This window comes from Mesorhizobium sp. WSM4976 (assembly GCF_029625685.1).
Taxonomy (GTDB): Bacteria; Pseudomonadota; Alphaproteobacteria; order Rhizobiales; family Rhizobiaceae; genus Mesorhizobium.
The window spans coordinates 1-56524 of the sequence record NZ_JARTVT010000038.1; the positions used below are offsets into that span (position 1 = coordinate 1).

Here is a 56524-nt window from a genome sequence, read left to right on the forward strand (position 1 = left end):
CTATCTGAGCCCCGTCGAGTTCGAGGAGCAAGCTATGCTAGCTTAACCTGGTGTCCGAAAAACCGGCAGCAGGCCAGGGTGCCAGACTTCGTCGCGAAGTCACGGTAATTGCGCGAAACCCGGCGATTGTAGCGGCTGCTAAGAACTTCCACGGCGCGATCTGCATGGTTTGCCAATTCGATTTCGAAGAGACGTACGGGAAGCTCGGGGCCGGTTATATCGAATGCCACCATATCGACCCATTATCCGGCCGAGAGGGCATCTCGACTCCAACTGCTCTTAAGGATCTAGCGTTGGTATGTTCCAACTGCCATCGAATGATTCATCGAAAACGGCCCTGCCTTACGCTGAAGGAGTTGCGAGCAAAGATAGCGTCGGGCGGAGCATAGCTTGGTGACGGCTCTGAAATCATGACCTTACAGCGGAGATATCCGATGGCCTTCGCAGCCGCGGTCTGCCTCGTTTGGGGTCCAGCGTTGGCCCAGTCAGCTCCGGAGCACCACATCTGGCAGGATAAGCGCAAATTCGAGCCGTATAGCCGCACTGCCAAGTCAATCACCGGCGCTATACGGCTCTCGGGGAATCCAGATTTTGCCGTCCCGGGCAGCAAAATGGTAATCACATTCGGAAACGGCAAAAAAGTTGGTCTGACTTCAGTGGGTGCATCTTGGCGACTGTGGGACGAAACCAGCGGCAATAAAGCGACCGCCGAAATGTTCAGATTGTCGAGCGATCCGGGCGCTCTTGAAAACGGCAATACCCTTTGCGGTGATCCTAAATCTGAACCGGCCCGCTACATCGTGTTCCTCGAGAGATCGTCGTATGGCGCTTCTCAGCTGCTTGGGATGGCCGTTTTTGGATCAAAGGACGCGCCACACGACATCAACAGCCCAAGCCTCTGTGGCACGTTCAGCTATGGAACTAACTGAGCCGCGGTCTTGCCGACAGGGGTCAATTCGGGCGATTAAAGCATACGGAATGTCTTTGGGGGACGATTATGAAGCTCATCGGGTGTGTCTCGGCATTCTTAACCATAGCCCTATCCGTTTCAGGAGGATGGGCCGATAATGTTCCCTCCAAAGCGCCGAAGAACTGATAGCAATTCATTGCATAATATTTGCGCATTTTTTGCTTTGATCTGGCTTTTTTTATCGACTTCCCAAGCCAACGCGGACGGATTGCAGCTCGAACAATGGCGGGGGCACACTGTGTTGCGCATGTCCGGTCCAATCATGGAGGGAGCGGCGGATGAATTCGCTAGGCTCATTCCGACTGTTCCCAGTTTGCCTCACGGTATGCCCGTGTTGCTCCTTGACAGCCCCGGCGGATTGGTTGACGAGGCTTTCAGGATATCCGCGTTGATGGATTTGCATCCAATGCAGACAGTTGTTCCCAACGGGGCACACTGTGCATCTGCTTGTGCGTCGATAGTCTTCGTGGCGGGCGCATATCGCACAGTTGAAGAGGGTGGTCTTCTCGGACAGCACTCATGTTCCCAAGGCGGGCGGCCCGATCAAGCGTGCAACGACAGGATCAGCAGTCACGCGGTTGATCACGGTGTCTCCTATGGAAGCATCTCCGCCTTCATCACCTACGTTGCGCCCGATAAGATCGTTTGGTTCTCCCGGCAAGATGCCGAAGGGTGGGGGATCACGCGTTACCCCGGAGAAACAGAAAGTGGGTTTCAAAAGAGCGAGCCGCGAGTACTCAAGATGCTGACGGGCCATATGCCGCTGACGCAGTCGGCTTGGAGGCTCGATTTTCGAGATGACGGCTTCGAGGCGTTTTCGCGAACTGCGTCAGATTACGAACGAGAGGCACAGATAAACCTGTTCTGTGTGGAAAGGCTTCGAGGCCGCCTCTTCCTCTCGATGTTCGTTACTGCGCCGGTATCAAAGCTATCAGACGCCGTCCTAGGGTTACGTGTTCAGACTGATGGCTTCCAATGGGACGACCACGCACCTACCATCTGGCAGGCGGACCCGTCGGTGTCTGAAGTGGTTACTGAGGTCCCGCGCGACCGGATCAAGGCGCTTCTCTCCAAAGCCGGTTCTCTCCGATTTACCATTGCATTTCGATCACCTTACCACCCTATGTTCGGTCAGACGTCGCTAGCATCAAGCAGGAAAGTGCTGCATTTCGCGGCAAACCACTGCGCTAACAGTGCGACTACGCCGCTCCAATAATTGCCAGCGTGATTTGCCTTGGTCACACAAGGGTAGACCGGGTGAGAAAGGAGGAGGCGAGCGGGTTATGTTGGGATGGCCGAGCGCCGTAAAGAATGAGCACCCGGTACTGCATGCCCAAACGTCCTAGTACCGGAGTTGCAAACGCCTCGTCCACTATTCTGGTTCTGGCGTCTCGATAACTTTGAAACCAAAATTGTCGTACAGCTCGCCCCCTTTGACGAAATAGCCGACGACAACCTCGCAGGGGCTGGGATCCTGTCCGGCGGCTAATTTCGCGGAATTGAACCCGTCCAAATTCGCTTTGCGCGCAATGGAGATGTAACTCACGGCCTTGTCGGTCAGCTTCAAACGGCAACGATTAGCGTAGCCTTGTAGAGAACCTGCCGGGGCAACGCCATCTGCCGCGGGGATCGGTGTGGAGACCGAAGCATCGTGCCTTTTGCCAAATATGTCCTTTCCGAACCCCTTTTGAACCCGAGAGCAGTAAGACTCGGAGACGTTCGCGCCATCATATTGGGCGTACAGCCGCTCGAACTCCGCTGGATTCCCGCGATAAAGCTTCTTGAGCAATCCCTTCGCCGTGGCGGTGAGGGGCAGGCGGCATACCTCGCTGGCGTAACGGATATCCACAGCGTCCTGAAGCGAGAGAGCATGGGCTGGCACAACGAGGCACAGCCCGATGAGAAGTGAGTAAACTGTTTTTCGCATTGCCAGCCGGTGTGGTTCCGTACGGAGATTGAACAGCGACGACTACTTAGACGCGGCCAACGTCGTCTGAGCAATTGCCATGGCCTTCGCAATGGATGCTCGGCCATCAGCGTTATTTGTAATATCGGTTTGCTGCTCGAAGCCGCTGCCGGGATTGGTGACTATAAAGAGCCGAGCATTGACGTTTGTTGGATTGTCCCCAAGAAAGGTTAGCATCACCCTCGCGTTGGGCACACCATTGAATTGCGATCCGAAAAGCAATTGTGCCCCGAAATTGTCGTTGGCGGGCCGGTCCATTACCAACTGCAGGTCGCTGTCCCTAACGATCTGATAGTTCCGTGGAAGGAACGCGGCGACAATCGCCTCTTTCGTTTTTGCGCGCGGTGCGTTGAAAGTGAAGTCGTTCGGCGGAAGGGGGCCTTTCGGAGCAGTCTGGCAAGCGGACAAAATCACACATATTAGAACAGTCGCAATTACAGTGCAGCTATACTTCATTGTCCCCCCGTTCCCCGCCAACCACAAATGCAATTGGCGCAACCCTGTCAACTCGCGTCTCCCTGATTACTTGTCCTATTTGTTCGTTTTCCACCACCAAGTATCGCTTCAAGCGTCGTCCCCGTGAGCGTTTGGAAAGCGGTGCCCGGCCGACATGCTCGGTGCAACGACCGGCGCGGGGGCTCGGCCGGAAGATAACGTACTCAGCAACACATTCAGCCGTCGAGGGGTGTAGTTCGCCAGACATCCTTCGCCAATTCGATGAGTTTGCCATGCCGATCATCAATCGATTTGGCGTTCCACGCCGGATAAGAATTCAGCATTCTATTGATTCTGGTGACAGAGCTGTTCTGACCAACCTCGGTAAGCTCGGTCAAACTGCGGGTCAGGTAGTTGCCGCTTTTCCGATAGCCAGCCGTTTTCCCCGAATAGAAATCGTTCCCCGCGACGATGTTAATCGGCTTCTCCAGAAGCGTCAGATTGCCCAGCCGGTTCTTGTAGTCGTCATAGAGAGCATTGGAGTTCTCGGCGGCCCATTGAACGCGCAACGCATCGGTGGGTGTGTTCGGCAGAATATGTTCAATCTCAAGGCCGGTGAACGAACCTAGGCTACCGGGCGTTTTTACACCGTTGAACGCCATCTCGACGTGCTGGGTGAGCCGGGCCAGCAGGTAACGGGTCCGGTATTGCTGCATGGTATGAAGCGTAAGGCGCTTGAGCGCATCGGACAGTTCCTGCGCCTTCGCTTCCATATTGCTCTGGAAATGGTCCGCGACGAACGTATTGAGCGCGGTGCGCTGTTCGACCGGATCGGTCATGGCGGCGAGCTTCCGTAGCTCATCGGCCCACAGCGAGAAATTCCGCTCCAAGTCCTTCGTCGGGGTCTTGGTAAAGATGTAATAGAAAAGAAAACCTTCGAGTTGGGCGACGAAATGGTCGAACAAGGCCTTTGGCAATGGCGCGGCCGCAAGGAGCAGAACATAGTGCAGGCTGAATGCGCCGCCTGTCAGCCGCTTCAGGCTATCCATGGGGATGTTCAGCTTACCATCGTTGCCAAGCCCTTTGCCGAAAGAAATGTAGCTCTCCACATTGCGGATGATTTTGCGGACAAACTCGAACGGCTTATTGCGGTAGTCGCAAAGGGCGGCATTGTCCTTATTGACAAACCAGTCGTAAATCTCGTCCTCACGCACGACGGCGTCGCTGCGGTCGTTTTCGATGACGTAGTTGGCCATCAAGAAATAGCGAAGGAATCGCAGCGGCTTCTCCTTCTCCTTCTCCAGTGGGCCGGTAATCTTCTTCCATTCGTTCTTGAGTTGGGTGAACTGGGCTTGCGGAACCTGTGTGAACAGCAGGTTTTTGAGAAGATCCATCGGGTTCAGGCCCACGCCGCGCTCATTGATAGTCTCGAAAATTTTGAGTGCGCTGCTGACGTCGGTCGAAATTTGGATGAACACGACGTTGTTTGCCAAATAGCCCCAGTACTTCTTCAGCTTGGATTTATCTTCGTAGTTGTCTTCCAGATAGCGGTAGATGGCGCTATAGGCGTCGATCAGATTCTCCAGTGATCCGAAGCTCGTGATGCCCGCCGCCTGAATACCGGCTCGAACAGCTTGTGGATTGGCGTCCAACTCCACCAGTTTGGCAATGACCTCACCGGCGTTTTCGTATCGCGGCTCCAGCTTGAGGTTAGTCCGTGTTTCGCCGCTCTTGTCAACGTAGCTGGTCGAAATCAGGCCGTTAATGATCTGGTGCTGCGTTTCGCCTCGGAACATTTGCTTCATGGCGCATAGCAGAAGGAAGAACGTAGTCAGGCGCTGCTGGCCGTCGATAACTTCATAGTGCGTCTTCTGCTCGGTCGGAGACACCAGAACGGTGCCAATGAAATATTCGCGTTCATGGCCTCCGTCGATCTGCTCGTTGATGTCATCGAGGAGTTGATTGACCTCCTTATCGGTCCAGACGTATTCGCGCTGATAGTCGGGAATGATGTAAAAGCACTCCTGAAACGCTTGCTGAATGCTGTATTTGTGGTTTTCGATTCTCGCCATGATCCCCCCGATAGCCTCCATGGAACCTTTAAATAGCTACGCGCGGGAATACCAGCACCGATGCACGGGATCAACAACGTCAAGGTGGACGGCACGGAAATTGCGCCCCGGGTTCGAAGGCCGAAAAATAACATCAGGGCATACCCCGGCGCGACGTAACCAGCTCCTGATCGCCACGCGTAACATCGGAGTTGACAGCGACTATTTGTGACAAGGTAGCCTCGGGCCTAAACCTTGAGGTGACACCAATGAGCCGGATAGGCTACGCTCGCGTCAGCACGGTCGATCAGGACCTTGACACCCAAATTGCCAAGCTGAGGGCCGAAGGGTGCAGCATCATCCGATCGGAAAAGGTCTCTGGAGCCAGCCGGGATGGCCGGGACGAACTTGCCACCATCATCGACTTTCTCCGGCCGGGAGATGAACTGGTCGTAACCCGTCTCGACCGGCTAGGCCGCGACACCCGCGATGTTCTGAACTTGATCCATGAGTGCGAGCAACGAGGTGCGTTCGTGACCGTCCTTGACCCGCATGTGTCAACGCGGGGCGAGATAGGCCACATCGTGCTGACCGTGCTGGGCATGGTCGCACAAATGGAACGGCGCTTCATTAAGGAGCGCCAACGAGAAGGCATCCAAAAGGCGAAACGGGATGGTGCATACGGCGGTGGCAAGCGTCGCCTCGATCGCGACCAAATTCTTCAATTGAGCTCAGATGGGCGGGGACCTTCAGAAATTGCGAGGGCAGTCGGTTGCTCGAGAATGCAGGTCTATCGAATTCTACAGGGTGACGAGACAAGCGGCTCGCCCGACCCTCTTGCGCAACGTCAGCGGTAGAGGGGTGCGAAACCTCGGGCGGCACCAATCGGAGCTGGCTCGCCATCCATTTGCGCGAAGGTCGCCCCATGGACTGGTAGTGGGTCAGTTTGAAATTTTGACTGTTTCATTTAAGCCTATATGCGCAGGACATAGATAGCCGGTTGCATATGCTTCAACAAGCGCTCGCGTGCGAGCATCGTCGATTGACAAAAAGCGGAAGCCGCAAGCCCTAACCTGCGTTTTGTCGCCTTTGAAATACAAGTTCACAAAGGAAGACTGACCGGCCAGATGATTCATTAGGCGTTGAAATACGCCCCGTTTTCCTCGGCTCGATTTGCCGACGTGGAGCACCTGTCCATCTGCCCCATAGATGATGTACACGCCATGGGCCGAAGTGACTTCTTTGGGCAAGTGCTCGCGCTTCGGCGGGAACTGATAGAGCTTTTCAGAAACAAGCTCATCGTAAAGAGCTAGGATTTGGGCACGCTCATTCTGCATTACGCGATCTCCTTCTTTTTGTAGGGGCCGCGCACGACCGGCAGACGCAGCAGCTTTGCCATCGAGTTAACCTTGAGACATTGGCCGCCGACTTGCAGCCTTTGAACTTCTTCCCGTCCGCAAGGCAAATGATGTAGTCTGGAAACCACTGACCTCTTCGGGTTGACAGCGGGAACGAGCTCAGGCTCTGCCGGTTTCACCGGCTTGCCAACTCCGGCCAAGGCCGAATTCACGCTGGCGATTAGGTCTGGTAGCCCTGTCGTGGGCACAGCATTCTTTTGGACGTAGGCCGCGACAATCTCTGCGGTAAGTTCCAACAAATTCACGTTTGCTCAGTAACGGTGTCCAATTTTGATCCCCTAAATGAGTGCGTAGGTTAGGTGTGTTCGTACTTTCAACTTCGGGAAAATGCAACGCCTTATACCCGACACACCGAGACCCGAACCTCGGCAGAAGCTCAGCCAGTCTAGCCTCCTCTTCGATTGATGGGTTGCTAAGATTTCGCATCTATTACTCTTTCAAGACAACAAGCGGAGAGAGCCATGACGTTGGAGTTGCGAAAGCGAGTATTTGAGCTACTCGCATCAAGGCCGGACGAGCGATTCAAGGCTCGCGACATCGCGAAGTGGATCTGCGAACAGTATCCACACGAGGCCGCCGAGAAGTTGCAAGCCAGCGCATCGCTGGCAAATCAAACCCAGCTTTTGAATCAGCTTGTGGCGGAAATCGGAGCCAACCGACCCGGATGGGAGCAACGGTATCCTGAGCTACGCACGACAGAGGGAGTTCGCCCACGCCTATATTATTGGACGGCGAAGTCGGAGGAAGCCGAGGTCGAAGAGGCAGAGCAAGTCGGCAAGGCCCCCCAATCTGACCCGGAAGCACCAAAAATCCGAGAGCATGACCTTTATCCGATGCTCGTTGATTTCCTTCTGAGCGAGCAGGGCATCCGGGCTGAGCGAATCGACGAACGAAGGTCGTCAAACACCGGCGGATCAGGGGGAAACAGGTGGCTTTTTCCCGACGTGGTTGGAATTGAGGACCTCACGGCCGGGCTAACCCGGAAGTGGTTTCTGCCATCAGAGAAAGCCGGGATCAACGACTCCGCCTTTGGTCATTTGAAGTGAAGATGCTGGTGAACCGATCAAACGCGCGAGAGACCTATTTTCAAGCGGTCTCGAACTCGTCGTGGGCAAATCTCGGCTATCTTGTCGCGGCAGAGATCGAGGGGGTCAACACCCTCAAAGAGTTGCGCATCCTATACGCGATGCACGGCATCGGGCTTATAAAGCTTGACGTAACGAACCCGGCAGAAAGTCAAATACTTATCCCTGCTCGGGAACGGCTCGACCTTGAATGGGCCATGTGCAGCCGTCTCGCTGATGAAAATAAGGATTTCAAAGCATTCATTAAGCGAGTTCGACAGTTTTTTCAGACTGGAGATCTATAACTGTCTAGCCCACCGAGAGTCTTCGCGGTTGGTGGCCGTCTATATGAGATGATAGCAGGAGTCTACCGATATTGATGCCACTATTCCGAGGACAACCGAATGGACGCCGAGAGACCATTAACCCTATTGCCAGTGACGATCAGTGGCCTATTGCTCTGACCGCTGCAAACGCATGGCGTGGGCGTTGCCTCGATATTTTTGCGCGGAGTGAGGCGGGCGTTAGCGAGACACTTCTGACGCTGGCGAATATCTCGAGGCAGGGCGCTATTGTGAAACTGCCTCATCTGGTGGGACAGCGCTTCGAAGAATTGGCGGCCTTGATTGGACCGACCGGGGCTTTTGCGTCGGAAGGCAAGGCAGCCGCAGCAGCCTTGTCGGCTTTCCGTCTACACGAGCACCTGCGCTCGTCGCTGGCTCACGGCGTCGGCAAGGTTGTGCTTGACCGACAAGGAAACTGGTTGCTCGTGCTGCGGACACTTGCGTTCCGATCAAAGCAGCCGCAGCGCACGGTTCTTGTTGTTGAACAGAGCGAAGCTGACCAAACAGTGAAGTCGCTCAAAACCACTGGCGGACGACTGGTTTCAGAGCTTGGGAACCTCCGCCGTGCGCTAGGCTCGACGTGAAAGCTCGGGCGGCCGTCGTCACCGAGAAGGCGCTAACCGCCATCTAGTGTCGCTTCAGGTATCGACGCGATCATTTCCGCGAAAGCGGTAAAGAAATTCGACAGGTTTTCGGCGTCGCCTTCTCTGCCGCTATGATCCCGCTGGTTTTCAAAAGGATAATAGATCATCGCAGCTTCTGATGCTCTGATCTCGTCGGCCGAGACATCTGTCACGCCCCAGCGTAAATGCTTGTTCTCTCGCCTACGACCACGCCATCCCAGTTCGTAGAAGCGCTTCATGTATACGTTCACGAAGGCCAGATTGCCGGTATGATTCAAAACTGCCTTGAACCGCGGATTGATCTTGAGCGTTTGGCCACCGTCGATTTTGGTATGACGCGCTAGTGCCTTCGCGTCTAATTCAGATGTTCCGACGACCAACAAAGGAAGCGACTTTCCATCTACCGGAATAATAGCGTCGAACGCACTGCGCTTGGCGACGTGCCGCTCGTTCCATCCAAGCTCGTGAAGACGAGGATAAACGAGGTCGTCGAGCAGATTGCGGCAGGCCGGAGATACAAGCGAGCGAAGCCGCCCTGGTGTAACTAGCGGCATTTTTTCTGGCAGGAAATCGCTCGTGACATATGCCCCCGTGACCGAACTCTGATCGACCTCCGGCCGCAAGTATTTTACGTGCCAATGGAAACCAGTCGGATCCGGATTGACGACTGCATATGCCACCGGGCCGCTATGCACTGAGTCCGCAAAGGACTGAGCTGCGGCAAGATCTGATGCGTTGAAGTAATCCGATACCAGCATGATTCCAAAATTGCCAGAATGTAGCCTCTCTGCCATGTTCGACACGATCGAGACGGCCGAGACCGCGTCAGCTTGAACCGCGACCAGCCACTCGACGATGCATTCATCGAGGCTGACTACATCCCTGCTAAGCAATAGCTGAGGTTTGGTTTGTTCGAAGCCTGTGAGGAATCGATGCGTGTAGCGCACGATCTCCTGCCAGCTCATTGTCATCAACGCTTTGCGATACCGCGCGAGTTGGCCGTGCCAAACTTGTGTTCCAGATTCGAGCGAGAAATTGAACTTTACCTCGATGAGCCACACCATCCCGGTCTCATCGACGGTCAACAAGTCTGCACTTCCGTTTCCCCCGCCGCGACCAGCGTCATGCAGTGTAAGTTCATGAGCCCAGAACAATGTGTGGGCCGCTGGTGTGCCCCGAAACACAGCAGGGAAGGCGTCGGAATTATCGATAAGGCGCTGGTGGAAATCGGCCTCGTTCGCGAAGTACCGGGACATTACAGTTCCCACAGATCGAACAGACTGGATGGCCAAAGGCTAAGCTTGGTGCCCACAGAGGTGATCGTCACTATTTCACCTCAACGCCGCATAGCCATTGTCTTCATACCTTGGCCTTTCGCCACCCAGCCCACCACGCTTCCCATTCGGAGCAGAACCATCTCTCGCCTCGGGCTGGGTTGATGCGTGTCGCCGAGTAATATTCTTGACCGGGCACATGATAGATGTGCTCGCCTCGAGCATTGATGTTCCCCTTGATGTCACAACCCACCTTGCGCACTGCGATGGTGGTCGATGAGGTGCCGGGATAATGAACGCTTGGAAGCAGGCGCTGGATGTCTGTCGCGACGCATGCGAGGGACACTGCGCCAAGGAGCGCCAGAGAAATCGGAAAGGGAGCCCGAAGAAGCGAACGCCACAATGGCCTTCGCTGCCGGTGAGCCCATAGCTGAGCAGGCTTCCCCATACCCCATCTCTCCCGAGAAGAAGAATGCGTTGAGTTGAGCGAAAAGTCTAGAATCGAAAGCTTCATGCCCAGCTAGATGAAAGCGGACCGCCGCTTTAGTAGTTCCGCTTCTCACAGGTACGGGTGCGGATTCCAGGAATTGACCGGAGGGGATTCCGATCAAAATCCGGACAGCGTTCCGATCTGAAGCCGGACAGCATTCCGATCAATTACCGGACGGTTCTTCCGTCCTGACGATGCCTTTGGGTCAGCAAAATTGGCATGAACCTCCAGCATTCACGAGGGGAAGTTCATGCCGTCAAAGAGAAGGCTGACCATGCGACACCGCCGCGTAGATCGATCCTACTAAGTGCCCTTGTTGGCGTCCTCGATCAGTGACGCAAGGAAGTTTCGGAACTTTTGGTCAGATCTATCCGCAATGGTTCCTACATTCTCTGCCACCATGCCGGGTGCAGAAACTGACACCTCGCCACTTATCGGTACGCTGACCGTGAATGCCCTTCTGGCGTTCTCCTCCAATCCTCCCTTCCTGTAGATTCGAAGCCGAACAGAGGGCGCTAAGGCTTTCGCTTGGCGGCGTGACGTGGTGTCTGTGTCGATGGTCACCTCTCCCACCACCTCAGCTTTGGCCGCTTCCAGCGATGCAACCACGACCTCGTTTAGCCAAGCTTTGGCTTGCGCGCCAAAGTCCACCGTTGGAGGATTCCCATCCGCTCGCTCTTCTTGCTGATGGTGAGCTTTCTTACCGCGTTCAAGGCCTCTTTGAATTTGGACATCCTGGTTGCCTCCGACTGGTCAGCGCATGAGACTGGCGGTCAGATCGGCCGCAGCTCTCCCAATCTGAGGATCGCGCGCAATCGGCGGATGTTGCGCGAAAACGGAATTGGTGCCTTTACCAGAATTAGTCAGGTTGCGGTGCAAGGCACTCTGAGCACTCGGCCAGCCAGCAGGCCGAGCCTAGGCACTAGTGGTGAAAGTCTTACGCTTGGTGCCCCATGCGGGATATCTGTTCCGGCTGCGGAGGACAGACACGTGACGTGCGGTTCTGGTAAAGTCCATGAAGAATGGGCAGGCGAGGATTGAATGAACTTCGAGCTGGCGATGCTTGCAGCGAGCTGCGTGCTCTGTTTGATCCAAATTGTTATCTCCTCCCACGCAGCCAGCCTTCAGCGAGGCTATCGTTGGACGGCCAGCTCTCGTGACGCCGAAGTCCCTCCGCTGACAGGCGTACCGGGGCGCTTGGAAAGAGCGCTTCGAAACCTCCTTGAGACGTTTCCGGTGTTCGTGGCTGCAGTCTTCCTTGTTCACGCGCTCGGCCGTGAGAACGCCCTCAGTGAATGGGGAGCTGGTCTCTACTTTTCGGCGAGATTGGTTTACCTTCTGCTCTATGCAGCGGGTGTCCCCCTGCTTCGCTCGCTGGTCTGGAACGTCGCATTCATTGGAATCGTGCTTCTTTTATTCGCATCGGCTTGGTCGGTGTAGCGCTCCATTCCGATCGCCACTCTCCATCTCTCAGCCGAGAATTGCTGCGGTACCAAGCGTCAGATTTTGACCACTAGGGAAGCGTGGTCCATGCCGACCAAGAGTTTTCTCTTGACTCTCTAGGCGGGGCGCGGAAACTCGAAAACGCCGCATGGTTCGTGGGGAGGACCGTCGTGGAAAACAACACAGATCGGCCACTGACGCTGCGTCTTTCGGCTTCGTTGCTCCTAGTGGGGCAAATTCTCTACGTGATCGTTACATTGTTCCATACTGGTGGGGATGCCAACAATCATCCCGTCATCTTTGAAGGGTATGCCGCCAGCGGCACTTGGAATATCGTTCATGTAGCCCAGTTCGCTTGCACCGCCATCCTGCTGGCGGGCCTCTTGGCGCTGTTCTTTGGCCTTGACGTCCAGGGTGAAACGGCCAAGTGGACCGGGCGATTTGGCGCGGCTTTGACAGTGGTGAGTTTTACGCTGTACGGAGTCGTACTGGCGGTGGACGGAGTTGCACTCAAGCAGGCCGTGGTTGCTTGGGAGAAGGCTCCCGAGGCAGAGAAGGCGGCTCGGTTTGCAACTGCTGAGGCCGTCCGTTGGCTGGAGTGGGGGACGAGGAGCTACGAGGCCTTCGCGTTGGGGCTCGCTTTTGTCCTCTTCGCTGTCCCAGTAGCCCTAGCGGCGAAGATCCCGCGGCCCATAGCATACCTGATGGCGCTCTCCGGCCTCGCTTACTGGGTGCAAGGCTGGACCGCCGGTTCTGAAGGCTTTTCGCCAGCGCACGTAATCGGCATCGAGGCGGCGGAGGTCTTAAATGTGATTTGGGCTGCGTGGCTGCTCGCCTTCGCATCTCGGAAGGGTGAACTGAGTGCCGCAAGTTAATGCGCGACAGACACGCCTCCAGAAGGGCGCATTGGGTCATAGGGTGGTTGGAGTGTGCACACTGTCCACCCGATGCAAATGGGAATAACCACGCAATCAGCGCAAGACTTTGCTGGTCTCCGCAACGATCTTGGGGTTGGATCCAATGGCAATCGTATAGCTGAATTGCGCTACACCTTTTGCCTGTTTGTGTTGACAAGGTAGCCTCGGGGCCTAAACCTTGAGGTGACACCAATGAGCCGGATAGGCTACGCTCGCGTCAGCACGGTCGATCAGGACCTTGACACCCAAATTGCCAAGCTGAGGGCCGAAGGGTGCAGCATCATCCGATCGGAAAAGGTCTCTGGAGCCAGCCGGGATGGCCGGGCCGAACTTGCCACCATCATCGACTTTCTCCAGCCGGGAGATGAACTGGTCGTGACACGGTTGGATCGGCTCGGCCGCGACACCCGCGACGTTCTGAACTTGATCCATGAGTGCGAGCAACGAGGGGCGTTCGTGACCGTCCTGGACCGCATGTCTCGACCCGTGGCGAGATGGGCCACATCGTGCTGACCGTCCTTGGCATGGTCGCTCAGATGGAGAGACGGTGCATCAAAGAGCGGCAGCGGGATGGAATTGAGAAGGCCAAGCGCGACGGCGTCTACAAGGGTGGGACGCCGCGGCTCGACAGAGAAAAGGTCTTCGCTTTGCGTCGCGAAGGCCGGAGCCCCACGGAAATCGCGAAGGTGATGAACTGCTCACGGATGCAGGTATATCGAATCCTGAATGAGGACACCGCCGCAGCCTGACAGCCTTGCCTCAGTGGAATTTATCCCAAAAGACGCTAGACATGCGTGGCCAATAAGGAAGGAGCTATTGAGTGACTGAAGCAGAATCGAATTCGCAGGCCGCACTGATCGCGCTGACTGCCGATATCGTGTCGGCTTATGTCGGCAACAACCCTGTACCCGTCGCGTCACTGCCCGATTTGATTCAAAGCGTGAATTCGTCGCTGGCGAACATCGGGCAGGCTGTCGAGCCCGAGAAACCTCTCCAAAACCCCGCAGTGAACCCGAAACGCTCGGTGTTTCCCGACTACATCATCTGCCTTGAAGACGGGAAGAAGTTCAAATCGCTGAAGCGCCATCTTGATGCGCACTACGGCCTGACGCCGGACGAGTACCGGGCCAAGTGGGGATTGAAATCGGACTATCCTATGGTAGCGCCGAACTACGCGGCCCAGCGGTCGGCGCTGGCAAAGTCGAGCGGGCTGGGGCGCAAGGCCAAAAAGTCGCGCAATCCAAAGGGCAAATCTTAGAGATATGCCCGCCCTCCGAACTTAACGGCACGGAACCGAACCGACTATCCAGACCGAACGTCACGTCAGCATTTATACGCGAATGCGCATAAATCTTGGATATACGCGTTTGCGTATAAAATGTGTCTTTGGGCAGATTCTTTTTTCTTGATGTTGTGTGGCAGCGGTAAAAACCAAAAGGCGCGATCAGAGCATTCTTGGACTAAACACGCGGTTGGAGTAGTATCCGTTTTTTGCAGCCAATGCTGGCTCTGAAAAGGCTGTGTTGGAGAGGAACTATAGTGACTGAACTCTCGAGTGTGCTCCGTGTTCCCGCAGCGCAGTACATTCGCATGTCAACCGAGCACCAGCGCTACTCGCTAGAGAATCAGGTCGCTGCCATTGCCGAATATGCCGAGGCCAGAGGCTTCGCTATCGTCCGGACATACGCCGACGCTGGAAAAAGTGGCCTAAGTTTAAAAGGGAGGGACGGCTTCAAGCAACTGCTGTCCGATGTGGTGACTGGCCAACGGACCTATTCTGCAATCCTCGTCCTTGACGTCAGCCGATGGGGGCGGTTTCAGGACACCGACCAATCCGCTCACTACGAATTCATCTGCCGAGATGCCGGTGTAGCTGTCCAGTACTGTGGAGAGCCTTTTGAAAACGACGGCAGCATGGTCTCAACCATCGTCAAGAACCTTAAGCGCGTCATGGCAAGCGAGTACAGCCGGGAGCTCTCAGCGAAGATTTCAAGGGCGCAGACACAGCAGGCTCGCCTTGGGTTTAAGCAGGGCGGCCCACTGCCCTATGGGGTCAGACGAATGTTGATTAGCAAAGACGGGCAGCCTCGTTTTCTTCTTGGGCCGGGCGAAGAAAAGGGGCTGAGCACCGACCGCGTGATTTGCGTTCCGGGACCTCCTGAGGAGCTTAAGATCGTTAGGCGCATCTTTCGGATGTTTGTCGATCAGAGGCGAAGCATCCGTAGCATCGCTAGGATACTGAACGATGAGAGGGTGCCATCGACGGACGGGTGCGTATGGGCCTTCGCGCGCGTAAAGACTGTTCTACGCAGCGAGTTGATGATCGGGTACTACGTCTACAACAGAACCAACCAAAAAATGAGAGGGACGGCCAAACCCAATCCTCCCGGCCTCTGGGTCAGGACGCGGGTAATGGAACCGATTGTAGACCCCAAGCGGTTTGCGAGAGCGCAGCGGGAGTTCCGACACAAACGAGGGTACGGCTATACCAGACGCGACATGGTAAAAAGACTGAGGCGACTCTTTAGAGAAAAGAACAATCTCACCTCGGCAATCATCGACAATTGCCCATACACGCCCTGCGTCAAAACATATATCGAGCATTTCGGCAACCTGCGAGCAGCATTTGCAATGGTCGGATTCCAGTCGCCACGCGCCGTCGCAAAACGAGGTCGCACATACACGGATGAAGAGCTCTTAAATGGAATCCGACGGCTACACGCTAAGTTCGGGTTTATCACAATCGCGCTGATCAATGCGGATCGAGAGCTGCCTGTTTATCGCGTTTTCGCCGAGCGATTTGGGTCCGTTATCAAGGCCTACGAGTTGGCAGGTTTCCCAACCACCAGAAAAGGAACGGTATCGGCAGCGCGACGTAGGGTCAGCCAACGGGGTCCAAAGCACTCAGATATAGAGCTTCTGGATGGCATTCGGCGTCTACATGCCAAGTTCGGATATGTTTCATGTGCCCTAGTGGATGGGGATCCGAATCTCCCCAAGCATCACGTTTTCGACGAACGCTTTGGATCGATGCTGAAGGCGTATGAGTTGGCAGGTTTCCCAACCACCAGAGGACAAACTGTTCGTGACGGCCGGATAAGGGCACGTCAACTGTTGCGAGAAGGCTTGCGTTATGGCCCATCAAAGCCTCGGGGCGAAAGGGGCGTGAAGCCAACCTAACTTCTTCCGTTCGATGATGTCCCACACTCAATCGCCGAGATCGACACATTCTCTCGATGTGCTTCTGAATAGCCGGAAGATTGGCACCATTTTGCGCAGTCCGGCCCATGCTCTGCAGTTCGAGCAGGACTATCGCGCAAGTGGTGGCTCGCCATTTTTGGGTCTTTCGTTTCGCTCAGAAACCGGCGAACTGCGAAAGGACCCAAAGCCGCTTGCTGGCATCCCGCCGGTTTGTCTTCACACGATCGCCAGGCTTCCTCGGGATCAGCGACGGGGCGACCACCATGCATTCATGGCCGAGCGATCGGATCAGCCGATAGAGACCGTAGCCGGTCGGGCCAGCCTCGTAGCAGAAATGAACTCGATCGAACTTGGTAGCGATCCGCTGGATAACTCGGCGCATGCTCGTATTCGATGCATCGACCTCGCCGAAGAAGCGAACTTCGCCTTCCCGGCCGGATTCGGCAATCGCGATGGCGTTCCTCAGCTTCGCGACATCGATTCCGACAAATGCTTCTCTATAATCTGCCACGGCTCGTCCTCCTGTGATGAGGATCGGCTCGGCCCGTCCGAGCAACCCTCGGACGCGCAGTGTAGGGCGAGCCACCTCACCGACAGAGGCGGACATACGGTCTTACGACAGAGCAGCTTTGCGCTGCGTCAAATTTTTGGTGCATCTATTCTTTCATGTCAAAGGCGACGAACCGGCCAAGCAATATCGCCTTGAGCATGATGAGTTCGATGAGTTGGCAATCGCTCTCGGTGAGATCGGGACCGAGTTCGCGGACGACAGCGATGGTTTCTTTGATCGAGACCGTTTCGCCAAACGGCGCGTTTAGGAGCGCTGCACGGACAAGCTCCTTAGCGGTGCTCGCTCGCCTGTGATCGGCTTGAACGTCCACCAGCCCAACTCCACCCTAGAACCCAAGTACCATTGTCAAGGCTCGCGGAAAATCAAATCAAAATCTGCGTGAAATAAGAAAGAGGGCCGGACCGTCTACCGGCGACCCGACCCTCACAGCCCGCAGCACCGTTCCAAGGAGGCACCCGCCTGAAGGATGCGCTTATAGCGGTGGTGGAAAGCTCCTGCCCCGTTGGCACGGCCGCCGTCCTTGCAAGCGAGGGGCAAAGCCCAATGGAACATTTTGCCATGAGCCGCTTTCGTTTCAGCTATAGGCGGAGGACAAGCAAATGCCGGACGAGACCGCGACCGGGTGTCGGGTGTCGGGTGTCGGGTGATGAGGAATATGAGGTAGGATACCTAGCCAGCAAATTCGGCCTAACGATCCCCAAAGTTCGTGAATTGATCGCCTAGCATGGCAACTACCGCGACACGCTTGAGGCAGAGGCGAAGCGGCTCGGAGCGCGGTGACGGCTCGATATCGGGTGGATGAACTCTATGGCGAAGCAGCCGTCTCTACGCAAGAGACTGAAGCCGACGACGCCTTACAGGCGGCAGAAAGCGTGACCGGAAGGGCGTCGGCAGACATAGAAAAGCCCGCCGACCGCAGTTGACGGGCTTTTCCATTTTCCTATCCGCCTGGACCTTAGGTGAGTATCGGTGCCGACGGCGTCCCCGCAACGATGGCGGAAAGCTTGGCCTTGCGAATGAGAACAGGCTTCTCGTAGGTCTTCTTCATAGCCCACCCTTCGACAGGATGACGGCCACAACGCTGCCCAACCGCTCACGTTTCGTGAGGACTGGCTTCTCGTAGATCATCTTCATGGTAACTCCCCCTGCTGAAATCAGAAACGATAATTGAGGCTGATCGACACAGTATGAGTGCTCGGCTTTACGAAGGTCGGGCCGACCAACGTGCTGTCGTCCTGGAAATTGTGGTCCGAGAAATGCGCGTAGGCGTAGTCAACGCCAACGATCCATTTGTCATTCAGCGCGTAATCCGCGCCAACACCAATCGTCCAGCCGGTATAAGTCCGGTCGAACTTGGCATCGCCAAAACCCGGATCGCTATATCCAGTGTCGTGGAGATGCAGGAAGGCGACGCCACCCTTGATGTACGGGAGCAAGTTGCCCATTGCATATCCCGCCTTCGCAACGATATCGCCTTGCCAATCAGCCGCAGTCTCGAAGGTTTCAGTGCCAATAGTGGGAACCGTCTTCTTGTTGAATACCGCGACCAGTCGGGCTTCTGCACCGAGCACAACGTTATTCTCAAACTGATATTGATAGCCGATCTGTCCACCGATTGATGCAGAGGTGCTGTCTCCATTGTAACCGGAAGGATTATAAGCAGGGATCGTGACATCGCCCCGCAAGAAATTCACGCCCGCAACCGCTCCGATGTAGCCACCCGTCCAATTATATGAAGGTGCCTCTAGAGAGACTGCATCTGCTGCGAAGGCTGATGAACCCAGCGCTCCGAAAAAAAGCGCCGAGAGGAAAAGCTTGTTCATTGTATGGTCCGCCCTTGGTCCGATATTCGCATGTATTATAGCGGCTGCTTCTGGTTGCGCAGTGACCAGACGGCAACAGTGACGCGCAAACCCGCAAAACTTCTTCTGCGTCCCGCGACGCCTTGATCCGGCTTGCTCGCGTGATGCCATGCCCATCGTTGGATTGGCACCGGCATTCTATTAGTTGAAATTGGCGTGTGGAACTCGCTCCACGGTCAGCGTCAGGTTGTTGTCCATCTGCCCCACGGAAGCCGTGAACCTCTCGGACGTCGCCTGCCTGACGCCGACGTACTCGGTGTACTTGAAGCGGTAAAGGCCAGTGCCTCGCATCTCCCAATGCCCTGCCATGCCGTCTTCGAGCTGGTAGGTGTCGATGATCTGTCGAACAAAATCATCAATCGACATCCCGCTCCCGATGTCGAAGTAGCATTGGTATAAGCGAAGCCGAGCGACACGGCCGCCACGCATCATGATCTGCCCGCAAGCTTGTTGACCCTTGACGATGAACAGCGAGGGCTGAGCTTGTCCGTTCATGCCTTCAAGGAGCATGGTCAGCACCTGCGTTTCCGTGGCCGCTGGCTTATCGGTCAGAGCAAATGATTGATCCAACGATTGCCTAAGCTGTGCCTCGGTCATGCCCAGTTGGAGGCCGCGGAACGATGACGCGTTGTCGGTAGGTTCGTCGGGCGTTTCGCCAGAATCAGCACCTGTCGTGTTCGCGGGCGAAGATTGCTGAACTTGGCCCGATGCGACGGCGTCGTTCTTTTGGTCTATGGCAGTGTCCAATTCTAACCACTCGTTCGATTGGAAGGCCTCGACCGACTCGTTTCGAATTTCAATGAGCCGTCGCTTTATCTTTTCAAGGTCCGCGGTTGACGAAGGATCGTTCGGAAGGGCGCGAGTACGTTGGAGCAATTCGATTAGTTCTTGCTGATAGCCCTTCGCCTGTTCTTGTCTGGCCTGCAGCTTTTGCGCGAACTGTTGGAGAGCTTGCGCATCTGCGCCGGTGGCTCCTTGGCCGCACATGGCGGCCTGTGACGTAAGAACTTGGACCCAATTCGGGTCCATCTTGGCGATGGGCGTCCCCTCATATACGCCGGTGCTGTTTGCATCGATCATCTCGCTGCATACGTCGGCAAATGCGCGCGGGGTTAGAAGCAGCGTGAGCCCACTGCAAACGAGTACGAATCGAAAGATCTTCGTCATTTCGAGGCCTCCGCGGAGGTCTTGATCCGGCCTGAACGAGCGCTTCTCCAGCCGAAGAAGGCCATGGCAGCGAGGATCAGGTCGGCGCAGGACTGCATCGATACCAAGCCGAGCAGAATTCCGATAATTCCAACTGCGATTTTCATTTCTTCCCCCCGGACTCCAATGACGGTTGCGCAAATCCTTTCGGCAACCCTCGCGCTAAATATGGGACTGTCAGTCCGTCGATTGTCAAGCCGTTTGTATTGCCTTCTTGCGCGCGATGAATGTGCGCAAGATCATTGGTTGGAATCTCCGCAAGCTTCGGGTCGAACGGGGTCTGTCGCAGGAGCGATTGGCGCTGGCGGCCGACGTTGATCGTGCCTATGTCGGTCGGATCGAACGTGGTTCCGAGAACGTGACCACAGATACTTTGGCAGCTTTGGCTGAGGCCCTTGGCGTTGCCCCGGCGGCTCTGTTGGCCGAGCCGCCGAAAGGTGCCAGAGAGCCAGCGCCCTTGGCCTCGGGCAGGAAGCCAAAGGCGGGTTAGACCTGAGGCGAGCTGTGCCCCTGTGCCCTGTGCGGCAGTGACCATCAGTATTCCTCCGGCAGCATGACGGCCATGACGCGAATCGTGACGGCTGGGTCAGCCGGGTCCGGCGATAGGTTTGTCAGAGTCCGATCGTAGCAATCGATCTTCCAGAAGAGCTGCCGCTCGCCCACGTGGAGGAGAGCGCAGTCATGCTCGCCCCATGGGTCGTTGTCCTTGTCGAAGGCATCGAAGTTGGCGATGGCCAACAGGATCGCAGCGATTTCATTAGCAGGCAGTGCGGCAACACCGGCGGTCATCACCATGCGGCCGCCGACGCCGGTCTGGCGCAGTTGATCGTTGAGGTTCCGAATGCGCATCTTCCGATCGGCCGCACCAGCCCGATCGACGCACTCTGTTGAGCAGGTCATGATTTGGGTCCTTGAATGATGTTTACTTGAAGGGGTGGCGGGCCAGGACGAACCCGGCCCGTTGGCAAGCCCGTTTATTTCTTCACCAGCTGGCGCGGGTGGATCAGGCCGAGCTGGTAGTAGCTCCGGTCGATCGAAGGGGCGTCGGGGTAGTCGCGGAATTTCAACGTAAAAATTCCCTTGTCCTTCGCCTTCGTGATGCGGGCTTCAAAATATCCCTCGTCGGGACCTTCCGACGCCAGGACCAAATCGCCGACCGCCAGCTTCGCCCACGGGTCAGGCGCGCCGCCATCGCCCGAACCGGCCCCTTGGCCGTCGTCAGCATGGCCTTTTCCGGCCTCAGGCGAGCTCGCTGAAGCGATTTCGACGGCTTCGGGGTCATCGGTGCCGGTCGAGGCCCGGCGCGGCTCGTCAGCGACGCCAGCTAAGGCCGCAATGCGGGCATACAGATCGCCCTTGCAGAACGGCACAAACGCCTTGCCGCTGTCGAACAGCTTGCCTTTGGGGAGCCGCATAGTGATCTCCGGGGCTTCTCCCGGTTCGAGGCGATGCGAATGCATCCCCATCAGCTTGGCAGCTCCTTCGGCCGCCTCGACGTCAGCCAGTAGGAAGACCGAGGCATGGGCCTTGCTGGTCTCGTCGCGGCCAAAGACGATCAGCGACGGTGTGGTTTCGGAGGCGACATTCATTGAAGCGCCTCCATAAACGAAGAAGGGGCCTTTCGGCCCCCTTTGGTGTGCTGTGCTGGCTGCCGACACAAGGTGCCGGGTCGGTTTGTGAAAGGCATCGTGATAGCTCCTGTTAAGTGCTGGCCTAACCGCGTCGGTCGACGCAGCTCACCGCATGTATTGTAACAGGAATATATACCTAAGTCAACCGGAGGTTGTTTTAAGCGGCCGGGCTCCCCGACTGCGATGCCTTCCGCTTCCTGAAGGTCGCGGCCGTCTTTGCAACACAACCAACCAGAGGCAATGCGCGGGTTTTCTCGTAGTCGAGCGCATACATTTTTTGGCCTACAAGGTAGCCAGCAGTCACCGTCCCCTCATTGTGAGGGCCGTAATCATTGCCGAGCTTCGCCTTTATCAAGGGATCGACCGCTTCAAGCGGCGGGCGGCCTTTAGCTGCGGCGTCTAGCATCTTCTCCACGTTTTCGGGGTTGTTTATGACAACCTCCATTGCGCGATAAACGGGGTCGCCATGGGCGAGCGATTTGTCTTTTTGATATGGCATTCCGGTGGCTTTCAACATCTCGATAATTGCCTCCGCTTCCGGACCACCTTTTCGTAGACAGTTCTTGTAGATCTGAGCCCTCTGCTCAAGCGTCATCGCTTTCAGTTTTTCGATTGTGTACATGGTGATACCCCTCAGACGATGGATTCATATTCTTTTGGATCGACCAGCTTGCGGAGCTGGACGCCGATGTTCATGCGCTGCTGGCCGGGATTGAGATTGTCGTAACGCTTCTCGATCCCGTGCTTTCTGGCGACCGCGTAGAGCTGTTCAAGGAGAAGGACGCCATTTTCGTCCCGAACCTGCTTATTCAGCCACGTATTGAACGCGCTATTCTTCGTGTTTTTTATCCACGCGTCGCGCTGTTCTTTTGTGATTTTCATGGCTTCCCGAGGACCGCTCCCCGCTGGGCGATAGGTGGTCCCGCTGGTGAACAGGCTCGGTCGCGTTATTCGCAAGGCTGAGCGATCCGTCTCGTACCCCATTGCCGCCATAACTTGCCTGACCATGTGACCGATCATCTGCTTTACGCGGTCATCCGAGACCTCCTCGCCGAACTCTGCCACTAGGCCTGCGGCCAAGGGCTCAACGGCTGCCCTATCCAAAAGAGTGGCCGTTTCCATCCTGATGAGGTTGTCGCGGTGCTTGAGAAACGACCAAAGCTCCTTCCCGAGTTCGGTTTCTGCAAGATCGCGAAAGTTCTGCGGCACGTAGCGGAGTTCACCCAGATCATTGCTCATCTCAGTCTCCCATTTAACATCTGTCACATATACATCTATCCGTGACACCTGTCAATAGTACATACGTAGATCGCTGTCGAGGCTGGCTGAGGATTGCTGATCTTGACCCGAGAATATGAGTGCGAAGTAGCCGCTCGGAACGAGCCAGAACGCCTCTAAAGGCGTTCAGCTACGCCGGTCTCACTTCGCCGCGAGCTTCTTAGCGATTTCATCCGAAATCGCATCGGCAGCTGATTGAACCGGCCCTTTGGCAAGATGCGCGTAGCGCTGGGTGGTGCGCGCTTGGCTATGGCCCAAAAGTTTGCCAACCACATAGAGGCTCTGACCAGCCGATACCGCGGAACTCGCGAAGCTGTGCCGCAGATCATGTAAGCGAAAATCACCGAGACCGGCCCGAATGCGTACAGCGTCCCAGATTTTTCGAATGCCAACCACCGGCCCCTCCCCCCTTACCGATGGAAAAACCCAAGGGGAGTTTGCAAACCGGGGCATATTCATCAGCAAGTCCTTGGCAGCGCTTCCAAGATGAAGCTGGCGCGCACCTGTTTTGCTGTCAGGCAGCGAAACCAAAGAGTTTTCTAGATCTATCCAGCTCCATTTAAGGCCAAGAGCTTCGCTCTTTCGGCACCCGGAGAGGGACAAGAACCGAATAGCCGCCAGCGCCACGGGGTTCGTACCTGACGCCTGTTCGGCCGCAAGGGCCTCCCCAAGCCGTTTGAGCTCCTCAGAATTGAGATATCGATCGCGGGTCCGGAGCGAAAACTTCTTGATCCCTTTCGTCGGGTTATCTTGTCGGATGCCCAACTCAATGGCGAATGTCATCATTGAAGATAGAAGGTCTAGGGTTCGATTGGCGGTCCCCGGCCCTCCCTTCACGATCGCTCGACCCCTCGGACCGGTCTTCTCATCGGTCGCGGTTTTCCCAGCCTTCACAGAGGAAAAGAAGGACTGGATATCAGGTTTGGTAAGAGTGCGAACGTCCTTCTCGCCGATGAGCGGAATGACGTGGCGAATTGCCGAGCTACGATCCCGTGCCAGAGTGGTTGGTTTCTTATGGGCGGAACCCTGCTCGAGATATTTTTCCCAGAGCTGCTTGACCGTAAGGCTAACCTTGTCGGGAGGCCTATCTGCTGGATCGACTCCAGAGGCCACTATCCCGCGTAGGCGCATGGCTTCGTCTCGTGCGCGATCCGGCGACCAAGGCTGACCGTACTCTCCAATTGTTATGCGTCGAGGGGTGCCGGACTTGCCTACACGATATTGGAGAACAAACACCTTCTTCCCCAATGGCGTTACCTTGACTCCAAACCCCTTCAACGCATCGTCCCACCAAAACGTGTCTTTCTCTCCGGCGACCAATTCATCGACGGAGCGCTTCGAAATTCGCATCTTCACTGCAACCGGCCCCCAACTCAGCAATCGCGTGGTAATCAAATTGAAGGGAAAAGTACAGCTCTTACGGGTAGGAGAGTGACAGTTTTTTCAATGATTTCAGTAGCGACGGGATGGTGACAGCGCAGCCGGGAATTGTAAGCCTGATATTGACATTGCAGGGGTCACAAGTTCAATCCTTGTCACGCCCACCATCCAGCCAATCCAGGGGATAAGACGGTAAGGCTTTGCCGCTGCGATTCCGGCTTCCCCAACCGCCCTACTGATCCCTCATTGACTTATTGCGGTGTCGGGTCAGGCGAATGACCGGGATTACCGCCGCCCTTGCCTTCGTGGCAGGGTGTGCCGATGCCACAGCACTTGCCATGATAGGTCACATTCGGTTTGAGATTGCCGCAGTCCCTGGTGGTTGCGGTCTTGCAGCTGGCCAGCGCCGATACCGCGATTGCCGCGATAAGGACATTTCTTGAAGCACTAACCATGAGGCGTTCTCCTTGATGAACCTCGCTTCTTGACGCAGCGCTTGGCCGCGCCTCATTGCGGATAGGTTCAAAGGAAACGAAAGATCTTTTGCCGGGCACTCTCGGCAGCCCGGCGGAGTCGGAGCACGTATCCGGTTCAGACGCCGGAGAGGGCGCAGAGGGCTTTCATTCTTGCGGTAGCAAGCTCGGGATTGGCAAGCAGGCCGGCCTGGTCAGAGAGCCGGAAGACATCCGCGTAATGGCATATGCCGCGCGCCGACTGCATGCCGCCGACCATCGTGAAATGGTCCTGATGCCCGTTCAGCCAGGCCATGAAGACGATGCCGGCCTTGTAGTATTCGGTCGGCGCTTCGAAGATTTTTCGCGACAGCGGCACGGTCGGCGCCATCAGCGCGTCGTAACCGGCCTTGTCGCCTTCCGCCAGCTTCGCCAGCGCGGCATTGGCCACCGGCGCGATGGCGTCGAAGATGCCGAGCAGCGCATGCGAATGCCGCCTGCCGTTGCCGGCGATCAGCTCCGGATAGTTGAAATCGTCGCCAGTGAACATCACGACACCCTCGGGCAGCCTGTCGCGCAACTGCACTTCCTTGCCGGCATCGAGCAGCGATATCTTGATGCCCTCGACCTTGTCCGCATGCCGCTCGATGATGGCGACAACCGTGTCGAGCGCCGTGCCAAAATCGTTGCAGCCCCAGTAGCCCTTGAGCGCCGGATCGAACATGTCGCCGAGCCAGTGCAGAATGACCTTGCCTGAGGCCTGGGACAGCATCCGGTCATAGACCCGGGCATAATCGTCCGGTCCCTTCGCCACAGCCGCCAGCGCCCGGCTCGCCATCATGATCGCCTTGCCGCCCTCGCCTTCGATGAAGGCAAATTGCTCTTCATAAGCACGGATGACGTCGTCGAGGGTCTTGGCAGCCGCCGGTGCCAGGTGATCGGTACCCGCCCCTGAAGCAAGGTCGGCATCCGGGACCGTTCTAGCCTCGGCGATCGAGCGGCGGATCAACTCCTTGGCGCTCGCCCAGTCGAACCCCATGCCGCGCTGAGAGGTGTCCATGGCCTCGGCGATGCGAAAGCCAAGCCGCCACAGATGATGGCGGAACGCCATGGTCTTGTCCCAGTCTACCGCCGGACGCGACCACGGATTGGTCATGGCGATGGGGTCGGCGACGATATGGGCTGCGGCATAGGCTATGCGCGAAAAACGTGCGTCCTTAATCGGCTCGACCGGTTTGCCAGCGAGCCGGTAGCTGACCCGGTCACCGTTTGCCGCAGGCAAGATGATGTCCATGGAACTCTCCCGTTGCGGTCGCTATAAATGGAACGTTCCAAAAAATCAAGGACTTTTATGATCCAAGGCAAGCGAGCCGGCAGGTTGGATTCGCTTGACGGAGAAACCCTTATGTCTGCTGAAATTTTCGAACTATCCTCATCAATTCTCGAATCGCGCGAAAAATCGTGATTGACTCCGATTTGGAACGGTGATTAGAACGTTCCAATAAATTCGTGATGCGGAGGAAGGGACGAGGATGGCCAGCCGGGCCAAGGCGACGATCCTGGACATCGCCCGCGAAGCCGGTGTGTCCAAATCGACGGTGTCGCTCGTGCTGCAGGGCAGCGGGCTCATCCGGCCCGAAACCGCGACCAAGGTGCGTAAGGCGATCGAGGATGTCGGCTATGTCTACAACCGCGGCGCCGCCAATCTGCGCAAGGCCCATTCCAACGTCATTGGCATGGTGATCAACGATCTCACCAATCCCTTTTTCGCGGAACTCGCGGTCGGCATGGAGCGCGTCTTCCAGGCGGCCGGCGTCGTCCCCTTCATCGCCAACACGGCTGAGAACCCGGTGCGCCAGGAAGAGGTGCTGAAATCGATGATGGAGCAGGGCGTCGCCGGCCTGATCGTCTCGCCGGCGCGCGGCACAATGCCTGGGGCTTTCCGGCGCATCGAAGCGGCTGGCGTGCCCGTGGTGTTCGCCATGCGCAGGCTGCCCGAAAGCCGCATACCGGCAATCGCGCCCGACAATCGTCGCGGTGCGTGTCTTGCCACCGAGCACCTGATCCGCAAGGGCCATCGCCGCCTCGCTTTCTTCGGCGGTTCGTCCGACCTCGTCGTCTATCAGGAGCGTCTGGGCGGTTTCCTCGAAGCCTGCGAGGCCTTCGCCATTCCAGTAGTCGACCGGACGATCGTCGAAGGTGAGACCAGCCGGAAGGGCGGCATGGCCTGCCTGGAGACGGCGCTGGCCATGCCTGAACCGCCGACGGCGGCCCTTTGCTTCAACGACGCGGTTGCCTTCGGTGTCATTCTGGCGCTGCGCAAGCGCGGCCTCGAGGCGGGAGCGGACTTTGCCGTCGTCGGCTTCGACGACGTCGCCGAGGCCGAGCATTACAGCCCGGGGCTGACCAGCGTTGCCGTCGATACCGCAGGCCTTGGCGAACGCGCCGCCCATGTCATGCTGAAGATGATCCAGTCGCGCACCACGCGCGCCGAAGACCATATTGGCGCGGTCAGCCTGGTCGTGCGGGAAAGCAGCGGTCCTGACCGCAGCAGCCAAATGGGAGACGCGGCATGAGCGTGCGATGGGGATTGATCGGCGCCAGCACGATCGCCAGACAGTTCATGATCAATGCCATCCGCGCGCAGACCGACGGCGAGGTCGCCGCCGTGATGAGCTCGAGCACGGAGCGCGCGGAGGCTTATGCCCGCGAGAATGGCATTCCTGCCGCCGTCTCGACCGTCGAAGCGCTGCTCAACTCGGACATCGACGCCGTCTACATCTCGACCACCAACGAGTTGCATCTCGATCAGGGCATGGCCGCGATCAAGGCCGGCAAGCATGTGCTGTGCGAGAAGCCGTTGGCGCTGACCAGCGCCGATGCACGCAAGATGGTTGCGGCAGCAAGGCAAGCCGGCATTGTCTTCGGCACCAACCATCATCTGCGCAATGCCGGCGCCCATCGCGCCATGCGCGAGGCGATCGCCGCCGGCCGCATCGGCAAGCCGATCGCGGCACGCGTCTTTCATTCGGTTTTCTTGCCGGAGAACCTGCAGGGCTGGCGCATCACCAGGCCGGAAGCCGGCGGTGGCGTGGTGCTCGACATAACCGTGCATGACGCCGACACGCTGCGCTTCGTGCTCGGCGACGATCCGGCCGAGGTTTCGGCCTTCACGCAATCGGCCGGTATGGCAGGTAGCGGCCTGGAAGACGGCGCCATGTGCATCTGGCGCTTCAAATCCGGCGTCATCGCCCAATCGCATGAAGGGTTCACGACAAAATATGCCGGCACCGGCTTCGAGGTGCACGGAACGGACGGCTCGCTGATCGCCGCCAACGTGATGACGCAGAAGCCGGTCGGCTCGGTGCTGCTGCGCACCGCCAGCGGTGAGGAAGAGCTGAATTTCGACCGCGAGGACCTCTACGCCCGCTCGGTCCGCCAGTTCCATGCTGCGATCCGCGACGAAGGCCAGCCTGCCGCTACCGGCGAGGACGGCATCTGGTCGCTGGCGTCGGCCGAGGCCGCGCTGCAATCGTCGAAGACCGGCAAGGCCGTCGTCATCGACCCGCAACTCGGGAGCATCGCGTGAGCAAGCTCGTCTCGGCGGCCTATGCCGCCAGCCTGATCAAGGACGGCATGACCGTCTCGGTGTCGTCGTCGAGCGGCCTTGGCTGCCCCGACGCTGTGCTTGCCGCGATCGGCGAGCGCTTCGACGCGGAAGGCCATCCGAAGGCGATCACCACGCTGCACCCGATCGCCGCGGGCGACATGTACGGCATCAAGGGCATCGACCATCTCGCCAAGCCTGGCCTGCTGAATCGCACGCTGTGCGGCTCCTACCCCTCCGGCCCCTCCTCGGCCGAGCCGCCGCAGATCTGGAAGATGATCGGCGACAATTCGGTCGCCGCCTACAACGTGCCGTCGGGCATCCTGTTCGACATGCATCGCGAGGCCGCCGCCAAGCGTCCGGGCGTGCTGACCAAGGTCGGCCTCGACACCTTCGCCGATCCGCGCCACCAGGGCTGCGCCATGAACGCGGCGGCCAGCGAGCCCATTGTTTCGGTGCAGCAGTTCGATGGCGAAGAATGGCTCTATTTCCGCGCCATCGTGCCGAACATCTCGATTATCCGGGCCACCTCCGCGGACGAGCGCGGCAACCTCACCTACGAGCATGAGGGCGCCTATCTCGGCGGCCTGGAGCAGGCGCTTGCCGCCCGCAACAATGGGGGCATCGTCATCGCGCAGGTGAAGCGCGTCGTCGAAAACGGCACGCTGAAGCCGCATGATGTGCGCGTACCGGGCGTTCTGGTCGACCATATTGTCGTTGCGCCCGATCAGTTGCAGACGACGCAGACGCCGTACGACCCGGCGATCTCGGGCGAGATCTTCCGGCCGTTGTCGAGTTTCCGCACGCCGGAGATGAACATCCAGAAGGTGATCGCGCGCCGCGTCGCCATGGAGTTGCGCGACGGAATGGCCGTCAACATCGGATTCGGCATCTCGGCCAACGTGCCGCGCATCCTTCTCGAGGAAGGTCAGCACGGCAAGGTCACCTGGGTGATCGAGCAGGGCGCGGTCGGCGGCGTGCCGCTGCTCGACTTCAAGTTCGGCTGCGCCTCGAACGCCGAGGCGATCATGCCCTCGCCACACCAATTCATCTATTTCCAGGCCGGCGGCTTCGATGCCTCGCTGCTCTCCTTCCTGCAGATCGACCGACACGGCTCGGTCAATGTCTCGAAGCTTTCGGCGCGGCCGCATGTCACCGCCGGCGCCGGCGGCTTCGTCGACATCACGTCCCGCGCGAAGAAGATCGTCTTCTCCGGCTTCTTCAATGCCGGGGCCAAGCTGTCGCTCGCCGAGGGCGCGATCCGCATCGACCAGGAAGGCAAGGTCAAGAAGATCGTCGAGGAAGTCGAGCACATCTCCTTTTCGGGAAAACGCGCCGTCGCGCAGGGACAGGATATCACCTATGTCACCGAGCGCTGCGTGATGAAGCTGACGCCGGACGGTTTGATGGTGACGGAACTGGCTCCGGGCGTAGACCTCGAACGCGATGTGCTGGCGCAGGCCGAGATCCCGCTTGGGGTCGCCAACGACCTCAAGGTGACGCCGGTGGCGCTCTATCAGGATCGGCCGGTCGGCCTGTCGCTCAATGGCTGTGCTTCGCTAGGAGGCGCGCATGGCTGAGCTTGTCACCTTCGAAAAGGACGGCGCCATCGGCATCGTCACGCTGCGCCGGCCGGAGAAATTCAACGCGCTCGACATCCCGATGCTGCGCGCGCTGGAAGCAGCGCTCGACGATGCCGAACTGGCCGAGGGCGTCCGCGTCGTGCTCATCCGTGGCGAAGGCAAGGGCTTTTGCGCCGGCGGCGACGTCGAGGCCTGGGGTGCCATGAGCGCCGCCGATTTCCAGGTGCAATGGGTCCGCTACGGCCACCGCGTCTTCGACCGGCTGGCGCGGCTCCGGCAACCGACCATTGCGGTTCTGTCCGGCCATGCGCTGGGCGGCGGGCTGGAACTGGCGGCCGCTTGCGATTTCCGCGTCGCCGAAACCCAGGTGAAGCTCGGCTTCCCCGAAACCTCGATCGGCGTCGTGCCGGGCTGGTCGGGTACACAGCGCGCCGCGCGGCGTTTCGGTGCACAGATCGTGCGCCGGATGGCGATTGGCGGCGAGATTTTCCTGGCAGCCGATGCGCTCACGTACGGCATCGTCGACCGGCTGGTCGAAACAGGCAAGGCGTTCGACGAAGCCAAGACCTGGGCCGAGAAGATCGCCGAGCGCGGCCCGCTCGCGACCGAAGCCGCCAAGCTGATGATCGGCGTTGCCGAGGGCGAGGAAGACGCCGCCGCGACCGAGGCGCTGGCCAGCGGCTTCATTGCGCTGACAGGCGATCTAAAAGCCGGCGTCGGCGCCTTCAGGGCCAAGCAGAAGCCGGCCTTTTCCAGATCCTAGAGAAGAAACGATGAACGCACCGCTCAACATTGTCATGCCGGCAGAGGCGTCCCAGGCGCCGAAGGCCTACAAGCTCTTGATCGACGGCAAGCATGTCGAAGCCCGTGACGGCCGCAGCATCGAGCGAGCCAGCCCCGGCCACGGTTTTGCCGTGTCCCGGTATGCGCAGGCAGGCGCCTCGGAGGTCGAGGCGGCAGTCCAGGCCGCGCACAAGGCGTTCGAGACCGGCCCATGGCCGCGCATGAAGGCGTCTGAGCGCGCCGCGGTTCTGCTCAAGACCGCAGACCTCATCGAGACCCGGCTGGAGGAGATCGCCCGCCTCGATGCGCTGGAATCCGGCAAGCCGATCGCCCAGGCGCGCGGCGAGATCGGCGGCGCGATCGATATCTGGCGCTATGCGGCTTCGCTCGCCCGCACGCTGCATGGCGAGAGCTACGCCAATCTCGGCGACGATATGCTGGGCGTCGTCCTGCGCGAGCCGATCGGCGTCGTCTCGATCATAACGCCGTGGAATTTCCCCTTCCTGATCGTCAGCCAGAAGCTGCCCTTCGCGCTCGCCGCCGGCTGCACGGCTGTGGTCAAGCCGAGCGAGATGACCTCGGCCTCGACCTTCGTTCTTGGCGACATCCTGCTCGAAGCCGGGTTGCCGGCCGGCGTGGTCAACATCCTCGCCGGCTTCGGCGCCGATGTCGGCGCGCCGATGGTCAGCCATCCGCTGGTCGAGATGGTGTCCTTCACCGGCTCGACCCGCGTCGGCAAGACGACCATGGCAGCAGCATCCAATTCGCTGAAGAAGGTGTCGATGGAGCTCGGCGGCAAGAACGGCCAGATCGTCTTCCCCGATGCCGACCTCGAAGCAGCAGCGGATGCCGCCGTGTTCGGCGGCTTCTTCAACGCCGGCGAATGCTGCAATGCCGGCAGCCGGCTGATCGTGCATGAGGCGATCGCCGACGACTTCCTGCACGCGGTCAAGACGCTGGCTGAAAAGGTCCGCGTCGGCGATCCGCTCGACGACCGCACCAAGGTCGGCGCCATGATCTCGGCCGACCACATGGAAAAGGTGGCCGGCTATGTAACGGCGGCAAAAACCGATGGCGGCAAACTTTTCGCCGGCGGTGCCCGGCTTGCCTCCAATGCCGGCCAGTATCTCGATCCGACCATCGTCCGTAACGTCTCAGAGGACATGGCGATCGCGCGCGAGGAAGTGTTCGGGCCGGTGCTCTCCGTGCTCACTTTTGAAACGATTGAAAAGGCATTGCACATTGCCAACAACACGCCCTATGGTCTGTCTGCGGGGGTGTGGAGCGCCAGCATCGACACGTGCATGTCGGTAGCGCGCGGTGTGCGTTCGGGGACGGTCTGGGTGAACACGTTCATGGAAGGTTACCCTGAGCTGCCCTTCGGCGGCTACAAGCAGTCCGGTCTGGGACGCGAACTCGGCAAGCGCGCCGTCGAGGATTATACCGAGGAAAAGACTATCCAGTTTCATCGCGGCCAGCGCACCGGATGGTGGGTCGGCTGAGTTGGGAGACCCCGGCGGACATCCGTCGGCTATGTGTATGCAACAAGGGAGGTAGTACATGTTGCGCAAACTGCTTATCGGAACGGCTCTTGCGACGAGCTTTGCGTTCTCGGCGCATGCCGCGGACGTCAAGGAAGTGCAGATGCTGCATTGGTGGACGTCGGGCGGCGAAGCGGCCGCTCTGAACGTGCTGAAGCAGGATCTGGCCAAGGAAGGCTATGCCTGGAAGGACGTGCCGGTGGCCGGCGGCGGCGGCGACGCCGCTATGACAGCGCTGAAGGCGATGGTCGCGGCCGGTAATTATCCGACCGCTTCTCAGATGCTCGGCTACACCGTGCTCGACTATGCGGCCGCCGGCGTCATGGGCGACCTGACCGAGACCGCCAAGAAGGAAGGCTGGGACAAATCGGTTCCGGCCGCCCTGCAGAAGTTCTCGGTCTATAACGGCAAGTGGGTGGCCGCTCCGGTCAACGTCCACTCAGTCAATTGGCTGTGGATCAACAAAGCCGTGATGGACAAGATCGGCGGCACCGAGCCGAAGACCTTCGACGACTTCATAGCCCTGCTGGACAAGGCCAAGGCTGCCGGCGTCATCCCGCTCGCGCTGGGTGGCCAAAACTGGCAGGAAGCCACGATGTTCGACTCGGTCGTTCTGTCGACCGGCGGTCCGGAATTCTACAAGAAGGCGATGAACGACCTCGATGAGGATTCCCTCAAGTCCGACACGATGAAGAAGTCGTTCGACAACCTGGCCAAGCTCGTCAAATATGTCGATCCGAACTTCTCGGGCCGCGACTGGAACCTCGCCACCGCCATGGTCATCAAGGGCGATGCGCTGGTTCAAGTCATGGGCGACTGGGCCAAGGGTGAGTTCCACGCCGCCAAGAAGACGCCAGGCACCGACTTCCTCTGCTACCGTTTCCCGGGCACCGACGGTTCCGTGATCTACAACTCCGATATGTTCGGCATGTTCAACGTTCCGGAAGACCGCAAGGCCGCCCAGGTGGCACTTGCCACGGCCACGTTGTCGAAGAGCTTCCAGTCGGCCTTCAACGTCGTGAAGGGTTCGGTTCCTGCCCGTACCGACGTGCCTGACACCGACTTCGACGCTTGCGGTAAGAAGGGTATCGCCGACCTGAAGAAGGCCAATGAGGGCGGCACGCTGTTCGGCTCGCTGGCGCAGGGCTACGGCGCCCCGCCGGCCGTCGCCAACGCCTACAAGGACGTGGTGTCGAAGTTCGTCCATGGTCAGATCAAGAGCTCCGACGAGGCCGTGACCGAGCTGGTCAAGGCGATCGACGACGCCAAGTAAGGTTCATTTGAACCAACCCTCCCCCGCTTCGGCGGAGGAGGTCTCCTGTCGACAAAGGTGTGGGACAACCCTGGTGCGTTTTTGCGCCGGGCGGTTTCCGACCAACCGGAACTGGACAAGCCGATGAGCACAGTTGCCGAAACCCAGATCAAGCTGACACCGGAGCACGACGCCCGTCCCGGCGCATCGGTCCGTTCGCGATTGCAGGATCTGCTGCCGAAGATCGTATTGGCGCCGAGCTTCGCGGCGACGATCGTCTTCGTCTACGGCTTCATTCTTTGGACGATCTATCTGTCCTTCACAAACTCCAAGACCTTCCCGTCCTATGACATCACCGGTGCCCGCGCCTATCAGCGGCTCTGGCGCTGGACCTTCGAGAGCGACCCGCCTTCAAGCTGGTACACCTCGATCACAAATATGGGCATTTTCGGCTTCCTCTATATCCTGATCTGCCTGGCGCTCGGCCTGTTCCTGGCCATCCTGCTCGACCAGAAGATCCGCGGCGAAGGCGTGTTGCGGCCGATCTATCTCTACCCGATGGCGCTCTCCTTCATCGTCACGGGCGTCGCCTGGAAATGGTTCCTCGACCCCGGCCTCGGGCTGGAGCAGACGCTGCATCAATGGGGCTGGACGAGCTTCCATTTCGACTGGATCAAGAACAAGGATTTCGTCATCTACACGGTGGTGATCGCCGGCGTCTGGCAGGCTTCCGGCTTCATCATGGCGATGTTCCTGGCCGGCCTGCGCGGCATCGACGGCGAGATCATGAAGGCTGCGCAGATCGATGGCGCTTCCACTTTCCAGCTCTACCGCCGCATCGTCATTCCGCTGCTGCGGCCCGTCTTCCTGTCGGCCTTCATCGTGCTCGCGCACCTCGCCATCAAGTCCTATGACCTGGTGGTGGCGCTGACCAGTGGCGGCCCTGGCGGCTCGGCCTGGCTGCCCTCCAACTTCATGTATGAATTCACCTTCAAGCGCAACGAGATGGCGGTCGGCTCGGCGAGCGCGGTGATCATGCTGATGACGCTGACCGCGATCATCGTGCCTTATCTCTATTCCGAACTCAGGGAGAAGCCGCGATGAGCGCTGTCACCTCGCCTGCCCGTCCGGCTTCGAGCGGTCTGAGCGCCAGAACGATCAACCGCATCGTCATCTACGGCCTGCTCGCGCTGTTCGCGGTCTTCTACCTGATGCCGCTATTCGTCATGCTGGTCACCTCGTTCAAGACGATGGACGAGATCCAGAACGGCAACATGCTGGCATTGCCGCAGTCGCCGACCATCGAGCCGTGGTTCAAGGCCTGGGGCGAGACCTGCGTCGGCCTCACCTGCGCCGGCATCAAGGGCTACTTCTGGAACTCCATCAAGATGGTGGTTCCGGCTGTGCTGATCTCGACGCTGCTCGGCGCGCTGAACGGCTATGTGCTGACCAAATGGCGCTTCCGTGGCCACACGCTGGTTTTCGCCATGATGCTGTTCGCCTGCTTCATCCCGTTCCAGTCGGTGCTTTTGCCGATGGCGACGATCCTCGGCAGCCTCGGCCGGTTCGGCGTCACGCTGCAGAACGCGACGGGATTCAATTTCGGCCTCGGCAATTCGACGGTGAACCTGGTCTTCGTTCACGTGGTCTACGGCCTCGGCTTCACCACGCTGTTCTTTCGTAACTATTACGAGGCCTTCCCGACCGAACTGGTCAAGGCGGCGCAGGTCGACGGTGCCTCCTTCTTCCAGATCTTTCGCCGCATCATGCTGCCGAACTCGATGCCGATCTTCGTCGTCACCGTCATCTACCAATTCACCAACATCTGGAACGACTTCCTCTTCGCTTCCGCCTATGCCGGCACCGGCGACGTGATGCCGATGACCGTGGCGCTGAACAATGTCGTCAACACCTCGACCGGCGTCGTCGAGTACAACGTCAACATGGCCGCGGCGATGATCGCCGCGCTTCCCACCCTGATCGTCTATGTCGTCGCCGGCCGTTATTTCGTGCGCGGTCTGATGGCCGGCGCGGTCAAGGGCTGACCCTGGTTTCTGAAGGAACGACCATGGCTTTTCTGGAAATTGATGGGCTGAAGAAGCGCTTCGGGAATGTCGAGATCCTGAAGGGCATCAATGTCGAGCTCGAAAAAGGCGGCTTCCTGGTGCTGGTCGGCCCGTCCGGCTGCGGCAAGTCCACGCTGCTCAACACCATCGCCGGGCTGGAGCAGATTACCGAAGGCGAGATCCGCGTCGACGGCCGCGCGATCAATGACCTCCATCCTTCGAAGCGCGACATCGCCATGGTTTTCCAGAGCTATGCGCTTTATCCGAACATGACGGTGGCTGGAAACATCGCCTTCGGCATGGAGATGCGCGGCGTGCCGGCGGCGGAGCGTCAGGCGGCGATCGACAAGGTGGCCAAGATCCTGCAGATCGGCCACCTGCTCAACCGCAAGCCGAGCCAGCTTTCCGGCGGCCAGCGCCAGCGCGTCGCCATGGGCCGGGCGCTGGTGCGCGACCCGAAACTCTTCCTGTTCGACGAGCCGCTCTCCAATCTCGACGCCAAGCTGCGCGTCGACATGCGCATCGAGATCAAGCGCCTGCATGCCACCACTGGCACGACGATCGTCTATGTCACGCATGACCAGATCGAGGCGATGACGCTGGCGACCAAGATCGCCGTCATGCGCGACGGCGAGGTGCAGCAGTTCGGCACCCCGGCCGAGATCTACAACAACCCGACCAACATCTTCGTCGCCGACTTCATGGGCTCGCCGGCGATGAACCTGATCCCGGCAAAGATCGACGGCAACGGCGCCGGGCTTTCGGTGGTGCTGGACCGCGAGGCGCGCCAGCCGATCGTGCTGCCGATGCCCGGCGCGCCCGCCGGTCTTGCGGCCTTCAAGGACAAGCAGGTCATCTTCGGTGTCCGCCCGGAAGCGCTGACCGACCCGGAAGGCGCCGAGCGCAACGGCTCAAACATCGCCACCGCCGACTGCCACATCGAGGTGGTGGAGCCGGCGGGCTCCGACACGTTCGCCGTCACCAATCTCGGCGGCAAGGGCGTCGTGGCGCGGCTCAGGGCCGATGCCAGGATCCAGCCCGGAACCAGCACGCCGCTTGCGTTCAATCTCAGCAAGGCGGTGTTCTTCGACCCGGCTACCGAGAAGCGCATCCGTTAAAGAACTATGGCAAACCCGGATATCGTCATCATCGGCTCCGGCATCGGCGGCGCCACGATCGCTTCCGGCTTGGCCGGCAGCGGCGCCTCGATCCTGATCCTGGAGCGCGGCGAGCCGTTGCCCGCGACGCCGCATGCGCGCTCGACGCGATCGATTTTCCTGGACGAGCACTACCGGCCGAAGGAGATGTGGCGCGAGGCCGGCGGGGCTGCCTTCAATCCCGGCAACTACTATTATGTCGGCGGCAATTCGAAATTCTTCGGCGCGGTCCTGATCCGCTATCGCAAGGAGGATTTTTCCGAGCTCGAGCATTTCGGCGGCGTCTCGCCGGCCTGGCCGTTTTCCTATGACGAATTCGAGCCCTGGTATTCCAAGGCCGAGCAGCTGTTTCGCGTGCGAGGCACGCTCGGTGAGGACCCGACCGAGCCGTTCCATTCGATTCCCTATGCCTTCAAGCCGGTGCCGGACGAGCCGCCGATCGCGCGTGCCCGCGCCGAACTCAAGAGCCTTGGGCTGCATCCGGCATCGCTGCCGCTCGGCGTCGACATCGAGACCTGGCTGAAGGAAGGCAGGACCGGCTGGGACGCCTTCCCCAACACCGGCCAGGGCAAGATCGACGCGCAGACCGGTCCGCTGTCCGCAGCGCTAAGAGACCCGAGCATCCGACTGGAAACCGGCGCCCGTGTCGACTGGCTCGAAACCGCTCCGGACGGCAAGTCGATCGCCGCCATCCACTACACCCAAAACGGCGCGCAAAAGACGCTATCGCCGAAGCTCGTCATCCTTTCAGCCGGCGCGATCAACTCGGCCGCCATCCTGCTGCGTTCGCCTAGCACGAATGGCAAAGGACTCGCCAACAGCTCCGACCAGGTCGGCCGCAATTTCATGAACCACAATTCGAGCGCGATGCTAGCGATCGACCCACGGCGCCGCAACACATCCGTCTACCAGAAGACGCTGATGCTCAACGACTATTACCTGTCGGACGGCAAGGGCGGCAAGCCGCTCGGCAATGTGCAACTGCTCGGCAAGATCGACGGCAACATGCTCAAGGCCAATGTGAAGACGATGCCGAAATTCGTGCTCGACTTCATGGCCGGACACGCCGTCGACTGGTACCTCATGTGCGAGGACCTGCCCGATCCCGAAAGCCGCATTATGGTCGACGGCAAGGAGATCGTCATGCAGTGGCGCCGCTCCAACATGCAGTCGCTGGAAGGCTTGACCAAAGTGATGCGCGAGAACCTTCGTGCCTGCGGCTATCCAATCGTGCTATCGCGTCCCTTCGACAAGCGCACGCCCTCGCACCAGTGCGGCACGGTGAAGATGGGCAATGATCCAGCCACCTCGCCGCTCGATCCCTTCTGCCGGGCCTGGGACCATCAAAACCTGTTCGTCGTCGACGCCGGCTTCCTGCCGACATCGGCCGCGGTCAATCCGGCGTTGTCGATCGCGGCGCAGGCGCTGCGCGTGGCTGACCACATCCGCAAGACGGAGCTTGCCGCATGAGCCGCCCGGCAGCCATCGTCACCGGCGGCGCGCGCGGCATTGGGCTTGCCTGCGCCGAGGCATTGGCGGATGCCGGCTTCGACATTCTAGTGGCCGACCTCGCGGACGATCCCGCCAAACGCCTTATAGAGAACATCACGACGCGCGGTGCAGCCTTCGCCTACAGTCGCTGTGATATTGCCAACCTCTCCGATCATGCAACGCTGATTGGTGCCGCTATGCGCGCCTTCGGTCGCATCGATTGCCTGGTCAACAATGCTGGCGTTGGCGCTGTGGTCCGCGGCGATCTGCTCGAGTTGAAGCCGGAGAATTTCGACCGCGCCATGAACATCAATTTGCGCGGCACAGCCTTTCTCAGCCAGGCCGTCGCCAAGGCAATGCTGGCCGCTCCCTCGCATGCAACCCGATCGATCATCACCATCACCTCGGTGAGCGCCGCCATGGCTTCGCCGGAACGAGCCGACTACTGCATTTCCAAGGCCGGCCTTTCGATGTGGGTAAAGAATCTGGCGTTGCGGCTCGCACCCGAAAACATCGGCGTGTTCGAAGTGCGGCCGGGCATCATCCGCACCGACATGACCGCCGGCGTTTCAGCCAAATATGACGCGCTGATCGAAGGTGGCCTGGTGCCGGCAAAACGCTGGGGCGAGCCCGGCGACATCGGCGCCGTGGTCGCGGCGCTGGCCTCCGGTAAATTCCGCTTTTCGACAGGATCGGTCATCGATGTCGATGGCGCGCTCTCGGTGCCACGCTTGTGAGGGACAATGGCTGACTACATCATTGTTGGCGCCGGTCCGGCCGGCTGCGTTCTCGCCAACCGGCTGAGCGAGGATCCGGGCAATTCCGTCCTGCTCCTGGAAGCCGGCGGCAAGGACTGGCATCCGCTGATCCATATGCCGGCGGGTTTCGCCAAGATGACAAAGGGCATCGCCTCCTGGGGCTGGTCGACCGTGCCGCAGAAACACATGAAGGATCGCGTCTTCTGGTACACGCAAGCCAAGGTGGTCGGCGGCGGCTCGTCGATCAACGCCCAAATCTACACGCGCGGCAACGCCCGCGACTACGACGCCTGGGAGAAGGAGGAGGGCCTCGCGGGCTGGGGCTATCGCGACGTGCTACCCTATTTCAAGCGCGCCGAAAACAACCAGCGCTTCGCCAACGATTTCCATGGCGACCAGGGTCCGCTCGGCGTTTCTAACCCGATCTCGCCGCTGCCGATCTGCGAGGCATATTTCCGCGCCGGACAGGAGATGGGCATACCCTTCAACCCGGACTTTAATGGCTCGAGCCAGGAAGGCGTCGGCTACTACCAGCTGACCCAAAAGAATGCGCGGCGCTCATCGGCCTCCGTGGCCTATCTGAAGCCGATCGGTGCCCGCAAGAATTTGACGGTCAGGACCGATGTGCTGGTCACCCGTGTCGTCGTCGAAAACGGCCGCGCCATCGGCGTCGAGATCGTCGACAAACCGGGCGGCGAAAAGACGATCCTGCGCGCCGAACGCGAGGTGATCGTTTCCTCCGGCGCCATCGGCTCGCCCAAGCTTCTCATGCAATCGGGCATCGGCCCGGCCGACCATCTGAAATCGATCGGCGTCACGCCGGTACATGACCTGCCTGGCGTAGGTTCCAACATGCAGGACCATCTCGACCTGTTCGTGATCGCCGAATGCACCGGCGACCACACCTACGACAACTACGCCAAGCTGCACCGCACACTGTGGGCAGGGCTGCAGTACCTCTTGCTCAAGAAGGGTCCGGTCGCCTCGAGCCTGTTCGAGACCGGCGGCTTCTGGTACGCGGATCCGACAGCCGCCTCGCCCGACATCCAGTTCCATCTCGGCCTTGGCTCCGGCATCGAGGCCGGCGTCGAGAAGCTGAAGAACCCAGGCGTGACGCTGAACTCCGCCTTCCTGCGCCCGCGCTCGCGCGGCACCGTGCGGCTGAGGAGCGCCGACCCGGCCGATCACCCTCTGATCGATCCGAACTACTGGTCCGATCCCTATGACCGCGACATGTCGATCAAGGGGCTCAGGCTTGCGCGCGAGATCATGCGCCAGAAGGCGCTTCAGCCCTTCGTGCTGCGCGAGGTGCTGCCCGGTCCAAACCTGCAGAGCGACGACGACCTGTTCGACTATGCCTGCCGCACCTCGAAAACCGATCATCATCCTGTCGGCACCTGCCGCATGGGCCATGACGCGATGGCGGTGGTGACGCCGGATCTTAGGCTGCGCGGCATCGGGGGTTTGCGCGTCTGCGACGCCTCGGTGATGCCGCGCGTGCCCTCCTCAAACACCAATGCGCCGACCATCATGGTGGGCGAAAAGGGCGCCGACCTCATCCTGGGCCGAGAGCCGCTGCCGCCGGCCGTGTTCAAGGGCAATCAGGCGGCTTGAGGAGAACAATGATCCGCCACTGCGTCTTCGTCCGCTTCCGTGAGGATATTCCTGCAGCCGAGCGCGCGGCGATCCACGCCGATCTCGAAGCATTGCGCGCGGTCATCGACGGCATGAGCCAAGTACATTTCAGCGCTAATGTCAGCCCCGAGCCTTTCGGGCGCGGCTTCACGCATGGTTTCACCATCGATTTTCGTGATGCCGCCGTCCGCGACGCCTATCTCGCGCACGAAGCACATCAGCGCGCCGGCACGCGCCTTGTCGCCGCTCTCGAAGGCGGCACCGATGGACTGATGGTCATTGATCTCGAGGTGACGCAAATGTGACCGCTCGCCGGCTTAAAACTGGCTGCCGTCCCGTTCTCTTTTGCCCGCCCAGGAACATATCGTTGCTTTTGGGGATGCAAAAGGAGGACCGCCTTGAACCTCACCACTGAGCAGAAGAAAACCGTAGTCGCGTCGTTCCTTGGCTGGACGCTCGACGCTTTCGATTTCTTCCTTCTGACTTTCCTGCTCACCGATATTGCCACTGAATTCCAGACCGATGTCCCGGCGGTCTCCAAAGCACTGTTCCTGACACTGGCGACGCGCTTTATCGGCGCTTTCTTCTTCGGCATGCTTGCTGACAAATATGGCCGCAAGCCTATCCTGATGCTGAATATCGTCAGCTATTCGGTGATCGGCGCCTTGGCCGCCTTCTCGCCCAACCTCGGCATATTCCTGGCGCTGCGCGCCTTGTTCGGCATTGCCATGGGAGGCGAATGGGGCCTGGGCAGCTCGCTTGCCATGGAATCCATTCCCCCCAGCGCGCGCGGCATGGTCTCGGGCATCCTGCAATGCGGCTATCCGGCCGGCTATTTGCTTGCCGCTGTTGCTTACGGACTGCTCTATGGGCAGAGGGTCGGCGATTTCACCATCGGTTGGCGCGCCATGTTCCTCTTGAGCTTCGCGCCGGCGCTGATCGTGCTGTTCATCCGCTCGCATGTGCCTGAATCGCCTGCTTTCGTCGAAGGCCGCTCGCAGGCGAGGCCCGGTCTTCTCGAAACGCTGAGGAAGCACTGGGGCATCGCGCTCTATGCCGTGGTGCTGATGATGTTCTTCAACTTCTTCAGCCACGGCACGCAGGACCTCTACCCGACCTTCCTGAAGAAGCAGCATGGCTTCGATCCGCATACGGTGAGCTGGATCACCATCGTCGCCAATATCGGCGCCATCGTCGGCGGCCTCGCCTTCGGCGCGCTGTCGGAGAAGATCGGCCGCATCAACGCCATCACGCTCGCTTGCGTGATCGCCCTGCCGGCGATCCCGCTTTGGGCCTACACGACGACACCCTTCATGCTGGCGATCGGCGCCTTTATCATGCAGGTGGCCGTGCAAGGCGCTTGGGGCGTCATCCCGGTACATCTCAACGAACTGTCGCCAGGCTCGGTGCGGGCGACCTTGCCGGGTTTCATCTATCAGGCCGGCAATCTGGCTGCTTCCTATGGCGGCCCCTACCAGGCGGGCATCGCCGAGGCTCCCGGCGGCAGTTACGGCTACGCGCTGGCGTTATTTGCCGGCGTTGTCGCCGTCTGCATCATCATCGTGATCCGTTTCAGTCCTGAACGCCGGGGGCAGGTGATGACGGTGCTTGATCGGGAAGCCGGAGCAATTCCAGGAAAAATGTGAAGGGCTGGTTCGGCGACTTCGCCCCGGCCATCCGTCCCCAATTGCATCTATCCAAGTCTGAGCGCGACGACGCCCGCGACGATGCCGAGCGCGGCCGTTGCGCGCCAGGCCGTCATCTTCTCGCCCAGCGCCAGCACCGAGATCAGCATGGCGAACAGGATCGAGGTTTCGCGCAACGACGCGACCGAGGCGATCGGCGCCTTGGTCATCGCCCACATGACGATCCAGTAAGCGGCGCCGCTGAGCACGCCGGTGAACAGCCCTGCCTTCCAGTCGCGTACCAGCACGGGCAGCGACCGCGGCCCACGAAAGGCGACGCACAGCACCAGCGCCCACGTAGCATCGCAGACGAACAGCCAGGCGGCGTAGCTCGTCGCGTTCGCCGCGAGCCGCGCGCCGCTGCCGTCGGAGAGCGTGTAGCTGGCGATGAAGATCGACGTGCCGAGCGCGAAGCCGACCGCGCGCAGATTGAGCCTCTCCAGATGAGCGCCGCCGCGGAACGACATGACCAGCGTACCGATCGACAACAGCATGATGCCCACCATGGCGAGCGGCGCAGGCATCTCGCCGACCAGCACGATGCCGCCCAGCGCCGAGAGCAGGGGGGCGGTGCCGCGCGCCAGCGGATAGGTCTGGGCGAAATCGCCAGCTTTATAGGCGCCGATCAGGAATGTCCGGTAGCCCATGTGGAAGAAGACCGAGGCGAGGATGAATGGCCAGACCTCGGCCTTCGGCACTTCGACGAAGGGCAGCACAACGAGTGCCGCGGCGCCCATGCCGAGCGTCATCAGCGTGATCGACAGAAAGCGGTCGAGATGCACCTTGACCAGCGCGTTCCAGATCGCATGCATGGCAGCCGCCGAGAGCACAGCCAGGAAGACGAACAGCGTCATGCCCGCCTCACCTGCCCGCCAGACTTGAGCCGATGCCCGGCGTTTCCAGATCGATAGCGACCCTTAGCGGAAAGTGGTCGGATGCCACCTCGCCGACGTCGGCAGTTACCGAACGGACGCGACCGGCCAGCATGCCGCCGACGAAGCAATGGTCGAGCCGGCGTTTTGCCAGCCTGCCGTCGATGATCTTTTCATGCGTGTGAAAATCCGGCCCAGGCTCGCTGGCGACAGTGGCAGCATCGACGAACCCATCGATATAAGCGGCGCCGGGATGATACGGCATGCTGCCGGTAATACGCCGGTATTCGGCGCTGCCCGGCTCCATGTTGAAATCGCCCAGCCAGATGGCCGCCGCCGGGCTTTCCGGTTCCAGCTCCCCATTCGTCCAGTTGCGCTGCCGCTCGTCGTCGGCGCCGCTCCACGGGCCGCCGTCGGATGGCGCTCGACGATGCTCGGCAAGCAGATAGTCGATCTGCTCCAGCCGCTCTTCGGCCGCGATATGCGCCAGATGCAGGGAAAGCACCCGCACCGATCCCGCCGGCGTGCGGATCATGCATTCGAGCGCCGCGTTGCGGGTGTTGAGCGGCCTCAGCGTGCGGCGCATCGGCAGCGCATGCAGCCGCGACCAGACGATCGGCAGCTTCGACAGCAGCATCGTGCCGAACTGCCGCCGGCGGTTGACGACGCGGCCCTCGCGCTTCTCGCTGGCGTCCATGTCGAAGGCGGGACCATAGGCGCAGTAATAGTCAGGCAGTAGGCTGGACAGGATCGCGGGCTGGTCGTCCTCATTGGTGCGCAGCCAATGCCGCTCGACTTCCTGCAGCGCGATGATGTCGGCGCCGTCCACCAGCCCGGCGCAGCGGCCGAGATCGTAGCGCCCATCGCTGCCGTAGCCATACTGGATGTTGTAGCTGATCAGCTTCATCGATTAACCGGCTCACTTCCGATGATCGCAGTAGCGCAATTCCAGGAAAAGTGTGAGCGGCTTTCTGTCCGGAATTGCGTCAAGAGATAGAGGCCGCCGTTTCGGTGAATCGCACTATCTCGCCGCCTGTGCCGTGGCAATGTGCCCGCGCAGGCCGGCGAAATGGTCCAGCCGAGGGTCGGCGAACGGCCTATTAGGTCGTCAGCGGCTGGAAGCTTCCGGCGGGAGCCGCCGCCAGTTCCGACCAGTCGATCTCCTCTTCCAGCCGGTGATAGGCCTCGTCGCCGATCGTGCCGTTGCTGCGCAACTCCTCCAGCCTGTCGCGCTGCCGCTTGATGGCGTAAAGACGCAGCCGATCGTATTCCGTCGCGGCTTGCGCGTCGTCCGGATTTTCGGCGATCCGGCGTTGCGCCTCGTATTGCTCGCGTACGACGGCGGCAGCGGACGAGGTCTTGCGGCTCAGCACATCAAGCGCGGCCTGCATGATGGCCACCCGGGCCTCGGCCACTTCGCGGTCGATCGAGGTATCCCGATCGAAGTTGAGCCGGCGCAGCAGCGGCTTCAGGCTCATGCCCTGCAGCACAAGCGTTCCGAGCACGACGGCGAAGGCCGCCAGCACGATCGGGTCTCGACCAGGAAAGTCAGCGGGCAACGCGATCGCCACGACCAGCGTCACCAGCCCGCGCATGCCGCACCAGCCGACAAGCACCGCACCGCGAAATGTCGGCGCATCCCGCTTCTGCCCTTGGCCGTCGGAACGCTTGATCTGTCTTATCACCGCAACGTAACCCATCACCCAGACGAGACGTGCCACGATGACGACGGCCAGCACGGTCGCGGCGAAGAAGAAGGCCTCGCCTTGCCCGTCGCCGGAGAGCCGACCGACGATCGATCGAGCCTGCAGGCCCATCAGCACGAAGGCCAGCACATTGAGCACAAAGACGGCCGATTCCCAGACCGAGTAGGTGCTGACGCGGCGCCTCGCAGAAATCCGGCGTGGTGCGGTCCGCGCGATGGTGATGGCATAGACGACGATGGTGATGATGGCGGAGAGGCCGAGCTTGTCGGCAATGATCCAGACGGCGAACGTTCCGGCGAACTGCACCACGGTGCTGCTTGCCGCATCCTCGATGCGCGTCAGGGTGAGCAGCGACACTCGGCCGAACAGATAACCGGCAACGACGCTGCCAACTGTTGCAAGCAATATGAGGGGCACCGCGTCCTTGAGCATGAGCGTGCCGACCGCTGCGGAAACCGCGATCCGATAGATCAATAGCGCCGTGGCGTCGTTGAGCAGGCTCTCGCCCTGCAGGATAGCGGTGATGCGGTGCGGCACCCTGAATTGGCTGAGCACGGCGCTTGCCGCAACCGCGTCGGGCGGCGCGACGATGGCGCCGAGCGCGATCGCCGCCGCGATCGGCAGGCCGCCAATCTTCCAGCCGACGAAGGCAACCACCACCGTGGTGAAGACGACGGCACCGAGCGCCAGAAGCAGCAGCGACAGCCGGTAGCGTTTCAGGTCGCGCAGCGAGGTGTCATAGGCGGCATCGAGAAGCACCGGAGCGATGAACAGCGCCAGTGCCAGTTCCGGATCGATCTCGATCACCGGCGCGCCCGGCACGAAAGCGAGCGCAACACCGGCGAGCGCCAGCAATGACGGATAGGGAACCTCCAGCCGCCGCGATACCGCCGTCAGCGCCACGGCGATCAGAAGCAGGATGAGGGTGAGCTCGAAAAGGGCCATGGTTCATCGTAGCGATCGAACCAGGCGTTTGGCACTGCAAAGCGAATGGTCAATGGTGAATGGCCACCATCAGAAGATTTTGGGCGTAATGCACCCTCTATCCTGATTGCCATTCACTATTCACTCTTTCCTAGTGCAGGACCAGCATGTCGCCCGACGAGAACGAGATGTCCGTCTTGTCGCCGACGGCCGGCGGCGGCGTCGCAGAATTGTTGAATGTGTCCAGCGACACCATGTTGCCGCCGATGCCGACGCGCACGCGGATGACCGAGCCGAGGAAATGCACTTCGGCGATCTCGCCCGACAGGCTGGCGTCATGGCCAGGCTGCCGCCCCAGCGAGATCGCTTCCGGCCGCAGCGCGAGCGACAGCGTGTCGCCGGACTTGGAGCCGTTGAGCTTGCCCTTCAGCGAGACTTCCTGGCTGTTGACCTGCACCTTGCCCGAGGCGGCGTCGGTGACCTTGCCTTCCAGCACGTTGAGCGTGCCGACGAAATTGGCGACGAACTTGGTTGCCGGCCGGTTGTAGATCTCGAACGGCGTGCCGACCTGCTCGGCCCTGCCGCCATACATCACCGCGATGCGGTCGGAGATCGACAGAGCCTCTTCCTGGTCATGCGTGACGAAGATGGTGGTGATGCCGAGCTTCTTCTGGATCGAGCGGATTTCGTCGCGCAGCGACACACGCACCTTCGCGTCGAGCGCCGACAGCGGCTCGTCGAGCAAAAGCAGCTTCGGCTTCGGCGCGATGGCGCGGGCCAATGCGATGCGCTGCTGCTGGCCGCCGGAAAGCTGGTAGGGATAACGATCGGCCATTTGCGGCAGCTTGATCATGTCAAGCATTTCAGCAACGCGCCTGTCCGCGTCAGTCTTCGGCATGCCGCCCACCTTCAGGCCGAAGGCGATATTCTGCGCCACCGTCAGGTTCGGGAACAAAGCATACGCCTGGAACACCATGCCGACATTGCGCTGGTTGGGTTTCAGCCTGGTGATGTCCTTGCCGCCGACGACGATCTTGCCGGCCGAGGGCTCCTCGAAGCCGGCGACCATGCGCAGCACCGTCGTCTTGCCGCAACCGGACGGCCCGAGGAAGGAGACGAACTCGCCGGGCGCGACATCGAGATTGAAGTCCTCGACCACAGTAGTGGCGCCGAAGGATTTTCGCACATGCTGGATGGAGAGGAACGGCTCGGCCATGGCTTTTTCTTTCAGTGCTTTTCGCTCAATTGGGGCGGTTCGCCGATTTCGGCGCGAAGCGCGACAGTATCTGAATCAGTGACATGCAGCCCCATGTTATTATGAATGCAATGATGGACAGCGCGGCCGGCTCATAGGCGCGGTTGGCCACCAAATTCTGCAGATAGGGGCCGAAAGCAGGGCGGTTGAGCAGGCTGGCCATGGTGAACTCGCCGATGACGATGGCAAAGGTGAGGAACGCGCCCGACAGCACTGCGATCAGCACATTCGGCAAAATGACCCGCGTGATGATCGTACCCCAGCCTGCTCCGAGGATCTGCGCGGCCTCCGTGAGCGTGCGCACGTCAATAGTGCGAAGACCGGTGTCGACGGCCCGGTACATGTAAGGCAGCGCCAGCGCGGCGTAGCCGATGACCAGCAACGCGTTCGCCCCCAGATTGGACCCCAAGAACGGCAGCGGCGAATTCGAGCCGTACATCCGAATATAGCCGAAGACGATGACGATGGCCGGGATGACCAGCGGCAGCAGCGTGATGAATTCCACGATCGGCCTGATCTGCGGCAGGCGCAGGCGGATCCAGTATGCGGTGGGCACCACGATCAGCACGCCGAGCAGTATGGTGAAGACGGCAACGATCACGGAAAACATGAAGGTCGCTTGGAACTGGCTGTCGCCCAGCACGACCTTGTAGGCGTCGAAGGAGTAGACGCCGCGCCGCATGCGCAGCGAGAACTCGATTGTCGCGATCAGCGGGATGAAGAAATAGGCCGCGCCCAGAAGGAAGACGAACCAGGCCCAGAACCTGCCGGATTTCATTTCAGCCACCTCTCCGAGCGCGTCCGGAACCAGATGTAGAAGATGTTGGCAAGCCCGGTGATGAAGATCATGCCGAAGGCGATCGCGTAGCCGAGATGGGCATTATGCAACACGTCGCCCCGGATCTGCGCATAGAGCAGGATCGGAACGATGTTGAGCGACGAGCCGGTCAGCGCGTAGGCGGTTGCAATCGCTCCGAAGGCGTTGGCGAAGAGCAGGATGACGGTGCCAAGGAAGCTCGGCCAAAGCACCGGAATGACCACCATGCGCCAATATTGCGCCTGGGTGGCGCCGAGCGTCGCGGCGGCCTCCGCCCATTCGCGTTTCAAGCCGTCTATGGCTGGCACGATGATGACCACCATCAACGGGATCTGGAAATAGACATAGGTGATCGTCAATCCCCAGAATGACAGCAGGTTGAAGCCATGCGCATAGAGGTTCAGCCCGACCAGCGTGTTGAGCAGCACCGTGACGAGACCGAGCCGCCCAAGCGTGGCGATGAAAGCGAAGGCGAGCGGAACGCCCGCGAAATTGGAGGCGACGCCGGAGAAGGTGAGCGTCGCCGAACGTATCCAGTTGGGCAGCCCGCCGCGCACGATGGCGATGGCGATGGCAAGGCCTGCGAAGGCGCCGATCAGCGATGACGCCAGGCTGACCTTTATCGAGATCCAGTAAGCGGCAACGATGTTGGCCGAAAAGAGCGCGACGATGTTCGCGAAGGTGAATTCACCCGACTCGTTCTGGAAAGCGCCCAGCATCAGATAGAGAGTGGGCAGGATCAGGAACATTACGGCGAAGACGAAGAAGGGCGTGACGCCAAGCCACTGCGTCGGCAGCCGCAGGCTTCGCGCCTCGGCTGGCGGCGCGGTCTTTCCCGCAATTGCCTTGTTGGATAGCGAGAGATCGGTCATGCGCCGGCTACCATTCGGGAACGAGGCCGGGCGACCAAGTCGCCCGGCCGATATCACGCTGTTACTTCACATTGGCGCCGACGACGGCGTCCCAGTTCTTGGTGATGGTTTCCTTGGCCTTCCCCTGTTCGTCGAGCGTCGGGAACACCGCGGAAGCGTAGGACTCCGCCGGCGGCAGCTTGGCCAGCACGTCGGCTGGGATCTTGCCGTTCTTGGCCAGATCGTTGAAGCGGATCGGGTGGCAGTAGCCTTTCAGCCAGCCGATCTGGCCTTCGTCGGAATAGAGATACTCCATCCACAGCTTGGCGGCGTTCGGATGCGGCGCGAAGGCGCTGATCGCCTGCACGTAGACGCCGGCAACGACGCCGGTCTTCGGCACGATGACGTCGACGGGCGGATTGCCCTTCAGCGTGTCGCGGCCCGAAAGCGCGTTGTAGTCCCAGGTGACCAGGATTGGCGTCTGGCCTTGAGCCAGCGTCGCCGTCTTGCCGATGACCGGCACGAAATTGCCGGCGGCGTTGAGCTTCTTGAAGTAGTCAAGGCCAGCGGTGCCTGCGGCTTCCCCAGCGGCGGCGCCGCCGGAAAGGCCCGCAGCGTAGACCGCCTGGATGGCCTGGTTCGAAGCGCGTGGATCACCGGCGAGCGCGACCGAGTTGGCGAATTCCGGCTTCAGGAGATCGGCCCAGTCGGTCGGCGATTCCTTGACCAGATCCTTGTTCACCTGGAAGGAGAGCACCCCGTAATAGTCGCCGTACCAGGCGCCGTCGGCATCCTTGGCGCTGTCCGGGATCGAGTCCCAAGTCGACACCTTGTAAGGCATCAGAAGGCCGTCTTTCTTGGCGGTCGGGCCGAACGACAGGCCAACGTCGATGACGTCGGGCGCCTGCGGGCCCTTATTGTCCTTGTTGGCCTTGATCGCCTCGACCTCGTCGCCCGAACCGGCGTCCGGATTAAGTTCGTTGATGGTGATCCCCGGATACTTAGCCTTGAAACCGTCGATCACTGCCCCGTAGCCACACCAGTCATGCGGAAGCGCGATGGTGGTGAGCTGGCCTTCAGCCTTCGCGGCCTTGACGAGATCGTCCAGCGAAGCCGCGGACGAAATCACCGTCGACGCGAAGAGCGCCGCGGCCGAGAGGGAAAGCACTTTCCCCGTGAACTTGAACATGTGTTCTCTCCGTTGAACTGGCGCGTTTAGGCGCCTGCGATGCGGGTATCGTTTTCGTGTGACAGCCAGATGAAGGCTTTTTGAAACCGGAGCCCCACAGCGAAAAAAGTTAACTCTTTTTAACGGACTGTAGCAATTAGCCCGCGCTTAATTTTCCGGCTAATGGTTAGCTGCCTTGATCTTTGCCCCTTCTCCCTTTTCCTCGAGTGTTCCCTTATTCAACTCCTTGGCATTGAGGCCGGCTCTCACACGGAGCCGGCGATGGCATTTTCGAGCAGCGTCAGCGCTGCTTTCTTGGTGAGCTTCACGGGGTTGCCGCCGGCGGTCGGATCGACCACCGCCATGTCGGCGATCAGGGTCTTGCGCTTCTTGTCCATGTCGAGCCCCTTGATCAGGCCGGGCAGCGCGTGCGGCACCTTGAGCTCCTTGCGCAGCTTAATGATGGCCTTGGCGAAGCCGTCGAAGCCGCCCTTGATGCCGCAATAGGCGGCGAGCCGTGCGATGCGCTCCTCGATCGCCTCGCGGTTGAAGGCCAGCACATAGGGCATGAACACCGCATTGGTCATGCCGTGATGGGTGTCGTAGAGCGCGCCGATCGGATGCGACAGCGAATGGATGGCCCCCAATCCCTTCTGGAAAGCGGTGGCGCCCATGGCCGCCGCGCTCATCATATGGGCGCGCGCGACCAGGTCCTTGCCGTTGGCGAAGGCCTTCGGCAGGTTCTCGAACACCAGTCGGATGCCTTCCACCGCGATGCCGTCGGCCATCGGATGATACCCCGGCGCGCAATAGGCCTCCAGGCAATGCGCCAGCGCGTCCATGCCGGTGCCGGCTGTGATGAAAGGCGGCATGCCGACCGATAGTTCCGGATCGGCAATGACGATCGCGGGCAGAAGCTTCGGATGGAAGATGACCTTCTTGGTGTGGGTCTCCTCATTGGTGATGACGCCGGCGCGGCCGACCTCGGATCCCGTGCCCGCCGTGGTCGGCACCGCGATGATCGGAGCAATCACATCCGAATTGGCCCGGGTCCACCAGTCTCCCACATCCTCGAAATCCCATACAGGCCGTGTCTGTCCGGCTTGGAAGGCGATCAGCTTGCCGAGGTCGAGCGCGGAGCCGCCGCCGAAGGCGATGACGCCGTCATGCTTGCCCTTCTTGAACACCGCGATGCCGGCGATGAGATTGGATTCGACCGGGTTCGGCCTCACCTCCGAGAAGACGCCATACGGGATCTTGGCATCGTCGAGGATCTCCAGCGTCGAGGCGACGACGGGCAGCTTCGCGAGGCCCGGATCGGTGACGAAGAGCGGCCGCTTGATGCCTGTCGCATTGAGCACATCAGGCAATTCCTTGATGCGCCCGGCGCCGAAACGAACGGTGGTGGGGTAGTTCCATTTGGAGATGAGCTTGGACATTGTTGTCTTTCGAAAGGTCAGATCGCTTCGCGCAGGTGATAGGATTTCGGCCGGGTCAGATTATCGTAGCCGATGGCCGAGAGCGCCGCGCCCTTGCCGGTGTCCTTGACGCCGGTCCAGACCAGCGCCGGGTCGAGATAGTCGCAGCGATTCATGAACACGGTGCCGGTCTCGACGCGGTCGCCGATCGCCACGGCGCGTTCGGTGTCGCGTGTCCAGATCGAAGCGGTCAGCCCGTAGGGGCTGTCGTTCATCAGCGCGATCGCGTCCTCGTCGTTGCGCACCTTCATGATGCCGACGATCGGCCCGAAACTTTCCTCGCGCATGACGCTCATCTGGTGGTCGACCTCGGTCAGCACTTCCGGCGCCAGGTAGGGCGAGCCGGCCTTGTCGTTCTCGACTTTCATATTGATATGCGCCTTGGCGCCCTTGCGCAGCGCCTCGGCCTTCTGCTCGCGGATCAGGTCGGCAAAGCGCGCCTGAGCCATCGGACCCATTGTCGTCGCCTGTTCCAGCGGATTGCCGACGACATAGTTTTTCGTCTCGGCGACGAAACCTTCGACGAACTCGTCATAGACCTTCTCGTGCACATAGACGCGCTCGATGCCGCAGCAGCACTGCCCGGAATTGTAGAAGGTGCCGTCGACAAGGTTGGCGACCGCATGGTCCAGCTTAGCGTCGGGCAGGACATAGGCGGGATCTTTGCCGCCGAGCTCGAGGCCGAGCGTCATGAAGGTGCCGGCCGCCGCCTTCTCGATGGCGCGGCCGCCGCCGACCGATCCGGTGAAGTTGACGTGGTCGATCTTGCCCGAGCCGAGCAGTTTCTCGGTCTGGGCATGGTTCATGACGAGATTCTGGAACAGACCCTTGGGCAGCCCCGCCTTGTCGAAGGCCTGCTGGAAGCGCTCGCCGACGAGGAGCGTCTGCGCCGCGTGCTTGAGGATGACGGCGCTCCCGGCCATCAACGCCGGCACGATGGTGTTGACGGCGGTGAGGTAGGGATAGTTCCACGGCGCGATCACCAATACGACGCCGAGCGGCACCTTCTTCACATAGCGCCGAAAACCGTCCTTAGGGTTCGAGGCCATGACCGGCTTGAGTGCCCGTTCGGCGATCTCGACCATATAGTTGGTGCGTTCCTTGACGCCGCCGAACTCGCCGCCATAGCGCACCGGCCGCCCCATCTGCCAGGCGATCTCGAGCACGATCTCGTCGGTCATGGCGATAAGGGCCTCGAGCATCGCCAGCATGTATTTGCCGCGCTCGACGACCGGGGTCTCGGCCCATTTTTCCTGCGCCGCCCTGGCGCGCTCGACCGCCGCGTTGATCGCCTGGTCGCTCGCGACCGGCCGCTCGGCATAGATCGAGCCGTCGATGGGGGATTTGAGTTTGACCGTTTCGGTCATTTTATAAGTCCTCGCAATTTTGCAACAATTGATATGCGTATGGCCTGCCCTCATCCGCTTGCCGGCACCTTCTCCCTGTGTAGGGACGGGGAAAAGGGAAGCGTTCCAACGCCGGCTACCCCTCTCCTCGTTCTCACGGGAGAGGTTAGGGTGATGGGCAGCGCCGACGCTAACGCGACACCTTAATACCTCTCGAAGCCTCGATGCAGTTCCCAATCCGTGATGCGGCGGTCGTATTCGAACTGCTCCCAGCGGGCGGTGTGCACATAGTGTTCGATCACCTCCTCGCCGAAGGCCTGCTTCAGCATCTTCGACTTGGCCAGCGTCTCGGTTGCGTCGCGCAGTGTCTTCGGGATCTCGGGCAGCCGCGAGGCCTGGTAGGCATCGCCGACGAAAGGCTTCTGCAATTCCAGCTTCTCGTCGATGCCGGCGAGGCCGGAGGCGATCAAAGCGGCGAAGGCGAGATAGGGATTGAGGTCGGCGCCGCCGATGCGGCACTCCATGCGGATGCCCTTGGTGCCCTCGCCGCAGAGCCGGAAGCCGGCGGTGCGGTTGTCCTCGCTCCACATGATCTTGGTCGGCGCGAAGGTGCCGGCCTGGAAGCGCTTGTACGAATTGATGTAGGGCGCCAGGAACCACGTGAACTCCTTGGCGTATTTGAGCTGGCCGGCCGCCCATTGCTGGCCGAGGCTCGATAGCGTCCAGTCAGCCTTTTTGTCGAAGAACAACGGGGTCTTGCCGTCGGCGCTCCACAGCGAATTATGAATATGGCTGGAATTGCCGGCGAGCCCGTAATTGTATTTGGCCATGAAGGAGATGGCCTTGCCTTCGGAATCGGCGATCTCCTTGGCGCCGTTCTTCAGGATGACGTGGCGGTCTGCCATGTCGAGCGCTTCGGCATAGCGCACATTGATCTCTTCCTGGCCGGGGCCCCACTCGCCCTTGGAATTCTCGATCGGAATGCCGGCCGCCTCCATCTCGTTGCGAAGCCGGCGCATGACGCCTTCTTCCTTGGAAGTGATGCCGATCTGGTAGTCGCCGATATAGGGCGAGGCGCTGTCGAGCCCCTGCCAGTGCTTCTTGCGGGCCGAATCGTAGGTCTCGCTGAACAGATAGAATTCGAGTTCGGAAGCGAAATAGCCGATATAGCCGCGCTCCTGCAGGCGCTTGACCTGCTTCTTCAGGATCGCGCGGGGTGAGTGCCCAAGATCCTCATGCGTGTGATGGTCGAGCACGTCGCAGATGACCAGCGCCGTCTTCTCCAGCCACGGAATGCGCCGCAGCGTCGACAGGTCCGGCTTCATGACGAAGTCGCCATAGCCCTTCGACCAGCTCGCCGCCTTGTAGCCCGGCACCGGCTCCATATCGATGTCGCAGGCGAGCAGATAGTTGCAGCCATGCGTCTCGCCATGCGCCGAATCGACGAAATACTGGGCCAGGAAGCGCTTTCCCGCGAGCCGGCCCTGCATATCGACGATGCAGGCCAGCACCGTGTCGATCTCGCCGTTCGAGACCGCCTTCTTCAACTGATCGAACGAGAAATTCCCGGCCATTCCTTTGGCGCTCCAATGCTTGTCGATTTAAGGGAGAAACGAGGCCATGGCCGGCATTGTGCCGGCCATGGCCGTGAAGCGAAGGTTCAGTGGCCGGTCTCGCCGACCGCCTGCTCGGCCGCCTTGATGGCCGCCTGGCGCGCCGCGATGATTTCGCCGAGCGGCGGGCCCTGGAAGCGGTTGCGCTCGAAGGCGAACCAGACGATCGCCGTCAGGATGAAGAAGCCGACGGTGATGTAGAGCGCCCAGTCGTTCGGCGGCTGGATGCCGATGACGAAGATCAGGATCATCGATACAATAGACAGAATGCCGAACAGCATGAAGAGGCCGCGTCCCATGTTCCATGGCCCCATCTTGTCCCACTTCGGCGTTCCCCAGGCCATCATGCCGAGCACGATCGGGACGATGAAGGAGAGGAACAGGAAGATGACGGTGCAGGATACCACGATCGTGTAAGCCGAGGTGCCGGCGACCGAGACCACCGACGAACCCCACACGAACAACACCGACAGGATCGAGGCCGTCCAGATCGCCGCAACCGGCGTGCGATGAGTGGGGCTGACCTTGGCGAGCGCAGTTGAACCGGGCAGGCCGCCGTCGCGCGAGAAGGCAAAGATCATGCGCGAAGCCGAGGTGACGGTCGCAAGCCCACACAAGAGCTGCGCTAAGAACACGACGAGATAGACGAACTCCTTGATGCCGGTACCGACGCGCTGGTCGAAAGCCCAGAAGAACACGTTCCAGCCCTGCTTCGCCGCGTCGTCCATGTTCGGAATCATCAGCACGAAAGCGGCCAGGAACAGATAGCCGAACAGGGCCGACCAGATGACCGACATCACCATCGCGCGCGGCACGGAAGACGCCGCCTTGATGGTTTCCTCCGAGGTGTGCGCTGAGGCATCATAGCCGGTGATCGTGTAGATCGGCAGCAGGAGGCCAAGCGCGAACACCCAGGCGTTCGACACCTGCGGCCAGACGCCGCCGCCAGCGTCACCGGAGTAGTTGTGGAAGGTGAACAGGCGGCTGAAGTCCCAATGCTCGGCCGAAATCAGGCAGACGACGGCGATCAGGATCGCCCCGAAAAAGATCAGGTAGCCCGAGAAGTCCGTCAGCTTTGCCGTCAGCTTGATGCCGAGGTGGTTGATCAGCGCCTGAAGGCCTGTGACGATCACCAGGAAGATCATCTGATTGGTCAGCGAACCGTCAATTCCCAGCGCCGGTCCGAAGGCACCGATGAAGAATGTCCAGGTGCCGACATTGATGGCGCCGAGCACCGTGATAAGGCCGAGCAGGTTGAGCCAGGCCGTCACCCAGCCCGTGCCGCGATTCCCGAGGATCGAGCCCCAGTGATAGAGGCCGCCGGCCGTTGGATAGGCCGAGCTGATCTGCGACATGGCCACGGCGAAAGTAAGCGAGACAAAGCAGCCGACCAGCCAGCCGATGCCGATGCCGATGCCGCCGGCGCCGGAGGTTGCCTGAGCCAGCGAATTGATGCCGCCGGACAGGATGCAGATGATTGAGAAGGAAACCGCGAAATTTGAAAAGCGGCTGAGGCGCCGCTCCAGTTCCTGGGCATAGCCCATGCTGTGGAGGTGTTTTACGTCCTCCGCCTTGTCGGCGTCTGTATAACCCGGTGCTGCCATGTGAAGTCCCCTTTAATTTCTTAGCTGGCCGATTGTACTGACTTTCCCATTGCGCTCTGTCGGGAGCCCCTGGCCTCCTCGGGCTCCAGATTCGAGAATATGCCTGTGAGCAGATCCGCCCATTTCCGCTGCCCGGTCTCGCCGGCGATTTCGTCGTTGCGGATTTCGATCATCGCGCAGGCAAGACCGCGCGAACGCGCGTGCCGCTCCAGCGTAAAATAGACGCGGTCGGCCGGCGAATAAGGTTCGTTGACGCCGACGTTGACGCCGGCCAGCCGCTGCAATGCCGCGACCAGAGGCTTCGCCAGGCGGCGGTCGTCGTCATGGATGATCCCGATATGCCACGGCCGGCTCTTGCCCTTGTAGACCGGGGTGAAGGAGTGCACCGAAACCAGCCGCGTCTCCTGGCCTCGCGCCAGCCGCGCGTCGATAATCCCCGCGATCGTGTCGTGAAACGGACGCCAGGACAGATCGACCCGCGCGGCGCGCTGCTGCTCGGAAAGACCGGCATTGCCGGGAATGGCGGTCGTCTCGCTGACCGGCGGCACGAGGTCGGGCGCGTCGAGTGGCCTGTTGCAGTCGATGATGAGCCGCGAAACTCGGGTCTCGACCAAGGTGGCGTCGAGCGCCTCGGCCATGCGGGTAGCGACGGGCAGCGCGCCTGGATCCCAGGCGATGTGGCGTGAAAGGTCTTCGGCCGGCAGGCCGAGCGTGCCGAATTCGGTGGGCAGGAAGTTCGAGGCGTGGTCGCAGGTG

54 protein-coding genes and 3 pseudogenes (1 of these 57 cut by a window edge) are annotated in these 56524 nt (G+C 60.1%); 26 read left to right on the forward strand and 31 right to left on the reverse strand.

What is annotated here, in order from left to right; genetic code table 11:
* The first annotated feature begins 434 nt into the window (after positions 1 to 434).
* Together P9272_RS31960 and P9272_RS31965 are read left to right on the forward strand one after the other, a co-directional pair.
* Complete coding sequence (locus P9272_RS31960) at positions 435 to 929, forward strand: hypothetical protein (protein ID WP_278163985.1); 495 nt, start codon at positions 435 to 437, stop codon at positions 927 to 929.
* Between the two features lie 138 nt (positions 930 to 1067).
* A complete protein-coding gene (locus P9272_RS31965) occupies positions 1068 to 2186 on the forward strand; it encodes a hypothetical protein (protein ID WP_278163986.1) in 1119 nt (372 codons plus the stop codon).
* Between the two features lie 156 nt (positions 2187 to 2342).
* On the opposite strand, the gene P9272_RS31970 is transcribed toward P9272_RS31965, so the two are convergent.
* The 3 genes from P9272_RS31970 to P9272_RS31980 form a co-directional block, all read right to left on the reverse strand.
* Complete coding sequence (locus tag P9272_RS31970) at positions 2343 to 2897, reverse strand: hypothetical protein (RefSeq protein WP_278163987.1); 555 nt, start codon at positions 2895 to 2897, stop codon at positions 2343 to 2345.
* Positions 2898 to 2939: 42 nt separating this feature from the next.
* The gene (locus tag P9272_RS31975; protein WP_278163988.1) at positions 2940 to 3443 is read right to left on the reverse strand and encodes a hypothetical protein; all 504 of its coding nucleotides are present in this window, start codon (positions 3441 to 3443) and stop codon (positions 2940 to 2942) included.
* A 164-nt stretch (positions 3444 to 3607) separates the two neighbouring features.
* A complete protein-coding gene (locus P9272_RS31980; RefSeq protein ID WP_278163989.1) occupies positions 3608 to 5443 on the reverse strand; it encodes a DUF262 domain-containing protein in 1836 nt (611 codons plus the stop codon).
* A 248-nt stretch (positions 5444 to 5691) separates the two neighbouring features.
* Between P9272_RS31980 and P9272_RS31985 the strand changes: the two genes are divergently transcribed.
* Positions 5692 to 6279, forward strand: coding sequence for a recombinase family protein (locus P9272_RS31985; RefSeq protein WP_278163990.1), 588 nt, complete (start codon positions 5692 to 5694; stop codon positions 6277 to 6279).
* Between the two features lie 84 nt (positions 6280 to 6363).
* Here P9272_RS31985 and P9272_RS31990 read toward each other — a convergent pair whose 3' ends face one another.
* Both P9272_RS31990 and P9272_RS31995 read right to left on the reverse strand, forming a co-directional pair.
* Positions 6364 to 6759 carry a hypothetical protein gene (locus P9272_RS31990; protein ID WP_278163991.1) on the reverse strand — a complete coding sequence of 132 codons (396 nt, stop codon included), beginning with the start codon at positions 6757 to 6759 and terminating at the stop codon, positions 6364 to 6366.
* 100 nt (positions 6760 to 6859) lie between these two features.
* Positions 6860 to 7085: pseudogene (locus P9272_RS31995) on the reverse strand (MucR family transcriptional regulator); the annotation flags it as partial.
* A gap of 216 nt (positions 7086 to 7301) precedes the next feature.
* Between P9272_RS31995 and P9272_RS32000 the strand changes: the two are divergent.
* The 3 genes from P9272_RS32000 to P9272_RS32010 all read left to right on the forward strand — a co-directional run bounded on the left by P9272_RS32000 (position 7302) and on the right by P9272_RS32010 (position 8832).
* Entirely contained in the window at positions 7302 to 7886 is a 585-nt protein-coding gene (locus P9272_RS32000) for a hypothetical protein (protein WP_278163993.1), read from the forward strand.
* A complete protein-coding gene (locus tag P9272_RS32005; protein WP_278163995.1) occupies positions 7883 to 8209 on the forward strand; it encodes a hypothetical protein in 327 nt (108 codons plus the stop codon). Before P9272_RS32000 ends, P9272_RS32005 begins: the two co-directional genes overlap by 4 nt.
* A gap of 71 nt (positions 8210 to 8280) precedes the next feature.
* Positions 8281 to 8832: a hypothetical protein gene (locus P9272_RS32010; protein WP_278163997.1), complete on the forward strand. Its 552-nt coding sequence runs from the start codon at positions 8281 to 8283 to the stop codon at positions 8830 to 8832.
* 32 nt (positions 8833 to 8864) lie between these two features.
* Here the strand turns inward: P9272_RS32010 and P9272_RS32015 are convergent, their stop codons facing one another.
* Positions 8865 to 10127, reverse strand: coding sequence for a hypothetical protein (locus P9272_RS32015; protein WP_278163999.1), 1263 nt, complete (start codon positions 10125 to 10127; stop codon positions 8865 to 8867).
* A 103-nt stretch (positions 10128 to 10230) separates the two neighbouring features.
* Positions 10231 to 10593, reverse strand: coding sequence for a hypothetical protein (locus P9272_RS32020; protein WP_278164001.1), 363 nt, complete (start codon positions 10591 to 10593; stop codon positions 10231 to 10233).
* A gap of 1083 nt (positions 10594 to 11676) precedes the next feature.
* On the opposite strand from P9272_RS32020, the gene P9272_RS32025 reads away from it, so the two are divergent.
* The 5 genes and pseudogenes from P9272_RS32025 to P9272_RS32045 all read left to right on the forward strand — a co-directional run bounded on the left by P9272_RS32025 (position 11677) and on the right by P9272_RS32045 (position 16175).
* Positions 11677 to 12075: an MAPEG family protein gene (locus P9272_RS32025; protein WP_278164003.1), complete on the forward strand. Its 399-nt coding sequence runs from the start codon at positions 11677 to 11679 to the stop codon at positions 12073 to 12075.
* 173 nt (positions 12076 to 12248) lie between these two features.
* Positions 12249 to 12953 carry a hypothetical protein gene (locus P9272_RS32030; protein WP_278164005.1) on the forward strand — a complete coding sequence of 235 codons (705 nt, stop codon included), beginning with the start codon at positions 12249 to 12251 and terminating at the stop codon, positions 12951 to 12953.
* 234 nt (positions 12954 to 13187) lie between these two features.
* Positions 13188 to 13744: pseudogene (locus tag P9272_RS32035) on the forward strand (recombinase family protein).
* Between the two features lie 71 nt (positions 13745 to 13815).
* On the forward strand, positions 13816 to 14253 hold the full coding sequence (locus P9272_RS32040) for a MucR family transcriptional regulator (protein WP_278164007.1): 438 nt from the start codon (positions 13816 to 13818) through the stop codon (positions 14251 to 14253).
* A 281-nt stretch (positions 14254 to 14534) separates the two neighbouring features.
* A complete protein-coding gene (locus tag P9272_RS32045; protein WP_278164009.1) occupies positions 14535 to 16175 on the forward strand; it encodes a recombinase family protein in 1641 nt (546 codons plus the stop codon).
* A 217-nt stretch (positions 16176 to 16392) separates the two neighbouring features.
* Here P9272_RS32045 and P9272_RS32050 read toward each other — a convergent pair.
* The 5 genes and pseudogenes from P9272_RS32050 to P9272_RS32075 all read right to left on the reverse strand — a co-directional run.
* Positions 16393 to 16803: pseudogene (locus tag P9272_RS32050) on the reverse strand (IS110 family transposase); the annotation flags it as partial.
* A gap of 49 nt (positions 16804 to 16852) precedes the next feature.
* Positions 16853 to 17077: a hypothetical protein gene (locus tag P9272_RS32055; protein WP_278164011.1), complete on the reverse strand. Its 225-nt coding sequence runs from the start codon at positions 17075 to 17077 to the stop codon at positions 16853 to 16855.
* A gap of 645 nt (positions 17078 to 17722) precedes the next feature.
* A complete protein-coding gene (locus P9272_RS32065; RefSeq protein WP_278164013.1) occupies positions 17723 to 17815 on the reverse strand; it encodes a putative RiPP precursor in 93 nt (30 codons plus the stop codon).
* A 106-nt stretch (positions 17816 to 17921) separates the two neighbouring features.
* Positions 17922 to 18590: an outer membrane protein gene (locus P9272_RS32070; RefSeq protein ID WP_278164015.1), complete on the reverse strand. Its 669-nt coding sequence runs from the start codon at positions 18588 to 18590 to the stop codon at positions 17922 to 17924.
* A 180-nt stretch (positions 18591 to 18770) separates the two neighbouring features.
* Complete coding sequence (locus P9272_RS32075) at positions 18771 to 19796, reverse strand: hypothetical protein (RefSeq protein WP_278164017.1); 1026 nt, start codon at positions 19794 to 19796, stop codon at positions 18771 to 18773.
* Positions 19797 to 20058: 262 nt separating this feature from the next.
* Here P9272_RS32075 and P9272_RS32080 point away from each other — a divergent pair, with 262 nt between their 5' ends.
* Positions 20059 to 20325: a helix-turn-helix transcriptional regulator gene (locus tag P9272_RS32080; protein WP_278164019.1), complete on the forward strand. Its 267-nt coding sequence runs from the start codon at positions 20059 to 20061 to the stop codon at positions 20323 to 20325.
* A gap of 44 nt (positions 20326 to 20369) precedes the next feature.
* Here P9272_RS32080 and P9272_RS32085 read toward each other — a convergent pair whose 3' ends face one another.
* From P9272_RS32085 to P9272_RS32115, 7 genes are all read right to left on the reverse strand, one after another.
* On the reverse strand, positions 20370 to 20684 hold the full coding sequence (locus tag P9272_RS32085; protein ID WP_278164022.1) for a DUF3768 domain-containing protein: 315 nt from the start codon (positions 20682 to 20684) through the stop codon (positions 20370 to 20372).
* Positions 20685 to 20809: 125 nt separating this feature from the next.
* Complete coding sequence (locus tag P9272_RS32090; protein ID WP_278164023.1) at positions 20810 to 21424, reverse strand: hypothetical protein; 615 nt, start codon at positions 21422 to 21424, stop codon at positions 20810 to 20812.
* Between the two features lie 199 nt (positions 21425 to 21623).
* Positions 21624 to 22088, reverse strand: a complete 465-nt coding sequence (locus tag P9272_RS32095) for a hypothetical protein (RefSeq protein WP_278164025.1) — start codon at positions 22086 to 22088, stop codon at positions 21624 to 21626.
* An 11-nt stretch (positions 22089 to 22099) separates the two neighbouring features.
* Positions 22100 to 22705 (reverse strand): hypothetical protein, encoded by a 606-nt coding sequence (locus P9272_RS32100; protein WP_278164027.1) that lies wholly within the window; start codon positions 22703 to 22705, stop codon positions 22100 to 22102.
* A gap of 180 nt (positions 22706 to 22885) precedes the next feature.
* Entirely contained in the window at positions 22886 to 24094 is a 1209-nt protein-coding gene (locus tag P9272_RS32105) for a site-specific integrase (protein WP_278164067.1), read from the reverse strand.
* Positions 24095 to 24375: 281 nt separating this feature from the next.
* A complete protein-coding gene (locus tag P9272_RS32110; protein WP_278164029.1) occupies positions 24376 to 24579 on the reverse strand; it encodes a hypothetical protein in 204 nt (67 codons plus the stop codon).
* Positions 24580 to 24715: 136 nt separating this feature from the next.
* Entirely contained in the window at positions 24716 to 25870 is a 1155-nt protein-coding gene (locus P9272_RS32115; RefSeq protein ID WP_278164031.1) for a dihydrodipicolinate synthase family protein, read from the reverse strand.
* 238 nt (positions 25871 to 26108) lie between these two features.
* On the opposite strand from P9272_RS32115, the gene P9272_RS32120 reads away from it, so the two are divergent.
* From P9272_RS32120 to P9272_RS32185, 14 genes are all read left to right on the forward strand, one after another.
* Entirely contained in the window at positions 26109 to 27152 is a 1044-nt protein-coding gene (locus P9272_RS32120) for a LacI family DNA-binding transcriptional regulator (RefSeq protein WP_128256089.1), read from the forward strand.
* Complete coding sequence (locus tag P9272_RS32125; protein ID WP_278164034.1) at positions 27149 to 28165, forward strand: Gfo/Idh/MocA family oxidoreductase; 1017 nt, start codon at positions 27149 to 27151, stop codon at positions 28163 to 28165. The genes P9272_RS32120 and P9272_RS32125 overlap by 4 nt, the downstream gene beginning before the upstream one ends.
* Complete coding sequence (locus P9272_RS32130) at positions 28162 to 29763, forward strand: acyl CoA:acetate/3-ketoacid CoA transferase (protein WP_128256091.1); 1602 nt, start codon at positions 28162 to 28164, stop codon at positions 29761 to 29763. Before P9272_RS32125 ends, P9272_RS32130 begins: the two co-directional genes overlap by 4 nt.
* Positions 29756 to 30529: an enoyl-CoA hydratase/isomerase family protein gene (locus tag P9272_RS32135; protein ID WP_128256092.1), complete on the forward strand. Its 774-nt coding sequence runs from the start codon at positions 29756 to 29758 to the stop codon at positions 30527 to 30529. Before P9272_RS32130 ends, P9272_RS32135 begins: the two co-directional genes overlap by 8 nt.
* A 10-nt stretch (positions 30530 to 30539) precedes the next feature.
* Entirely contained in the window at positions 30540 to 32051 is a 1512-nt protein-coding gene (locus tag P9272_RS32140; RefSeq protein WP_278164038.1) for an aldehyde dehydrogenase family protein, read from the forward strand.
* A 58-nt stretch (positions 32052 to 32109) separates the two neighbouring features.
* Positions 32110 to 33363, forward strand: coding sequence for an ABC transporter substrate-binding protein (locus P9272_RS32145; protein WP_128256094.1), 1254 nt, complete (start codon positions 32110 to 32112; stop codon positions 33361 to 33363).
* Positions 33364 to 33486: 123 nt separating this feature from the next.
* Positions 33487 to 34446, forward strand: a complete 960-nt coding sequence (locus tag P9272_RS32150; RefSeq protein WP_128256095.1) for a sugar ABC transporter permease — start codon at positions 33487 to 33489, stop codon at positions 34444 to 34446.
* Positions 34443 to 35387, forward strand: coding sequence for a carbohydrate ABC transporter permease (locus tag P9272_RS32155; RefSeq protein ID WP_278164041.1), 945 nt, complete (start codon positions 34443 to 34445; stop codon positions 35385 to 35387). Before P9272_RS32150 ends, P9272_RS32155 begins: the two co-directional genes overlap by 4 nt.
* 23 nt (positions 35388 to 35410) lie before the next feature.
* Complete coding sequence (locus P9272_RS32160; RefSeq protein WP_128256097.1) at positions 35411 to 36526, forward strand: ABC transporter ATP-binding protein; 1116 nt, start codon at positions 35411 to 35413, stop codon at positions 36524 to 36526.
* Positions 36527 to 36532: 6 nt separating this feature from the next.
* A complete protein-coding gene (locus tag P9272_RS32165; protein WP_278164043.1) occupies positions 36533 to 38035 on the forward strand; it encodes a GMC family oxidoreductase in 1503 nt (500 codons plus the stop codon).
* Entirely contained in the window at positions 38032 to 38793 is a 762-nt protein-coding gene (locus P9272_RS32170; protein WP_128256099.1) for a 3-ketoacyl-ACP reductase, read from the forward strand. The genes P9272_RS32165 and P9272_RS32170 overlap by 4 nt, the downstream gene beginning before the upstream one ends.
* 6 nt (positions 38794 to 38799) lie before the next feature.
* Complete coding sequence (locus P9272_RS32175; RefSeq protein ID WP_278164046.1) at positions 38800 to 40428, forward strand: choline dehydrogenase; 1629 nt, start codon at positions 38800 to 38802, stop codon at positions 40426 to 40428.
* An 8-nt stretch (positions 40429 to 40436) separates the two neighbouring features.
* A complete protein-coding gene (locus P9272_RS32180) occupies positions 40437 to 40754 on the forward strand; it encodes a Dabb family protein (RefSeq protein ID WP_128256101.1) in 318 nt (105 codons plus the stop codon).
* A 93-nt stretch (positions 40755 to 40847) separates the two neighbouring features.
* Positions 40848 to 42095 (forward strand): MFS transporter, encoded by a 1248-nt coding sequence (locus P9272_RS32185; RefSeq protein ID WP_278164049.1) that lies wholly within the window; start codon positions 40848 to 40850, stop codon positions 42093 to 42095.
* Between the two features lie 47 nt (positions 42096 to 42142).
* On the opposite strand, the gene P9272_RS32190 is transcribed toward P9272_RS32185, so the two are convergent.
* The 12 genes from P9272_RS32190 to P9272_RS32245 all read right to left on the reverse strand — a co-directional run.
* Complete coding sequence (locus P9272_RS32190) at positions 42143 to 42988, reverse strand: EamA family transporter (protein ID WP_128256103.1); 846 nt, start codon at positions 42986 to 42988, stop codon at positions 42143 to 42145.
* Positions 42989 to 42995: 7 nt separating this feature from the next.
* Positions 42996 to 43913 (reverse strand): endonuclease/exonuclease/phosphatase family protein, encoded by a 918-nt coding sequence (locus tag P9272_RS32195; RefSeq protein WP_278164052.1) that lies wholly within the window; start codon positions 43911 to 43913, stop codon positions 42996 to 42998.
* A 193-nt stretch (positions 43914 to 44106) separates the two neighbouring features.
* The gene (locus P9272_RS32200) at positions 44107 to 45657 is read right to left on the reverse strand and encodes a sodium:proton antiporter (protein WP_128256105.1); all 1551 of its coding nucleotides are present in this window, start codon (positions 45655 to 45657) and stop codon (positions 44107 to 44109) included.
* Between the two features lie 130 nt (positions 45658 to 45787).
* Entirely contained in the window at positions 45788 to 46852 is a 1065-nt protein-coding gene (locus tag P9272_RS32205; protein WP_278164055.1) for an ABC transporter ATP-binding protein, read from the reverse strand.
* Positions 46853 to 46877: 25 nt separating this feature from the next.
* Entirely contained in the window at positions 46878 to 47669 is a 792-nt protein-coding gene (locus P9272_RS32210) for an ABC transporter permease (protein WP_128256107.1), read from the reverse strand.
* Positions 47666 to 48580 carry an ABC transporter permease subunit gene (locus P9272_RS32215; protein ID WP_278164057.1) on the reverse strand — a complete coding sequence of 305 codons (915 nt, stop codon included), beginning with the start codon at positions 48578 to 48580 and terminating at the stop codon, positions 47666 to 47668. The genes P9272_RS32210 and P9272_RS32215 overlap by 4 nt, the downstream gene beginning before the upstream one ends.
* Positions 48581 to 48641: 61 nt before the next feature.
* Positions 48642 to 49748, reverse strand: coding sequence for an ABC transporter substrate-binding protein (locus P9272_RS32220; RefSeq protein WP_128256109.1), 1107 nt, complete (start codon positions 49746 to 49748; stop codon positions 48642 to 48644).
* 245 nt (positions 49749 to 49993) lie between these two features.
* Positions 49994 to 51166, reverse strand: coding sequence for an iron-containing alcohol dehydrogenase (locus tag P9272_RS32225; RefSeq protein ID WP_278164060.1), 1173 nt, complete (start codon positions 51164 to 51166; stop codon positions 49994 to 49996).
* Positions 51167 to 51183: 17 nt separating this feature from the next.
* A complete protein-coding gene (locus tag P9272_RS32230) occupies positions 51184 to 52572 on the reverse strand; it encodes an aldehyde dehydrogenase family protein (RefSeq protein ID WP_278164061.1) in 1389 nt (462 codons plus the stop codon).
* A 182-nt stretch (positions 52573 to 52754) separates the two neighbouring features.
* Complete coding sequence (locus P9272_RS32235; RefSeq protein WP_128256112.1) at positions 52755 to 54125, reverse strand: glutamine synthetase family protein; 1371 nt, start codon at positions 54123 to 54125, stop codon at positions 52755 to 52757.
* A gap of 86 nt (positions 54126 to 54211) precedes the next feature.
* Positions 54212 to 55768, reverse strand: a complete 1557-nt coding sequence (locus P9272_RS32240; protein WP_128256113.1) for an amino acid permease — start codon at positions 55766 to 55768, stop codon at positions 54212 to 54214.
* Between the two features lie 20 nt (positions 55769 to 55788).
* Positions 55789 to 56524, reverse strand: the 3' portion of a protein-coding gene (locus tag P9272_RS32245; protein WP_278164065.1) for an N-formylglutamate amidohydrolase. Its footprint extends 83 nt past the window's final position; only the last 736 of its 819 coding nucleotides appear in the window; the start codon falls outside the window, past its right edge; it ends in the stop codon at positions 55789 to 55791.

Bases quoted from the DNA above. Each gene is read 5' to 3' on its own strand.
- P9272_RS32175 (WP_278164046.1), top strand. From the start codon at position 38,800: ATGGCTGACTACATCATTGTTGGCGCCGGTCCGGCCGGCTGCGTTCTC.
- P9272_RS32125 (WP_278164034.1), top strand. From the start codon at position 27,149: ATGAGCGTGCGATGGGGATTGATCGGCGCCAGCACGATCGCCAGACAG.
- P9272_RS32165 (WP_278164043.1), top strand. From the start codon at position 36,533: ATGGCAAACCCGGATATCGTCATCATCGGCTCCGGCATCGGCGGCGCC.
- P9272_RS32205 (WP_278164055.1), bottom strand. From the start codon at position 46,852: ATGGCCGAGCCGTTCCTCTCCATCCAGCATGTGCGAAAATCCTTCGGC.
- P9272_RS31970 (WP_278163987.1), bottom strand. From the start codon at position 2,897: ATGCGAAAAACAGTTTACTCACTTCTCATCGGGCTGTGCCTCGTTGTG.
- P9272_RS32120 (WP_128256089.1), top strand. From the start codon at position 26,109: ATGGCCAGCCGGGCCAAGGCGACGATCCTGGACATCGCCCGCGAAGCC.
- P9272_RS32080 (WP_278164019.1), top strand. From the start codon at position 20,059: ATGAATGTGCGCAAGATCATTGGTTGGAATCTCCGCAAGCTTCGGGTC.
- P9272_RS32160 (WP_128256097.1), top strand. From the start codon at position 35,411: ATGGCTTTTCTGGAAATTGATGGGCTGAAGAAGCGCTTCGGGAATGTC.
- P9272_RS32015 (WP_278163999.1), bottom strand. From the start codon at position 10,127: ATGTCCCGGTACTTCGCGAACGAGGCCGATTTCCACCAGCGCCTTATC.
- P9272_RS31965 (WP_278163986.1), top strand. From the start codon at position 1,068: ATGTTCCCTCCAAAGCGCCGAAGAACTGATAGCAATTCATTGCATAAT.
- P9272_RS32195 (WP_278164052.1), bottom strand. From the start codon at position 43,913: ATGAAGCTGATCAGCTACAACATCCAGTATGGCTACGGCAGCGATGGG.
- P9272_RS32210 (WP_128256107.1), bottom strand. From the start codon at position 47,669: ATGAAATCCGGCAGGTTCTGGGCCTGGTTCGTCTTCCTTCTGGGCGCG.
- P9272_RS32190 (WP_128256103.1), bottom strand. From the start codon at position 42,988: ATGACGCTGTTCGTCTTCCTGGCTGTGCTCTCGGCGGCTGCCATGCAT.
- P9272_RS32065 (WP_278164013.1), bottom strand. From the start codon at position 17,815: ATGAAGAAGACCTACGAGAAGCCTGTTCTCATTCGCAAGGCCAAGCTT.
- P9272_RS31980 (WP_278163989.1), bottom strand. From the start codon at position 5,443: ATGGCGAGAATCGAAAACCACAAATACAGCATTCAGCAAGCGTTTCAG.
- P9272_RS32075 (WP_278164017.1), bottom strand. From the start codon at position 19,796: ATGACGAAGATCTTTCGATTCGTACTCGTTTGCAGTGGGCTCACGCTG.
- P9272_RS32070 (WP_278164015.1), bottom strand. From the start codon at position 18,590: ATGAACAAGCTTTTCCTCTCGGCGCTTTTTTTCGGAGCGCTGGGTTCA.
- P9272_RS32170 (WP_128256099.1), top strand. From the start codon at position 38,032: ATGAGCCGCCCGGCAGCCATCGTCACCGGCGGCGCGCGCGGCATTGGG.
- P9272_RS32090 (WP_278164023.1), bottom strand. From the start codon at position 21,424: ATGAATGTCGCCTCCGAAACCACACCGTCGCTGATCGTCTTTGGCCGC.
- P9272_RS31990 (WP_278163991.1), bottom strand. From the start codon at position 6,759: ATGCAGAATGAGCGTGCCCAAATCCTAGCTCTTTACGATGAGCTTGTT.
- P9272_RS32235 (WP_128256112.1), bottom strand. From the start codon at position 54,125: ATGGCCGGGAATTTCTCGTTCGATCAGTTGAAGAAGGCGGTCTCGAAC.
- P9272_RS32180 (WP_128256101.1), top strand. From the start codon at position 40,437: ATGATCCGCCACTGCGTCTTCGTCCGCTTCCGTGAGGATATTCCTGCA.
- P9272_RS32145 (WP_128256094.1), top strand. From the start codon at position 32,110: ATGTTGCGCAAACTGCTTATCGGAACGGCTCTTGCGACGAGCTTTGCG.
- P9272_RS32215 (WP_278164057.1), bottom strand. From the start codon at position 48,580: ATGACCGATCTCTCGCTATCCAACAAGGCAATTGCGGGAAAGACCGCG.
- P9272_RS32220 (WP_128256109.1), bottom strand. From the start codon at position 49,748: ATGTTCAAGTTCACGGGGAAAGTGCTTTCCCTCTCGGCCGCGGCGCTC.
- P9272_RS32135 (WP_128256092.1), top strand. From the start codon at position 29,756: ATGGCTGAGCTTGTCACCTTCGAAAAGGACGGCGCCATCGGCATCGTC.
- P9272_RS32155 (WP_278164041.1), top strand. From the start codon at position 34,443: ATGAGCGCTGTCACCTCGCCTGCCCGTCCGGCTTCGAGCGGTCTGAGC.
- P9272_RS32225 (WP_278164060.1), bottom strand. From the start codon at position 51,166: ATGTCCAAGCTCATCTCCAAATGGAACTACCCCACCACCGTTCGTTTC.
- P9272_RS32150 (WP_128256095.1), top strand. From the start codon at position 33,487: ATGAGCACAGTTGCCGAAACCCAGATCAAGCTGACACCGGAGCACGAC.
- P9272_RS32200 (WP_128256105.1), bottom strand. From the start codon at position 45,657: ATGGCCCTTTTCGAGCTCACCCTCATCCTGCTTCTGATCGCCGTGGCG.
- P9272_RS32105 (WP_278164067.1), bottom strand. From the start codon at position 24,094: ATGCGAATTTCGAAGCGCTCCGTCGATGAATTGGTCGCCGGAGAGAAA.
- P9272_RS32140 (WP_278164038.1), top strand. From the start codon at position 30,540: ATGAACGCACCGCTCAACATTGTCATGCCGGCAGAGGCGTCCCAGGCG.
- P9272_RS32095 (WP_278164025.1), bottom strand. From the start codon at position 22,088: ATGTACACAATCGAAAAACTGAAAGCGATGACGCTTGAGCAGAGGGCT.
- P9272_RS31985 (WP_278163990.1), top strand. From the start codon at position 5,692: ATGAGCCGGATAGGCTACGCTCGCGTCAGCACGGTCGATCAGGACCTT.
- P9272_RS32100 (WP_278164027.1), bottom strand. From the start codon at position 22,705: ATGAGCAATGATCTGGGTGAACTCCGCTACGTGCCGCAGAACTTTCGC.
- P9272_RS32000 (WP_278163993.1), top strand. From the start codon at position 7,302: ATGACGTTGGAGTTGCGAAAGCGAGTATTTGAGCTACTCGCATCAAGG.
- P9272_RS32230 (WP_278164061.1), bottom strand. From the start codon at position 52,572: ATGACCGAAACGGTCAAACTCAAATCCCCCATCGACGGCTCGATCTAT.
- P9272_RS32085 (WP_278164022.1), bottom strand. From the start codon at position 20,684: ATGCGCATTCGGAACCTCAACGATCAACTGCGCCAGACCGGCGTCGGC.
- P9272_RS32115 (WP_278164031.1), bottom strand. From the start codon at position 25,870: ATGGACATCATCTTGCCTGCGGCAAACGGTGACCGGGTCAGCTACCGG.
- P9272_RS32110 (WP_278164029.1), bottom strand. From the start codon at position 24,579: ATGGTTAGTGCTTCAAGAAATGTCCTTATCGCGGCAATCGCGGTATCG.
- P9272_RS32240 (WP_128256113.1), bottom strand. From the start codon at position 55,768: ATGGCAGCACCGGGTTATACAGACGCCGACAAGGCGGAGGACGTAAAA.
- P9272_RS32025 (WP_278164003.1), top strand. From the start codon at position 11,677: ATGAACTTCGAGCTGGCGATGCTTGCAGCGAGCTGCGTGCTCTGTTTG.
- P9272_RS31960 (WP_278163985.1), top strand. From the start codon at position 435: ATGGCCTTCGCAGCCGCGGTCTGCCTCGTTTGGGGTCCAGCGTTGGCC.
- P9272_RS32020 (WP_278164001.1), bottom strand. From the start codon at position 10,593: ATGGGGAAGCCTGCTCAGCTATGGGCTCACCGGCAGCGAAGGCCATTG.